Here is a 43,960-nt window from a genome sequence, read left to right as displayed (position 1 = left end):
GGGCCGATAATGAGAACGGTGCTGCTTTTTGTAATTCGTGCGGAGCGGCTCTTAAGGATCCGGTTCACCCGGCCAATGCCGCCCTCCCGACCGAAATTCCCGAGGCACCAAAGAAAAAGCATGGTATCTTGTTCTACGGAGGAGTAATTATCGCGATAATTTTCATTCTTATCGTAGTTTCAGCAATAGTAGCGGCATTTGTTTTTACCACCCCTGTAGGAGTAAGTACGGCGGCATCAGCGACACCAGTTCCAAGCATGGTACTAACTCCGGTACCAACACAGACACCAACCACAGTACCTCCTACTGGATGGGTCTATAACCCCAATACAGGCGGTTATGTACAGTCGAGTACTCAATCTGCACCAACACCGTCTGGAACGGCATCGGGTTCGCTGACATTCTCCGGATCTGGTGATGATGTCCAGTCATTCACGGCAACCGGCTACGGGATCCGGATTTTCAGTATGTCTTATAACAGCGACGATAATTTTATTGTTTGGCTGAAAGATTCCGACGGCAATAAACTCGACCTCTTGGCAAATGAGATCGGATCATATTCAGGGAAACACTCATCGAGTCTGGACACGGGAACCTACTATCTCGACGTGACGGCCAGCGGCCCATGGAAGATAGAACTCACCACTCCGTGAGAGGCCTAAAAAAAGGATTTGGTTGAGGTAATAGAAACAGGAGAGAGAATGTTCTGTCAGAAATGTGGAAAGGAAAACAAAGAGGGGGCGGCGTTCTGTAATGCGTGTGGAGCACCTCTCATCCCTGTGATAACCTCATCGAAAGACAAAGTCATTCAAGCCAAAGTGAAGACAAAACGCGACCAAATTGAGGGAATAAGCCAAACAGGGCCGATACTGGCATGTTTGGTCGGCTTGCTATTCCTATTTTTAGGATTTTTGTTTAATTTTCTCATTCTTATATTCGGGCTGATCCTACTCGGAATTGCAATCTGGTGGAGTTCTGGCCGGGAGAACGAGAGGAAAAAACTGGAGAATGAGATCAAAGAACTTCAGGCAGAAATGGAATGAGTTTTGAAAAGAGGGCCGGTTTTGAGGTCGTGCTCTACCTGAAAAACAAAACGGAATCAATGCGCGTTTGATCTTGGGACTATCCCTTCCGAGATCTTGAAAATGACCGGGCCGGACGCGCGGTACGTCGGAAGAATTAATATCCCATAGGGAAATAACAGAGTAGAACGTTTTTCACGTCAGTTATCGTCCTGCTAACTGGGCGGTAAGGTTTTTTAGACCCCGTTTGAAATGATATACCATGAAAGATGTGCTTTTGATAGCAGATCTCCATGGTCAATTCGGTAAAATTGATTCATTTCTGGAATTGAATCCGGAAGCTGTATTTATTGCCGGCGATATCACCAATATGGGTCCGGTGGACACTGTTGACGATGTGCTTTCGCGCATTGACGTACCCTGTTTTGCGGTACCGGGCAACTGTGACCCCAGAGAGATCCTCGATACGCTTGAACACTCTGACGCGGTCTGCCTTCATGGCGCTCAGATGAACCTGGGGAAAATGACGCTCGTGGGCGTCGGTGGCTCCAACCCAACGCCGTTCAATACGCCGTTTGAGCTGACCGACAAGCAGATCGACGATCTGCTCCACGCTGCGACAGCAAAGATGGAAAAGACGGTTCATAATGTCCTCATTTCCCATGCGCCGCCGTATGAGACGCTCGACCTCGCGAACGGCGAACATGTGGGCAGCCAGAGCATCCGCCGCCACATGAAGGACTTTGATCTGGTCTGCTGTGCTCATATCCACGAGCAGCGCGGCGTCATGGATGTTGACGGCGTAAAAATCGTGAACCCCGGGCCCGCGATGGATGGCTACTGTGCCATGCTCCACTTCGGTACCGAGGCAAAAGACATAAAAGTCGAACTCCTCACCGTGTAGCGAGGATCAGTTCGAGATAGGAGGCGAGGATCGGCTCGCCGGAAATTCCCATCTCTTTTGCATAGTTCTGAATCCGGGCAGTGGCATCTGAACCGTTGTTTTCTGTCATGATCTCGATCTCGACAAAGGTCCCGAGGCCCTCAACGAGATCCAGCGCGAATGAAGCATTTTCGAGACGGTAGTTCTCCCGCCACTTGTTCACTTCGGCGGTCTTTGTAAATCCGAGCCGGGCAAGGATCTGTTCAAACACCTCTCCGGATTCGACCGTCGTGTTGAGCTCTTCGCGTGCCTTGAGCCCGTATTCGGGGAGTTTCTTTCCCTTGTACGTGACGAGGGCAGGGCCGTCAGTGTACCGTACTCTCAGGGCTTCGTCCGTGATCCCGAAGTCGCGGTGCGGGGCGTTGTAATAGATATCGTGTTCATGCTGTTTTCCCTGGAACCCGGCGTGCCGGGCGTTCAGGTTCTGCCGGATGGGATCGAGGGAATCCACCCTTACTTTGAGTTCTATTTCGAGCATTGTCGTGCCACACTTTTATCTGTCCCTGTTGCGATTTAATATAGTCAGGTGATGTATGGCAATAAACGAAGGAGATTTTGTTAAACTCAGTTATACTGGCAGCGCAAACGGCATAGTTTTTGATACTACCGAGGAAGAGGCGGCAAAGGCCGCGGATATCCACAGCACGACTGCCATCTACGGTCCGGTTACCATCTGTGTCGGGCAGAAGCACGTTATAGCTGGCCTTGACGAGGAACTCGTCGGGAAGGTTGTCGGCACCGAAGCCGACGTGACTGTTCCGCCGGAAAAGGCCTTTGGTGAACGTGACCTTAAAAAAGTCCAGTCGTTCCCGAAGAACAAGTTCAAGGACAAGCCGACCCGGGGGATGCGGATTAACGTCGAGGAACAGGGAGAAGGTGTGGTCGTCGATGTCATCGGCTCGAAGGTCATCGTCGATTTCAACCAACCCCTCGCCGGCCAGACGCTTACGTACCATTACAAGATTGAGGAGATCGTAAAGGACCCGCTGGAACAGTTTAAGGGTCTTATCCGGCTCTACGCCGGAAAGGATATGGAAGTTACCCTCGACGACAAAAAAGCAACGGTCACCCTCCCGCCCGGGATTAACTACGACCGACGCTGGCTCCTGTGGCATGGCCGGATCCTCCATGAAGGCTTCGAACTCGTGAATGGTATCTCCGAGATCACGCTTGTCGAGACCTACAAGAAGCCGGAGAAGAAGGAAGCATAATCCGGTTTATCAGAACAATTATTTTTTTAGCGTTTTTTTGGTTGAACCAGATCAATGGTTCAGGGTTGTTTTACGTGGTGATGAGCTGGCGCAGCCGGGATATTCTCCTGTCCTGTTAAACAATTTTTAATATCCTGCAGAATAACTGTAGTATATGAAAAATCCCGCCGGAATTTTCCTTGTCCTGAGTATTTTTCTTGTCCTGTGCGTGACCATTATGGGCTGTTCCAATAGTTCAGGCTCGACTGCAACTACTACAACAAGTGCAGTTACCACTGCGACAACAATAGCGCCGCTGTACACTGCGGGGGATATTGTATGGAGCTCATCTGCCAGCACCACGGCAGCCTGGCTGATTATCAGTTACGATCCTTCGACAGACTCGTACACCCGGGCATATATCCACAAAAACACTGACGGGTCCTGGGGATACCGTACAAACTCTGCCACGGACACGTCACCACGTTCGACGATGGAAAAAGTGTACACGGTAAAAATTACTCATGTGACCGTTTCATCGATACCCACAGCGGCGCCGACCCTCGTGGTATCAACAACCGTTGTTACCACGGTGACTACCACTACTGCCGCAACGGCGACAACGATCGCTGCCGGAGCACCCTCGTTCAAGGATATTGTTCCCAGTGAGGGATATGCCGGGACCTCGGTTGCCATTACCGATCTGCTGGGGAGTAATTTCCAGTCAGGAGCGACGGTGCAGCTGGCGCATGCGGGAAGCACCATCAATGCGACAAGTGTGGTATGGGTGGATTCATCTCACCTGACCTGTACCTTTGTTATCCCTTCGACTACCGCGACCGGATTTTGGGATGTCGTGGTTACCAACCCGGACGGGCAGTTTGTCTCCTATGCCAATGAGTTCACTGTTCATGGATCCACATCCACGGTGACAGCGACGCCAACAACGTCCGCTTCGACCGGGTCGATCACAATTACGAGTGTCTCTGCCATGCCTCTCGCAACGGGGACGGGTGCGAATATATGGTCAGGGAGACTTACCATTGATACCAGCACCACCCTCCAGCAGGGATTAACGGTCACGCTTTCAAATACGGTCACCGGGGCTAATGTCACAGTTAACAACGCTCCGTTGAATTCCAATACTGAGGCATATCCTTTATTCAGTGGGGTGCCGGCCGGGACATATAATGTGATTCTTACGAATTCTGATGGCAGTTACGGCACCTACAGCGGGTTCACGGTCAGTTAAGCACATTGGATCAGATAGGGCGAACCCATTTTTTCCGGTTTCTACGTGATCACATGGATATTGTGTGTTTTTCAGAATTGACAAAACATTGTTGATGTTTCCGGACCGGTGCAGGTTCCGGGCACATCTCTTTTCTTAAATGTGCCGGATAAATACGGTTCGCCGAACGAAGATCTTTTTTCCGGATAAAAAATATTCTCTCTCTTTTTTGCAAACGAAAAATTTTACCGGGCCGGGCGATCCGGTTTTTTTGTAAAAAAAGCGATCCCCTTGAAAAAATTCACGACGGTAAGAATAAAAACGTTGTTGGATATACATCCGAACTACGGATAATTATCCGTAATTCGGATAAGTAACTGACGCAAGAAAATTGCGATAAAATTATTTTTACCGGACAATGTACGATTCGGTCACTTTTTTTGTAAGTGTGGCGGGTTTACACTACTACCTGAATGCATCTGCAGGTAAAGAACCGGGCGCCGGATGCAGAACAGAATAAAAAATCAGCACGCCAGTTTATACCTGAGCAGGGCAGCAATCCCGCCCAGTGCCTCGAGGCGCTCCCCGGGCTCAAACTCGGTCGAGAGGACGACGATCGTTGCCTGCATCCTTTCAGCCGTCTCAACGAGCTGCATAACATCTTTATCCCGGAGCTGGGTGTCGGCGAGCAGCACTTCATCAACAGCGCCGTACTCGATCGCTGATGCCACTTGCTGTTTCCCGTAGGCAACCGCCCCGTCCCGGGAAATCCGAAGGAGCACCTCGTCCATCAGTTTTACCTCCCGGGAGAGCTGGATGTCGCCGATCAGTTTTTCGAGGGTTCCCGCGCCGATAACGTCCTGCACCGCGCCATGCCCGATCCTCCGGGTCTCGACCACAATTGCCCGCCCGGCAGGAGCGCTGTTGTTGTTCCTGGCATATCTGACAAAATCGTCTTTGACAAAGCCGGGGCCTGCAATGACGAGCGGTCCGGAGATCTCCGCGATAATTTTGAGCACAGCATCAAAAAAACCGGTCCGGCGGGTATCGGTCTCCCCTCCTTTTCCACTCCCTGCCGTGATGGTGACTGCGCTTTCTGGGCCGTACTGCCGGAGCCGGAAGAGCTCGGCCTCTCCCTCTTCGATGGTCAGGATGTGGATCACACCAAAGACCGATGATTTTACTGCCCGGGAAATCCGTTCGAGATCGACCGGCCGCCACTGGCGGATAATAGATATTTCATACCCGGTCTCGACGTTGATCGTGTGGTACGACCCGATGTCCACTCCGGACTCAATCGTACCTGTGATCCGGAGCCTCACCCCGTGCTCGGAGAACTCCACTCTTTCCGCCCGGATTCCCAGCCGTACCGGACGTTTCTCCACCTTTTCGGGACGGATCTTATCGGTTGCTGATTCGACGCTCCGGAATGTTGTCGCAAACACCAGGTCCCCGGGTTCGATAAGGTGCTGGAGGTGCCAGAGATCGTCAATGCTCTCCGGCAGGAGCCGTATTTCACCTGAATTATCCTTAAGTTCGCCGTACTCCGCTTTCATGGCGTCCCCGAAATATCCGAACCCCCGGGCGGGACAAAGGCTGCAACCGTATCGGTGTTCAGGATCCCTTTGAGCAATCTTTCCTCATCGGGACTGATATTCTGCCGGAGCTGACGCAGCACCTTCTTTGCCACATCGTTTGGCTCGTACTGGCCGGGTTTTAATTCGGCAAATGTCTTTGTCCGCGACCTGATCACGGCCGGCGGTCCGCCGATTACGGCTGCCTGCGGCTCCAGCACAAGGCCGATACCCACTGCAAGGGGGACATCACGGTAATAGGTACGTTCCCCCCGGACAATGAAGGAACCCCGGGTAACAAATTCCCCGGACTCCGGGGTCTTACTCACTTGGTTTGGCTGCGCACTGTACACATCGGCGGAAAAGTGTCCGCTCCGCCACGCGCCGGAGTACGATGCGGCAAACTGCGCCACCTCGTCCATCTTCTTTGTTGTGCCCTTTACGATCACGACACTTGCGCCGTGTACATCTGCATGCACAAAGAGATCGCCCCCGGTCATGTACTTCTTGACCAGCTCCTCGTTCTGCGATGCGTCCCGGCCGCCCAGCACCACCACGCCATCGCTTGTAACAAACCACCGGAACCGGTGGTACCAGAGTTTCTTCATGGGGACAATATCGTGCCGGACACTTTTGTTCTTCGGCTTGATGGTCTTCATTGCAAGAAGGGCGCCTTCTTTCTTCTTTTTGAATTTTTTTATCACGTCATAGTATCGGCCGGCATTCTGCTCGACACTCTCGTGGACGAAGATCTTCACCTTCTTTCCCATGTCGACCTCGACTGCCGCTTCGTCGGGATAGAATGTCACGATACGTTTTGCATCGGCCGAAGAAGTGTCCCGGAGGTGGTGCTCTATCTCCTGCCAGGAAAGGCGTTTGCTCGCTGCATCCAGCGATGAGATCACCTGTGCAACGAACTGGTAGTTCTCGTAGATCGCGGCAACAACCTCTTCGGTCTTTTTTATTTTCTCATCGAATTTTTTTATTGCCGTTTCCTGGTATTTGTGAATCCGTTCCGCTTCGGAGAGTTTTGGCTTTGATGTGACCCGGACTTTCTCTGCCTTGGTCATCGGGTAGAATGTCTCAAGTGCCTCGGAAAAACCGGAAAACCGGTTTTTGTCGCACGGTGTGCTGTCTGAACCTGCGGCGAGCACGACAGGTTCGCAGCTTGTGGCAGAAACAACCGGCTGACCGGCGTGCTGTACCATGTCAAAAAGTGCCTGGACTGCGGCAAACACCGTTCCGGGATCGGCTTTTTGTGCCGGTGTGGATTTCTCGATGCCGGCAGTCCGGCACACGTATTCAGCATAGGTGCCGCCCAGCATCCCGGCTATTGCAAGGGCACGCACGAGATCACGGTGGTCACCGGCAAGGGTTGCGGTGAGGTTTTCGGGAGATCCTGTCGGATCAGTGCCGCTCATCGTGTAGATGGCATCGGGTACGATATCCCGTTCCTTGAACCGGTGGTGGCGGAGTGGTTTTATGATCCGGTATGCTTCGTCAGTCAGGATCACGTTTCCTTCATCGAAGAGTTCGATGATGAGCCGGTAGGTAAGATCTCCTTTCCCGATATCGAAAATGAGTATCCTCTCTAACCCGTGCTGCCGGATCGCAAGCACCTTGCCACCCGAGACATATTTACGCAGGAGCATGGCAAACTGTGGCGGATTTTTCGGCGGGACCGGGAAATTTTTCACCAGGTGCGCCCGCCGGCCGGCCTCGATGAGCAACAGGTACTTCGCATGATTCTCCCCGTTTAAACGGATCCCGAGAGTGCGGGTTTCAAACTGGTAGACTTTGTCGATCCAGAGCGGCAGCTTAGCGCAGAGCTCATGTGTCACCGCCCTCACATCGATCCCGCTCATTCCCTGTGCAGTCGCCATGGATTATACCAACTTACATATGGCTTGCGCACTAAAAAATAAGACTACTGGGTGTAGCCTGATGACCGAAGAAGTGATCGTGGAAGAGCAACCGGCCCTTTCCCGGAAACAGAAAACCAAACTGGAAAAGCAGGCTGAACACATAGACCGGATACAGAGAACCGGTGTCGCCTGTATGATAGGAATCTTTGTTGGGATCCTGTCGTACTATCTCCAGGTGACGGTAAAAAGTGATATAGGGCTTCTTGCGTTCATGCTGATGCTTGCTGGGGTAGTTGTCCAGCGGCATATCTTCATCCTCCTGCATCAATCCTCAAAACTGGGTACAAAAGACTGGTTCTACCAGGGTTTCATGACGTTTGCATTCTGGTTCCTGACATGGACTATACTGCTTTCAACCACGGTACCGGTCGCCGGTTTCTCTTCAAACGTTAGTTCTGGTACTGCCCCGCTCACAGTTACTTTCAGCGATATCAGCACAAACACCCCGACTTCATGGAACTGGAGTTTCGGCGACGGCACGTTTTCAACAGTAAATAACCCGGAAAAGACATACTCATCTACGGGAAACTTCACGGTGAACCTCACGACCGCAAATGCCGCCGGAACCAATACGATAACGAAGAACGATTATATCACCGTCTTTCCGGCTCTCCAGTCCTGATCCCCACTTTTTGAGATCGCCATGAGAATCGCTATTGTCCATAAGGATCGCTGTCACGCGAAGAAGTGCGGAACCGAGTGCATTATCTACTGCCCCCGGGTACGGACCGGTGACGAAACCATTGTCATCGGTGAGGATAACAAGGCGGTCATATCAGAGGAACTCTGCGTCGGGTGTGGCATCTGCGTCAAGAAATGCCCGTTCGACGCGCTGGATATCGTGAGTCTGCCCGAAGAACTTGAGCACCCCACCCACCGGTACGGGAAGAACGGGTTTGCACTGTACGGGCTTCCCATCCCGGTGCAGGGAAAAGTCACCGGTATCCTTGGTGCCAACGGTATCGGGAAAAGCACCGCAGTGAAGATCCTCTCCGGGCAACTCCGCCCAAACCTCGGGAATTTCGATAATGAGGTTGCCTGGGAAGAAATCCTGAAACGTTATGCCGGAACCGAACTCTTTGACTACCTCCAGACAGTTTCAAAAAAGAGCAGGAAGATTGCGGTCAAACCGCAGTACATCGATTTTATCCCGAAAGTTTTTTCCGGGACGATCCGTGATTTGCTCAAAACGACCGATGAGCGGGGCAAACTTGCCGAACTCATTCCCGTGCTCAAACTTGATGCAATCATTGATCACCAGGTCAGCACGCTGAGCGGGGGAGAACTCCAAAGGGTGGCGATCGCGGCCTGCCTTGCCCGGAATGCCGACCTCTACTTCCTCGATGAAATAACGCCGTTCCTGGACATTTACCAGCGTATTTCCGCGGCCAAACTTATCCGTGAGCTCGCGATGGACCGCCCGGTCGTGATCGTTGAGCACGATCTTGCTATTCTCGATATGCTGGCAGACACGGTGCACGTAGGGTACGGCAAGCCAGCAGTATTCGGGGTCATCACCCGGCCAAAAGGCGTCCGTGTCGGTATCAACCAGTACCTCGAAGGATATCTTGCTGAAGAGAACGTACGGTTCCGGGACTCACAGGTGATCTTCGAGAAGCGGGCGCACGAGAAGGGCTCGAAAAGAGAAGACCTGGTGGATATTCCTGCCCTCACCAAGAAATACGATACGTTCCATCTGACGATCTCGGGTGGAACGATAAAGGCTGGCGAAGTGCTGGGGGTTATCGGGGCAAACGGCATGGGGAAAAGCACCTTTGCGAAACTGCTTGCCGGGGTTGAAAAACCCGATACCGGTACGATGGACACCAAACTCCGGATATCGTATAAGCCGCAATATATCAAACCGGACACGTCGGATTCGGTTGAATTGTATCTCCGTAAGTGCACCAGTAAATTTGATACTTCCTATTACCAGCACGAGATCATCGAACCCCTCTCGCTTGAGGCTATCCTCCAGTCACCGGTTGATTCCCTGAGCGGGGGAGAACTCCAAAGGGTGGCGATCGCGGCCTGCCTCTCACGGGATGCGGATCTCTATATCCTCGATGAACCAAGTGCACATCTTGATGTCGAGCAGCGCGTGAAGGTGACCCGGCTCATCAAGCACCACGCAGAAGGAAAAGCGGTGGCGATCCTCGTCATCGATCATGACATCTATCTCATCGATATGATCAGTGAACGGATACTTGTCTTTGAAGGTGAGCCTGGAATCGAAGGTACCGCAGCCGGTCCCTTTGCCATGCGGGACGGGATGAACCGGTTTTTAAAAGCGCTTGACGTCACGTTCCGTCGTGACCAGACCGGTCGGCCCCGGATCAACAAACCTGAGTCTTTCCTTGACCGGGAACAGAAAAGCCGTGGCGAATATTACTACTATGCTGCTGATGACGAATAGTCATCATGTTTTTTTATTGAACCCGTTTAACAGGTGCACTTTTCTATTAAACGCATTTTTTTAGCTGGATGGATAAAAAAACCGGGAGAACCCGAAAAGGGCGGTGAAGATCCCATCAAAGGGTGATGTGGCCTTCTGTTGCGGCACGTTTTCTGACGGTGTCGTTTGTGAGACGTTCAGCGGCTCAGGCACCGGTGTTGGGGGGGGTGTCGGGGTCATGGTCTCAACGGCGATAAGGGGCTCAGTTGATGCATCCCCGGTATAGTAACCGACCTCATCCGGCGTAGAGAACCACAACCGGTTATCCGCGTCGGTAAATACAGTCCTGATGCGGGGTGTGGTGCCAAACCCGTCAAAGGGCATCAGGTGGCAGGTGATCCGGGCGTTTTCCCATACATACATGCCATTATCGGTTGCCACATAGAGGGCGCCGTTCGATCCCCCGGCCACATCACTGATAAAAGAGGTCCCGGCGTCCAGATCTGACAGATGGATGAGCGGTGTAAATCCCGTTGCAGCGTCATAGTGCGCTACCTCCGTGGCATTGAAGAAATAGACCCCCCCGAGTGCATCGCGCCGTACATGGCCAAGCAGCCCGAACGGATCGCCCGTATCCTGTATTTTATCGAAACCGGCGGTGCCGTTTGCGGTCGTCACTTCCCAGAGACCCTCATGGTCTGTGGCAACGAAGAGGGTATCAGTTGCACTGTCGAGTGCCATACTGTCTGCCTCAAAGAATCCCGGCCCGTTTTGTGAGTACGGAGAAAACCACGTCCATGTTCCGTTGTGATACCGGTTCAGCCCCGAATTCCCGGTTGCGACCCACATATCGTCATCCCAGCGCTGGAGGCCTCGGATTTGGAGGCTTTTTAAAAGTTCCTGATCCTGTATCACGGTATAATCGTGCCCGTTATAGATCTGAATACCGTCTCCAAAACCAATCCAGAGGTTACCGGATGCGTCGTACTCAAGGGCCGTGACATAGTCCTCCATCAGGCCGGCAGAGATATTCGTCCGGTTGACATGCTGCGTGGTCCAGTACCCGGTGTAGGTTGAAAGACCAAATGCTGTTGCTACGAGGACTTCGCCATGCGGCCCGTTGATAATATCGGTTACCTGCGTGGAATGGATCGACCCGGCCGCCGGGATAAAAAGGTGGATTGCTCCATGGTTCTGCTGCACATCAGGAGATGCGGAAGTTCCCGTCAGATCCGCTGCCCCCGCTGCTACCGGAATAAGGAGGAGCAGAAAACACAAAAAAAGTTTAGATCTCGTGTGCGACGCCATCCGCGCTCCTGACGGTGACCTTCCCGCCATCGTCAGGATAGAACGCAACGGTCCTGCCGCTTTTTCCCCCGACCTCCTCTGAAGAGATACGGAGATGGTTGTCTGCGAGAATCGCCCGGACTTTCTCTGCATTCCGTTCCCCGATATTAAGATTATTGCCAAAATATTCAAACATGCATGCGCCCCCGGCCATTTTCACTACGAGCGATGCCTTTTGGCACCCCATATCTGACAGTTTGTTGAGAAGGAGGGGAACGGCGGTATCAGCGTATTTTCCCGGCCGATCGGTGCGCCCGGAACTTTCGGGCAGCATGATATGCACCATCGCCCCGATATGCCGGTCTTTGTCGTAGATGGTCAGACCGATGCAGGAACCAAGGCCGATCGCCATCATGGGTACGGAACCCACATGGTACTCACCAATACCAATCATGACGGGTACTTTATTCTGTGAGGATGGTTCAGGCATTCCGGTTCCGGTGGCATCAACTTGGTTTCATCAGGTTTTCCAGGCGTTCGACAAACGTTTTGAGCATGCTTGTCTCCGGCATCATGATGATGTCACTGTCGATCTTGTGTTCCTCACACATCAGTTCTGTGGAGAACAACATGACCTCATCAATCTCTTCCTGCATCTGTGCGATGAGGGACTGCATGGCGGCGTGTGCCATGTCGATGGTAAGCGATGGGGGTGAGGGGAGCATGATAAATCCGAGGAGTTCTGCAGTGGCATCAAGAAATGCCGACGCCATGATATTCCCGATCTCTAAAAGAGCGCTTTCGTCCATCTCGTTGAGCGCCCGGTCCGGATCGGTCAGCCCCAGCATGGTATTTGTCAGGCGGACCGCAGATTTACGGGAGATATAAAAGATGATATATCCCCCGTGGGGGATTTCACCCTGAAGTTCAAAGACCACAAGCGCCGCAGATTCATCCCCTATATGGTCTGCCAGCTGGGCAACATCCACTACCTTGATCTTAGGCACGCTCATCTCGACCGGGCTTGACAGCATCTGGGACAGGGTCGTTGCAGCGTGAGCCGCCCCTATGTTTCCCAGTTCCTGCATTGCGTCTACCTGAACTGATGACAATTTCATGGTTTGATCACTCCTGCATCGTGTTTACATCAAGAACCGGCACCACATCCCCGTCCCCGAGGATGGTTACCCCGCTGATGCCTTTTGTGGTCCCGATAAAACTGCTCAACGGCTTTACAACAACTTCCTGTTTCCCCTCTACAGCATCAACGGGAATACAGCATTTTCGTTTCTGGTACTGAACGACAATGAGGATCTCGCACCGGTCCGAGCTCCCGACCATCTCGTTAAGCCAGAGGATCTGGAGCACTTCATCCCGAAGCAGGGTAACTTCTCCTTTCCCGATCCGGTGGCTCTTATCCTTTCTGAAGTTCGCCACTTCGACAATGCTGCTGATCGGTATCGCCAGCCGTTTCTTGTTGAGCCGGACTATCATTACATCGACGATTGCCATTGTCGGGGGAAGCAGGAGTTCAAACGTGCTCCCTTTACCGGGTTTCGTCTCTACTTTAATCGTACCTTTGAGCGATTCGATCGCCCTCTTTACAACGTCGAGACCTACGCCTCTCCCTGATATATCCGTTATAGTATCGGCCGTGGAAAAACCCGGCATAAAGAGCAGTTCGATGGCCTGATCCGTAGTGAGTGTCGCGGCGACATCTTCTGTTATCAGTCCTTTTTCCACGGCTTTTCTCTTGACTTTTTCCACATTAATGCCGGCTCCATCGTCTGTCAGTTCGATGATAACATTATCCCGGTCGCGATGTGCTGAAAGTCTGACGAGGCCTTTTCTTGCCTTACCCGCATTTTCGCGGAGATCCGGATCTTCTATACCATGGTTTACGGCATTTCTGATCAGGTGGAGGAGTGGATCATTGAGGCCGTCCATCACGCTGCGGTCAAGCTCGGTCTCCCCCCCCTCCATGATAAACTCGACCTCCTTGTGGTCGTACTGGGCAACATCGCGCACGACCCGGGGGAGGCGGTTGAAAATATGGGAGAGCGGGATCATACGGATCGTCATCATCAGATTCTGGAGTTCGGACACCGACCTGTCCACCATGCTGATCGCTTCATCCATCTCTTTTATCTTGTGCTCCTCTGCGATCTGCTTGAGCCTGCCCCGGTTAATCACCAGATCCTCAACGAGGTTCATGATATGATCGAGCTGGGTAATATCGACCCGGAGATTTTTTATCTCCCGGTTCTTATCCGTGGCAGCCGGCTGCTTCCTGTCGGGTTCTCCGGGTTTTTTTGCCACACCGGGTTCGGCCGGCAGGGAAGCCGGTGTTTCCTTTGCCCGGATCTCTACAGAATCAATCTCGGTTCCCATAGCGGCGGTTTTGAGTGCCTCTTCCCCGGCATCGCTGGCGATGGTGAGATGAACAGTGCCGTCAAACTGCCCTTCATCGAGGGCCTCCTTTGACGGCTGCATGGACCGGATCGTACCCAGTGTCTCCAGGTTCTGTATCGCTATGAGGGCCCGGACATCTTTCATCATGCATTCCGGGGCAACCACAATCGTCATTGTAAATTCCGGTCCGGCATCTGTTGCAGGAAGATCTGAAGGCTGGCACTCTGCCCCGGCACGTGTGTCCTCATCCTTTGAGGGAATCTTCTTTTTCTCATGTCCGGTAGTGGTGCCGTGCTGCTGCAGCCAGGTACGCAGTGCCTGCACCTGCTCGTCGGGATTTTTGGATGAGGAATCGCCGCCGGCTTCGATATCATCCAGCATCTCCTCGATAAGATCGGTGCAGGCAAGGAGAATATTCTCAAGCTCTTCAGACATTTCTGTACTGCCGTTCCGTATCAACTGGAATACGTCTTCCATGGTGTGGCAGAGGCGTTCCATGTCTGCAAAACCCATGGAAGCGGAGGCACCTTTGAGTGTATGGATCGACCGGAAGATCTCGTCAATCGCGCTCTGGTCGGCACCATTTTCCAGTACCAGAAGGTTCTTGACGAGATTTTCGTGGTTTTCCCGGGATTCAGCGACGAACAATGACCGGTACTGCTCAAATTCAGACATGTGCATCCTCCACCATTTTTGCTACAAGCCGTTCCACCGCATCCGGAATCCTTGCAAGCGGGAGTACCGAATCTACGGCATTATTCTGGATGGCAGAGCGTGCCATGCCATAGACAAGGCAGTCTTTCTGATCGCAGATAATACTTGTTCCGCCTGCCAGTTTTATAGCCGATGCTCCTGCGCCGGCATCGTTTCCCATCCCGCTTAAAATGACAGATACGATGTTTTTCCCAAAGACCTGTGCAGCGGATTCAAAGGTCTTGTCCACGGCAGGCCGGACACCGTGAACCGGTGGCGCATTGGAATGAATGATCCTTCCTGTTCGTTTCCCGTCTTTTGTCATCGCCGCTCCAATCATCGTGTGGACGCCGGCCTTTGAAAGAAGCACCGTACCGTTTTTGAGCATATCCCCGTTCTCAGTCTCCTTTACCGGCATATGGGCGAGACGGTTGAAACGGGCTGCAAGCGGTGCGGTAAAGCCTACCGGCATATGCTGGGTGACGACAACTGCGGCGGGAAGGTCCGCAGGCAGTTTTGAGAGAAGGGCATCCAGCATCTGCGGTCCACCGGCGGATGACCCGATCAGGACAACCCGTTCTGCACTCCCGTCTTTTTGAGGGGTCGTATGCATATGTTCCTGCGGCAGGGGAAGATCCGTTGTGAGATGGTGTATGGTTGCAACCAGCTCATCCGCGATGAGCCGGAGCTGCGGGAGATCCTTTGGCTTGAGCAGGAAATCATCGGCACCCAGCCGGATCGCCTCGGTGGTCATCACTGCCCCCTCCGAGGTGAGGGAACTCAACATAAGTGTTTTCGGGCGCCATGGGGCTTTTTTTAATTCTCGCAGTACCTCGAGGCCGTTCATCCTGGGCATCTCGATGTCCAGTGTGATCAGGTCTGGTTTGAGGGTGCCGATCTTTTCCAGGGCATCAATACCGTTTGATGCAGTTCCCACTATCTCAAGGGAATGATCCTTTTGCAGCATGTCCCGGATGACCGTTCGCATGAATACGGAGTCATCAACGATAAGAACCCTTGACATGGCGGCAGCTAGGATGCAAGCACATTCTTGACTTCTTCGAGAACTTTGGGTGCCTGGAACGGCTTGACGATATATCCCTTGGCACCGGTTTTTATGGCCAGTTTGACCATCTGTTCCTGCCCGACGGCCGTGCACATGATCACACGGGCGCCGGGATCGAGCTGTTTGATTGCTTTGAGGGCTTCGATCCCGTTTACCTTGGGCATGACCACATCCATCGTGACAAGGTCCGGTTTCAGTTCCTTGTACTTCACCACTGCTTCTTCACCATTTGCCGCCTCGCCCGCTATTGTATGGCCCCCGGAGAAGAGAATATTTTTAAGAAGCGTTCTCATGAAGAGAGTATCATCCACAATCAGAATGGTTCCCATGAAGTATCAGACAGAATATTGGTATATGCTGCTATAAATCAATAGTGGAGATAAACCGGCGGTGATTTTAGTTTGTTTGGGTTTTTGTTGCGTCGGAAATGTACCGCACTCCTTTTGTTGTCAGCTGGACTTCACGCCGTATTGTGATCACTTCTGCGATTTCCAGTTGAATGATCCGGTCATAGATCTCGTCGAGCTGCTTGTGTGGGATATTGAGCATATTCTCGATGGCATGGGAATCCATCCCGGAATAGACAAGCATGGCCACCTGCTGGGCAACGGCATCCAGCTCGTTTCCTTTCATATCCATCCCTTTTGTGGTGTCTTTAAGGAAATTTACAAGGACCTGGAGCGTGGAGAGTGGGCAGAGTACGAGACTCGATACAACTTCCCCGGAATCAACGTGATCGATCCGGACAACATCCGTCTGCTTGCCCTGTACATCCCTTTTTGTAAGATCGATTGCCGCCACGTCCAGAAGGGGTATAGAGATCTGTTTTGTCGCGCTGACAAACCAGATCCCAGTCTTTACCACCACGATGCTGCCTTTTTCCCATTGTGCATCCTTGGCAAGAACACCTCCCCGGATTGCCGGGGACATGAAATATGCCATAAGCCGGTAGGCATTGCAGTTGGCAAGGATAAGCCGTTTTAATATGACAAGGACTTTTTCTACACTTGCAATCCGTAGAATTACGTCCGGGGTTCCTTTTGCCGAAATGATCAGGACATTCTTTTTTTCCTCCAGATCAAAGACTGATTTGAAGAGAACCTCCTTTTCAACCGGGGCGGGAAACGAGATCCGGTCTTCACCAACCCCTGCCTTTACGACAATCCATTTACCGTCATGTTCTATTTTTAAGGGAACTTCTTTCATGGAAAACTCACATGGGTATTATCTGGTGTGTGGCGATTTTTCAGATATTAAAGTTTATTTCTGCACAGGATTATTTTACGCTTTTTGCTGACAGGTTTTTCTTTGTTGCACCTTTGCTTGCATTAAGCTGCTCTGACATTTCCAGCAGTTCTTTCTCGATATCTGTCGCCGGCGCCTTAAAGTCTTTTAATTCACGAAGCAGGCTAACATCCTTCTCCTTTTTCACTTGTTTGATGTCTGAGGCAAGCGAACTGAGCATGTCGTCATCAGAACCGGCGGCATTTCCTGCTGCAAATGACGACATATCTGTTTTATCGGTATCAGCACTGCTTTCTGATCCCCCGGCAACTGTTATGGGCGTGGCCGGAATGAGACTTCCTGATCCCAAGGCTGGACCGGCTGACTGGGGGGTGGGCGTCTGGGGCAGAGAATCCTGCATCCCGTTGTCGTCCCCGAGGTCGATGTCCTCCAGATTTATATTGTCGAGATCATTCAGTGTTTCATCGACCGCTTCTCCATCATCAAGGCCATTCAGCTCGTTCAATCCATTGTCATCTGCATTCGCCCTGAGAATCGCATCAGCATCCGCAGCAGTCTCATCCGGAAGTGCGGGCATGTCCAAATCCGGCAAAGAAAGGCCGGAATCTACATCCGAGGATGTCTGTATCGTCTCTGATGCTGCCGCCGGTTCCGGCTCGTCCAGCCCGTCCAACAGGCCGGTTCCAAGATCCTCATCCGAGAGTGACAGGAACGGATCGGACTCATTTCCGTTTTCCGCCGGTAATACGCCCCCGGCACCACCACGGTTTGATCCGGAGACTGATGGTATTGTTGCGGCGCTGTCGAGTGCTGATCCTTTGCTGACTTTTTCTGTTATTGTTTTTTCCAGCAGTTTGTTAATCTCTTCGGGCTTCTTGGTGTTTTTCTTACGCTCTGTAAGAATTTTTCCAAAGGATTTGATGGAGGATGCCAATAGTGAGAGATGATATTGGATCCCACCTGTTTTCTCCTTTAATTTTACCGGGACGTTTTTTCCCTGTTCCTTTGCCGCTGTCCCTTTACGGGAAGTTTTTTTCTTTTCGAAAAATTTTATGGAATCGAGCCGTTTGAGGAGTGGCCGCTCACGCAGGTTCTTTATGCTCAGTTTCGAGACCGCATTTTTGATATCCGTAACCGTTATTGACCCGAGAAATATCAGGAGGACAAAACCTACGACGGTGACAAGGGGAATAAGGTAAAGGAGCGGAATATCTACAAAGATCAGGATAGAACCGATTCCTACTATCGTCGCAAATAGAACAAGCCTGCGGATATTCTCCTTCATCTCATACACCCGAGCCGGATGCTCCGCCTCCCATATTCGTCAGCGCCTGCGCACTGAAGAAGAGCCCCACTACCATCGGAGCCACCAGAAGAACAAGTCCGGTCAATGTGCAGAATATTGCAGCGTAGAAATAATACATGTATCGATCTCCCCCACCCACGATACGCGCTGAAATAATATTGGATACTGTAAAAATAACGAGCGAGATGTTGACATAGGTCTGCATCGCGGCTGCCGGGAAGTTGGAAAAGAGATTCATCCCGCCGCCAAATACACTTCCCATGGATACACCGGCGCTCTGCCCCCCGGATGTTGCCGACATGTTCTGAAACTGGGTCATCATACTCGATACCGATCCGGTAAGAACAAGAAGGATCTGGTACAGCGCGACAAAGATACCGGTCATGGCGATATGCATCGGTATAAGGAGAACGATAAACCCTTTTGCAAGATTATCCTTCTTCTCCCGGAGCAGGGTCTGTTCGAGCATCGAAGAGCCCACCACGGTACCGATGGGTTCTGGTGGTCCACCGAGTGCAACAGTGTCCCGGTAAATGTTGAGGTACTTGTAGATGAGGTTACTTCCGGACTCCCCGATAAACTTGTCCCAGCACTGTTTTTCATCAAGTCCCAGGTTGAGCTTTGAATAAACGGAATCTACGAGGGGTCCGAGAGCCACGAGTGATTTACGGTCGAGGGTTCCCAGCGCGTACACGGCGGTTGTTCCCTGTCCGCCCATTATCGCGCCAAAACTGCGGATAAAAACCGAAAAATCATTGTCCCGCAGGGTAATGTTGTGGTCGTCGATAAAACCGATAATACCGAGTGGTGCCATCAGGATCCCGGCGAGAATAAAGATCAGGCTTGTAGATATTCCGAGAAGCACAAGAATGACGATGATAGCAAGCGTGAGCGGGACGATAATTCTTTCCATGGCGTGAATCGTCTCCTGCTCCTTTGACATACGTCCGGCAAGCCCGTGGCTTTTGGGGTCGTCAGGGACTGAAGTATACATCAGGACGATTCCAAATACAGAAATTGCAAGAATGATGGCATATGACATGTCAAATGTTGCTTGGAGATCTCCGGAGGAATAGATCACCACAGATATCATCATGACGATTGCAATGACGGTTCCCGAGAGGAGCATGGCGACGTATGCATCTCCCCATTTCTGCAGCATCTCCATTCCCTGCTCAAGCTGGCTCCGGTAGGTACTACGGACTGTCGAGAGTTCATTGCTCAGGAAGTCGTCGTCGGGAACACCCGAATCGATAGAGTTTGAATACCGGTTCAGCATACTCCTGAGGATGTCGTTCTGCGTCCGCTCGGCAACGATGGAAAGACTTTCGGCGTAACTGTAGTTCCATTTTTTTACATATGTATCCACTTTTGCGATGTATTTTGATGAAATATACTCGTGGCGGTTTGATGCGAAAGAAAAAATCTCCGGTCGGGTTGCATTGGCAATCGCAAGCGATGCCATATATGTGGTCATAAAAAGAAGATCAGCACTCATCTTCTTGTTTTCCTGAATGCCGGCAAGTTTCTCTTTAATTCCTGCGATTTGTGAGGTGAAGGGCAGGGATCGGGCCGGTTGCGCTTTCGGCATATCACCAGGTGGTGGAGCAATCTCTTCAGGCATGTTATGATCCAATGGTAAGGAGACCCTGTTTCTTGATCTTGGTCATCATGTGGAAGAGATCCCAGAATTTAACGTACCCGGCCTTGTGGAGACGTTCGAGGATCTTTGCGCGTTTCTCGACTTCAAGATAAATTTCCGCTTTCCTGCTGTCGGGGATCCCAAGCATTGTTGCTATCTTATTCTCAAGGAGAAATGAACTGCCTTTTCCGGTCCACACAAAGGTGTCGGTAACCGGCTCCCAGGTAAACATCTGGACAAACGTAAATCCCCCGGTCTCTGCATTGTATCCTACCAGTTCGTTGCAACTGATCATCCGGCGGACGAGCTGCCCATCCGGCCTCTTGACTGCGCTCTGGATAATAACCAGGTTGAGGTTGTCCACGTACGTTTTTGGGATATTAATGGGGTCACCACAGAGACGCTGAATCAGTTTCTCCACGGATGCTGCGTGGAAGGTACTCATCACAGGGTGACCGGTCTGCATCGCACCAAATGCGACGGCTCCCTCAACACCACGGATCTCACCGACAAGGATTTGGTTGGGACGCTGACGCAGGGCGGCCTTGAGGAGATCGAACATCGTGACTCCCCCTCCCGCCCCGTCCCCTTCCCCTTTGCCTTTGGCGAGGGCCACTTCACGTATCCAGTTCCTGTGCGGGACAGTAAGCTCTGGAGTATCTTCGATGGTGATGATCTTATTTTCCGGTGGGATGAATGTGGTGATGGCATTCAGGAGTGTGGTCTTGCCGCTTGCCGTTTCGCCACTTACGAACAGGGACATGCCGTATTCGACGCAGATCCAGAGATATGCGGCTGCGAGGTAATCTATGCCATTGCTCTCAACTATGTTGAGGATGGAGAGCGGCACTTCGTTTACTTTACGGATGGAGAAGTTGCTGCCGTGTTTGCTGATCTCAGTCCCGTAGACAATGTTGATACGGGATCCGTCAGGGAGGGTAGAATCGACGATTGGGCTGCGGTACGTGATCGGCCGTTTTATCCGTTCGGCAATCTTTACCACGAATTCGTCCAGTTCGCTTGATACTTTGAACTCAATGACGGATTTGAGACCTTTGAACATCTTGTGCTCAATGAAGATCGGCCCCACACCATCACATGAGATATCTTCGATATAGGGGTCGGAAAGGAATGGCTTGAGGACACCCATATCGATTTTATCGCGGATAAGAAGATATTCGATGGCATTGTACTCTACGTTGGAGAGAATGATCTTGCCATCCGGGGTGATGGGGAGATTTTTGGTTTTCTTGCCGGATTTCATCTTGTTCTGCGCGGTAAAATCCGTGTTGAGGAAGGTCATCAGTTTGGATGATCCCCCGCCCTTATTTTCTGTTCGGGTCATGCTTGCGATATCCACACCTAGCGGCTTGATCATCGCAACCGAGGCGAGCATCTTTTTTAAGACATCTGTACGTTCCTTGTCGGTTGTGGGATCCGTGTCGAGGCCGTCAATGAGATCGATAAGTTTGGTTTCGATCACAGGGAGGATCTCGCTGACGCTATGCAGGAATGAAGGTTCGATGGGGATGTAGTAGTTCCTGACATCATCCGGGTCCGGCAGGATGTGGATAAACGTGGTATCGTTGACCGGGTAGATAATGTTGGGGTTTTTCATATTGCGGACATCTTTTTTTAATTCCGATAAAAAGAGCGGGATGCCATAGGTATTCACCGGGAAAGTGTGAAGATATTCAAGGAGATGCGGACTGTTCTGTACGTACTCCTTTGCATTTGCCGGGAGCATCTTGAACAACGCGTCCGATTCGAGATCCGCGTACAGGTCGAGATCGGCATCGACTACTTCCGGTTTGAAGGGGAGGTTTACGGCAACCGTCAGTGAACCCATATCAGATCCTCGCAAAACTCATCGGGATTACTTTCATACCATACCCCGGATGGACTTCAAAACTGACAAGGTTTCCGGTTGTCTTTCGTGCGCCGCGGACTTTGACGACTTCCATGACCATGACGTACTTATCGCCAACAAGTGCTTTTTTCATATTGAGATGCGCATCGCAGATGGAACGGATCCGCACAAGCGTGTCTTCTTCGAATGCATATGTGTGGAGCGTGACGAGAACCGTTTTGCCGTGATCCACAAGGGACTTGCAGTTGGTAAAGAAGGTAAGGATGGTATCGGTTTCGGCATATTCTGTAAATAGTGTCAGTGAATCGACGATAACCACCTGCGATTTGCTGTTCTGGATATAAGCGATCAGCCGGGCAAGGATGCCAGCCATCTCCTCTTTTTTCCATTCAAAACCCACCACATGGAGGGGAAAGACCTTGAGATATCCCCATGCAAAATAATCGGAGATGTCAAGGCTCATTGATTCCATCTGCTTGATAAAACTCTTGCTGGTGTTTTCTGTTGTAAACAGGTCGACAGAAAACCCCTGTTTCATAGCACCCCAGACAATCTGCTGGGTCAGAACACTTTTGCCGGTATCATTTTCCCCTTCGATGAGTGTCAGGGATCCTACCGGAAGGCCATCTGCAATTTTCTTGTCCAGTTCATTGTTGCCGGTCGAAATAATCTGCCGGTCTTCGCCCCCCATGAGGTCAGAAAGGTCAGAGGCCATGTTCCCTCCTGATTATGGAGAAGCGATATATGCTGATGCATATACCCCGTTTCCGGTAGTCACCTGAATCCATACCGGGGCTTCGCCGGGATAATACGTTGCGTTGCACGATATTTTCTCGCCCGGATCAAGTCTTCCGGGGTGAAGATTCTGATTGAAACCGTCAATGGTCCATGTTCCCGGCACGCCTGTGGATGTTTTCGTGTACATATATTCGGCGTAATCTGCAGTACCATTATTGACGAGTATATCCATATGCGTAAAATCAGAAATGACTTCAGAGCCGGTGTTTGTAATCTCAAAGGTGAACATATCCCCGTTTTCAGAGATATTGGATATCGCAATATCCGTTCTTAAACGTGATTCATCCATCAACGTCAGATCTTTTTGAGCTTCTGCTACCGTCTGGGCAGTCGATAGAGTACTACCAATCAGGATATACGCAACTAGGACAAGGATGATGACGCCCACCGTTGCACCTATGAGTTCTGCGACTGCCATGTTTCATCATCTCAATGGAAATTGTGTCGATCTCCAGATACCATCTGGCAACACAAACTGGAAGTATACATCATTGTCACTGTTCAGCGAAGGTGGCTCCGCAATAATTTCAAGCGTTTCACCGGGATCCCAATAATTATTTGAGTTCATGTCGCTCAAATCGGCTTGCCAGTACCCAGAACTCGGAGTTGTCCCATAGGTCAGACGCCCGAAACTACCAACATTCCCGCATAGTACGTCAGAGTGACTCGTGATATCTGAATATGGTATCTGCGCCGAACCTACATTCTTCATCCAGATATAGACCACCGGTGGAGTCGTTGTTGTGTCAACATTTGAAGAGATGATCTTAAAGTCAGTTCTAATATTCTGATCGGCTGTATGTGATGCAGATGAAAATGTTCCTGCCATCTGATAAATTACGGGGAATATGGCAGCGATGAGAACCGACGCAGCTATTACTGCAGTAATCAAAAACAGGGCAGTCGTGATCGTTTCGGAGGACATGGGTTATATCCTGTCCGGCAGGTTCATCCATTCTTCGTCTTTTCTGGCATTTCGTAAAGGTTCCCGTTCTTTGACCGAAGATTCCGGGGCCTCTTGTCTTTCTTTAGCCGGCAGTATCTGCTGGCGTTGTTCCATCATAACCTCTATCATGTCCCGGTCAAGTGAAGAATCCGTCGGTGACAGGATACGGTTGAGTGCATACAATTCTGATACAAACTCATCCGGGCCTACCTCGTGCTCATCGCCAAGGTTCGCCGGCATCAGGCGGGAGATCTCTTTGATCTCATCGCAGGATTCCCGCGTGATATACCCCATGATCCGGTACGATTCAAGGATAATATCGAGCCGGTCATGCCCGAATTTTCGGATGGCCCCATTCGTCCACTTGAACAGTTTGTACACTTTCTGGAGCCGGAGTTTTTCATTGGCAAGCGTATTCTGGCCAGCCTTATGACCGTTTGCAGGGATCTGGGCCTTAAGAAGGGCGATCATCTGCTCATCAGGAATCCGGTTCTCTTCATGGGTGGCAACAGCAGGTGTCTCTGGTTTTATTTCAGGCCCGGCTTTTTTGCTCTCCTTTTCCGATTTACCTTTTGCAGCGTCAGCGGCATCAAGCGTGGACTCCCGTGCGTCCAAGGCCGCCTCCTTCGCGTCGAGTGCAGATTTTTTTGCATCATTGGCGGAATCAGCAATACCACCAGTATCAACGGATCCTCCTGATCCAGCGACTGCCAGGGTGAACGGATTCTCAAGTTCATTCATCCGTTCCCTTATATCCATTAACAGGCGCTTGATGGAGGTTTTTATAAGGTCAACTTCCCGTTCGAGGTTCTGGAGCTTGACCTCGGGATCATCCTCGGAAGCCGCGGTGATGATATGGTCGACCTGAGACTGGTTTACCGCCATAGCATTGAATTACTATCCTGTTTTTCGTTAATATACTTTGCCCCGGGAACCTGTGGTTTTAGTGGGATTTTTCCTGTTTTGGAGCATCTGGGCTAGATTTTATGGTATATCCTGATATGTTTGTGGAGATATTGTTCATGTGTGAGAGTGACACTTCGGACTACGGGGGTGTGTCTTTATCTAACTCTCCAATTTATGTTTCGTGGTTGAGAACCCCAACGGGATCCTATCGAAATAGTCCGAAAAAAGATTAATAGAGAAGGTTTACTGCATTTACCGCTGCAGGAACCGTTCTGGATATACTGAATGCTGCACCAACAGCCGGTCTGATTTCAACGGTAAACTGATCGTTTCTGGGAATACCGTTTATACTACTTAGGTCGCAACTGATCTCAAACTGTTCGTTTTGTGAAAGCAGTCTTGATGGAGTTCCCGGTGCATTCTGAATACCTACAATTGCCCATTTGACACCGGTGCCCCCCGTGGCGTCAACATCTACTGGCACCGTACCTGGGGTCTGGTTCATTGTAACTAATTGAGTCGAATTGCTGTAAACCATAACCACCTTATCGAAATCAATCGGTGTTCCACCGGGAGCTAATGCCATGCTGAAATTAACAAACTTAACAACGTCTGTGGAAGCTCCAGTGGCTGCCGAATTTGTTCCATAAACATTCCCAACGATCTCTAATGTCGAGCTTGCCTGATCAACACTAGTGTGGACGGTCTGCTGTGCCTTCTGCGTCGTGAAGAACCCGGCGCCGAGTACTACGTACGAGAACACCGCCGCAACGACAACGAATGCGATAAGCACAATCGCTGCTTCAAGGCCGGTGAACCCTGCATCATTATGTTTCAACGAACTCATAACTTCACCTTCGTGAATTAGTAGACACTAGTCGCTACCAGCGTCTCTACTTTGTTAAAACGCGTTTATAGTATAAATATTTTTGTTAAAAATCAAAATCCGCACGGGCATCTTTTTTTAAATTTGATGCGTGTTATATTGGAATCGGGCAAAGTTTACCTCGTATGTAACTCTCACGTGGATGTCGAATATCCCGGTTCTAATCTCTAAAAGTCACTCATTTTTATTTATGAACGCTGCAATAGAGAACTGCAGAAGTCATGGACAAAAAAGATATCTCCTATATTATCGCCGCATTCGCCATTATTCTTGTCGTCGCGTTTGTCATCAAACCAATAGCCACCGGCCAGCCGGTCAATACCGGTATTTCCTTTGCAACGCCCTTACCCACCATAACGCCCACACCTCTGGTCGTGTATGCAACTATTACGAGCGTTATCCCTACAACCACTCCCACACCGGTCCCGACATGGAACCAGAAGGTACAGACCGTCGGCTTTGTCAATCCCGAAACCTATCACCTCTCCACAAATCAGTCTCTGCCTCAGGGCACACGCATCAATGCGACCCAACCGGATAATAGCCGTACGGTATATGCGACGATATCAGGAAAATACAGCGGAACTACCCAGATTATTAATATTCCGTTTCCCTACTGGGAATTGTCCTACACGATCGACCCGGTGATTGGCCCAATGTCAGGACCTGCAATACAATCTATTGCGATTACTCCGACATTGGGAAACGATGTGTCCTACAGTGGTATACAGGGATCATATGGCAGTGTCAGCCCGCAATTTTCCATCCAGGTGATGGATGCGACCGATCCCAACCGTATCGTGAGGAGCATTTCTCCCCCAGGGGGGATCGATCCCGACCTTTGGAATGGAGTTGCCCAGCAGACGCCCGCAGTCACAAGTACAACCCCCACTAAGTATACGGAGGTTGCTGCTACCCTGACACCCTCTACGACAGATCCCCGTCCATGGACGGAAAAATTCTTTGAAGGCCAGCGGGGCTATTATTTTATTATCAATTCCCAGTACATCAATTCCTATACGATTAAGATCCTTATTCCCACCCGATATATTGGGAAATACTGATCTTCATTTTGGAAAATCCGTAGAATAATCAACTGAGGATTAATTTAAAAAAGCACTTCGGCTGATCTGTCATGCACATGGTTAATACTGTTTTAGATACATGGCTCTATTGTAACATTCAAGTTTAGTTTCATCTGTTACCGGGTTTCTTGAGATTACCCTTCTCATACGGTTAATGTAAAACAATAATTTCAGTCGGTTTTGCAAATTTTCGTGGGGGTCCCCATTCAGGAAAAACGGGTGGGCGCGGTAATTTTGTTATGGACAATGCAAGAAGCCCTGATAGTCACCGGATCGTGTATGGAACAGGCCCGGCCCTCAGGTCGGGATCTGGAATGGGATGGCCATGGGAATTGGTGGCGTTTGATGAGTCCCCCGTCGTATTACCCTGTTTAAAAAAAGGATTTCAACAGGGCCAGATTGGTATCAAAAGTGAACTTATATTATCTTCTTGCAAAGCGATAAAACAAAAATTTCTCTTGTATGTTTCCAGTATTCTCTGAAATGTTTAGCAAAAAGTATTTTTATAATATGTCGTGACGAAACATTCAGTCGAGTTTTCTCTTTCCCATGGATTCGATATACATAATCTCTTTCCCGACTTCGAGCTGGCCCTTTTTATCTTCGGGGATGGCAATCTCGAAGTTTGAATAGTCTTTCATATCCATGAGCTGTGCCATATCACCGGCAATGGAGATTACCTGCCCGCTCTTGCGTTCGACTACGGGGACATACGCCTTTGCCGATACCGGCGAGACAATCGAGCGCTTGACACCATCGAAAATACCGACAGCATCTATCCGTGCCTTTGCTGCCCCGTGTTTTCCGGGTTTTGAGGTGGCAAGTCCGACGACTTTGCACGGTTCATCTTCCACAACAATATAACGTCCTTCTTTTATCTTTCCGATTTCTGTTTGTTCCTTCATTGTACTTCACAACCTAAAACGTAACCATAACTTAAGCGCAGAAGTAATTTATCTTTATTGCCGTACATAAATACAACGCTGACCGCATTTAGAGGTTTTTATCGCTATGGACTTCCTTTCTGCCAGTAATAAGATGGCTGCGCTTGTCCGTGAAAGTATTCGCCCGCTGATTGGATCTCCGGAGGGAGGGCAGGTCCTCCATATGGGTGCCGACAGTACCCCTACTGAAAGGATCGATCAGGTTGCGGAAGACTGTGTGATCGGGTATGTTCGCGAGCATAACCTGTGTTCCCTTCTGATAAGCGAGGAGGCGGGTAAAGTACCCGTTGAGGGCGGGAAAGGAACGATCTTTCTCGACCCGATCGATGGCACGTATAACGCGGTTGCCGGCATACCATTCTACGCCCTCTCTCTGGCATGGGCAGAAAACGGGGTCGTGCAGCAGGCATTCGTGCAGGATCTGGCGACAAAGGAGACATTTACGGCAATACGGGGGAAATATGCGCGCTGCAACGGGAAACCGGTCCATGTTTCGTCCACTTCACGGCTTGATGCCGCTGCCATGAGCGTGTACGGCCGGAAATTTGATCCCACCCGTATGATGCAGCTCGGCCACAGGATCCGGCGGTGGAGGCTCCTTGGTGCCTCCGCGCTTGAACTCTGCTATATCGGGGCCGGGAGGATAGACGGGTTTGTCGATCTGCGGGGCACTCTGCGGGTTACTGATGCAGCGGCTGGTATGCTTGTCTGTACTGAAGCCGGGGGAAAAGTTTCTGATTTAAATGGTGATCCCATTGAATTTCCCGATGAAGTGACTGTTGGCCGGTGCATTATTGCCACAAACGGCGTGCTGCACCACAAGGTGATCGAGTATCTTCGGTGACGTTACATGAAGTGCCTGCTAGTTTCCCGCATTGACCTGCCCGGCGCCCTTTCCTGTGCGCGGCAGATGAAGAACGCGCTGGAAAAAGAAGGAGTTACGGTTCTCCTTGAGAAGGATACTGCTATCAGTCTTGGCGAACCTGGCCACCCGTGCGGGCAGACCGATGCGGATGTGGCTGTGGTGATCGGTGGCGACGGCACGATCCTGCGTACTGTCCAGCAGCTGCGACACCAGATCCCGATCATAGGGATCAACCACGGGGAGGTAGGGTTCCTTGCAGATCTCGAACCCGATGATGCATGGGATTTTGTAAAAACCCTGTCACGGGGATTTGCTGTGGAGGAACGGATGCGAATCTCGCTCCTGCAGGACAACAAACCGCTCGGCGATGCCTTAAACGAGGCGCTCATCGTTACCACCCGCCCGGCAAAGATGCTCCGGTTCTCCATCATTATTGAGGGAAGGATCTCGGAACAGTTCCGGTCTGACGGCCTGCTGGTCAGTACACCGACCGGATCGACTGCGTACGCGATGAGTGCCGGCGGCCCGATTGTGGATCCCCGGATACAAGGATTCCTTGTTGTCCCGCTTGCGCCGTACATGCTTTCTTCCCGCCCCCATCTTATCAGCAGCAACCGCAAACTCGAGATCCGGCTGGAGAGTTCAAAGCCGGCAAAGCTCGTTATTGACGGCCAGAAAACCGTAGAACTGGGGAGCTCCGCATCCATCGTTGTACAGAGAGCAGAGCAACCGGCGCTCTTTATCGATGCGCACCGCAATTTCTTCGAAAAAGTGGATGACAAACTCCGGAAACTTTAGCCTCGCCCTGCCGTAAAAGAGAAAAGAACAAGTTTTTCTTTGTGAGCGGTTCCATTCTTGTTGAATAAGGTGGTATGAGTGCAGGTCTCCATGAAACTTGAGATGAAGGATTCTCCCGGACAACTTGTCGCGGCCCTCAAACCGATCTCTGATGTCGGAGGAAATATTATTGCGGTCATCCACCACCGTGACCCGGACTCGGGCAGCCACACGTTAAACGTTCAGATCGTGCTCGCGCTTCCTGAGGGGCGGCTCGACAGGCTTGTAGAACTCTTAAAGGAGCAGGACGTTCATATCCAGCGGATCGGAAAGGAACGCCTGCTGTACAAGCGGACGGTCATCCTGATCGGTCACCTGATGCACACCGACCTGTCAGATACGGTTGACCAGATCGATTCCACGGGTTTTGCCGAGGTCTGCGAAATCTCGATGAGTATGCCGGCAATAAACGAACGCTCGACTTCCCGGGTCACGATCAAGGCGACCAACCGGCTGGACATGGATGCGGCGCTTGCCGTTCTGCGTCGGGTTGCACAACAAAAATCTCTGCTTTTGATCGAGCCGCTAGGGGAGATCGCATGAAGGCGGCACTGATCGGCCTTGGATCGGTAGGTCGCGGCGTTGCAGAGATGATCGCAAAAAAGGATCCCGGTATTACGATCACCGGCGTCGCGGATTCAAAGAGCGGGCGCATCTGCAACGAGGGCGTCGATATTACGGGAGTGCTCGAAAACAAGCGCAGGACCGGGGCGTGCGGCGACATGGCGATCTCCGCGATGGACGTGATAAAAAAAGCGGATTACGATGTCCTCATCGAAGTGACGCCGACGAACGCACTCACCGGTGAACCGGCGCTCGGGTATATCAGGGCAGCCCTCGCACGAAAGAAGCATATTGTCACGTCCAACAAGGGGCCGATCGCTGTCGCATACAAGGAATTGTCAGCCCTTGCAAAAAAGAAGGGTGTGGCACTCCGGTACGAGGCCACAGTCGGCGGTGCAATCCCGATCATGCACACGCTCGAAGATGGCCTTTCTGGAAACGAGATCATTGCGATCTACGGAGTCCTCAACGGGACCTGCAACTATATCCTGACCCGCATGGCCGCAGAAGGACTTACGTATGAGCAGGCGCTCATGGAGGCGCGGGAGATGGGCTATGCCGAGGCTGATCCCACGTATGATGTCAAGGGCATCGATGCGGCGATCAAACTGGTAATCCTCGCAAATACGATCTGGGGCGACGGGACAAAACTGGCCGACGTCGACCTGACTGGTATCGATCTTCTTACGCCAGATGCCCTGCGGCTCGCCGAGGAAGGGAATTGTACCATCCGGCTGATCGCCGAGGCTATCCCCGCACAGAAGATCCTGAGGGTTTCACCCCGTCTCATTGAAAAGAATCACCCGCTGGTAGTTGAAGGCACGTTGAATGCCCTTACCCTTGAAACCGATATGGCAAAGGAGATCACGCTTATCGGGAGGGGTGCAGGATCGATCGAGACAGCAAGCGCTATTATCGGTGATATCCTGTATATCAGCGACCACTATGGCAAGCGTGCTTGAACACCGGCGGGAATACCTGCGCCTGATGCGACAGTTCACGCAGGACGCCGGTTTTTTTACCGTGACTGATGTCCAGAAAGCAGCCGGTATCCCTAGGAGCACAGCGCAGGACTGGGTTACACGGCTTGTGCGGGAAGGCTGTGTCCTCATTAAAAAGGAAAAATCAGGACGAACAGCCGCACGCTACGCCGCTATTTCCGCGATCCCGCAGAGTACCTGCCGGAGGATTTTTTCCACGACAGATGGGGAACATGTCGAGATCTTCCATGACTGCATGAGCGGTGCCTGTGCTGCATTCTGTGGCTACCACCATGCCCGGGCCGGGGGTGTTCTTACCGATGTGAAACGCGACGGGACACTCCTGCGCGAATGTGCCCGTATTGGTGACGCCAGTGTCTCAATAGGTCTTCCTCCCCTTTCTGCGGTCGGGATCTGTGGTGTCGGGTACACTGATGGTCATATCGTCCAGCGGATCCGTTGCATTGGGGGCCCTGCGTACTCGCTCACTGATATGATGTCGCAGGCGGAGGGTGTCACCCGGGTTGAACTGGACCAGACCGGGAATATTGTTGAGGGAAGAGTCTGGACGCAGGCGTATTCACATTTCACCATCGGTGTTGACGATACCGATTCCAAAGCCGGTGGGGCAACATTTGCGCTAGCACTTGCGCTGCTCACAAGGCTTGCCGCCAGCAGGGTCGTTCTGCCGATCAGCCACCATGTCGTGATGCTGAACGAAACCCTCTCCAATAAAACTGCCGGGAATTCGGCAAGTTACATTGAGGTGGCAGTACCCCCGAACAGGATAGACTGGGTGATGGCAAAGAGCCGGGAGTTTGTCGAAAATGAGGCTCTTTCAGCGGAATGGGGTCTGGCGTTTCGAAAGGGGCTGACAATCCCTGATGGCCTGAGAGAGTATGGCAGGCATGTACGGGAAAAGGTGGTTGACCGTTCCGTCGCAGAAGAAACCGCCGGGCGCTTTGGTGTCATCCTGTGCGGGGGGAACGGTGTCATTGGTGCACTCGGCGCCGTTGCTCTGGCCCGGCTTTCCCACGAAATCCAGATGGATCCGGCCCGTAAGATCGCGTGAAGGAACTGTCCGCGGTCCTGAACCGGTATTATTTATTGTGCAATAAATGCCTCTGCAATCTGCCGGCAGAGCCGGTTGCTGTCTGCTATGTATCCGGGGGTTTCTTTGAGTATCTTTTCTCTTGCCGTGGGATCTATATCCTTTGTCCACTCCCGGATGATCGTGTCAGTGAGTTCCAGGTGGAACTGGAGCCCGAGGGCGGTTTTGTAGGAGAACGCCTGGTTTTTCACGGCAGCACCGGTGCAGAGGAGCTGTGCTCCTGCCGGGAGGTCGAATGTTTCACCGTGGAGCTGGAAGACGTGGAACTGCACCGGGAAAGTTGAAAAGATCCCATCCACTTTGGGTTCCCGCATAAGCCGGTGCCAGCCGGTCTCCTGGATGTACGGGTAGACCCGGGCACCGAATGCAGAGGCGATGAGCTGAGCGCCAAGGCAGATACCAAGGACTGGTCGACCCTGTCGTACGACGTCGCGGATCAGGGCCTTTTCTTCTTTGAGGTACGGCAGTTCCTTCTCATCATTGACACTCATCGGCCCGCCCATAAACATAAAATGAGTCGCAGTGGTGACCGGTAACTCCCCGGTTTTGTCGGGCCAGATATATTCGTACGGAATGCGGCGTTCGGTAAAGATTGTTTCAAAATACCCGGCAGGTTCTGATGATACGTGCTGGAATATAGCGATCTTCATACGTACACGTGACATGTATGAAGGGGTACTTTTTAACGTCTTTCCAGAAATCATACACCCTCCAGATTGTTGAGAAACCTGCCTTAATCCGGGCCCGAATCAGGCCCCGTTTTCGGGCCTGCTGCTCTGGTGGACACAATTCCGGTGCCATCCTGTTCACCACGAGAGAAAAGTCCAATAATATCGCTTTAATCGACGAAATACGTCCAATGCGTTTAGAAATAGTTTCCCTTTAGCGGTGTTCCGTTTGGGGCTTTTTTTGGATGTGTAACATATCGGTTGGGTAGTCGATCCTGCCACCGGATGCGGTTATGGACGTATTTTTTTCAGGAGCAAGTACATCAAAAACCGGGGCTGCCCGGATCTTGGGGTTTAATCCCCCGTGATCCTGCCTTTTTTCGTGGGTATCTCCCTTTCCTTGGCGGGCGGGGGTCCGAACAGGAGAGTTTTCGGAATTTCTTGGCCTGTAAAGGGAATACGTTTGAGTAATTCAGGCCCGTGCAAATGGGCACCGTAATGGTGTGCCAGGTATCAGACAGGGAAAAGCAATAATTATCAGGTCAGGGCATAATTTGAGAGTTATGCGGAAAAGCATTATCCTTTCTCTTCTGATTGTTGGAATTGTAGCGGTTCTGGTTGCGGGATGCACGAATATCCCCGGGTCAACGAATAATGCATCATTACCTACGCCGCAGATTGACTATGTGGCGGTGAACGTTTCCCAAACCCCAACGTCAGCGGAAACATCCACACGTGATGTAGTTACAGCGGCGCCCACTCTTTCAACAGCCTGCGGCGACCTGATATCAGCTTCGGGTGATGATCAGGCATTCCTGAACTTTCTGAACGATAACACTATAGTGACCCGCATCAACGGGCTTGCCTCTGGCGATTGCAGTAAAATTCCGGCGGAGCAGATTACCCAGTTGATCACAACCGGTGCAATCCCGCAAACAAGCAGCCTTGCTCAGGCCCGGATGTACCTGATTTCTGCAACAAAATATTGTCAGAATCCAGATTCAGCCGCCCCAAACAATACAGAAACGGATTTAGGAAAATTTGAGAATGGGATAAACCAATACCAGAACCTTGTGTATTCGTGCCAGGACCAGATCAGTGCAAATGCCTCATCTGTAGCCGGTGGGGAGAAACTCGTTATGAATAACATTGAGGGGCCCCAGACGTTTTCGGGGAGTGGTAATTCGGTTAAAGAATTCACGGTTACTGAGGGAGGGTACAGCTTTGCAGCTACCTATGCGGGCTATGACAATTTCATCGTTCATATCACCAATAATTATGGAAAACCGATTGATGAACTTTTCAATGAAACCGGGCCATATTCAGGGGGTACAAGTGTGAATCTCCCGGCCGGTAAATTTTACATGAGCATTGAGGCATCCGCACCCTACCTGATTAAGATGACCCAGTCATAATCTTTTTAGGTTCACCAACTGGCTGTACTATTACAGTATCGAAAACGAGCCCCGCCATCGCATTTCTGTGGGCGAATACGATTTTTACCCGAGCCTGACCGGACTTGTTTTATCAGTCTCCCTCTCAACAACAACTGCTGTCCCATACGCGAGCAGTTCGGTCATGTAGCCAATCTCTGACGAATCGAACTGCACGCCGATAACTGCATTTGCACCCAGCTCTTTTGCATGATCCTTCAGCCGGCTGAGCGCTTGTTCACGTGACTGGTTCAACAGTTCGGTATATTCGTGGATCTCTCCACCTGCAAGAGATCGAAGGCCTGCAGTTATGTTCCTGCCGAGCCCGCGACTCCTCACAATAAGTCCCCATGTAAACCCGATGGTTTTTGTGATCCTGTAGCCCGGAAGATAAGGTGTGCTTACCGTAATAATTTCATCTGCCATTGGTGTCACATTAAAATCGAGGTCTCATTCCCATTTATGAGTGTTGGTGCTGATGAGTTGGCGATCGATGGGAAATTATTTCCGGGATAATAAATTGGAGATTAGCCGTTAACTTATCAGAACCTAAAAACACGTGGTCCTTGGCTTTCACGATAAAAAAACAAAATGCGAGGGAAGGGATTCGAACCCTTGAACTCCTGCGAGACCGGACCCTAAATCTAGTGCCAAACAACGGGACTATATATTGTGACGTCTCAGGGGGATCATGGATGTTGTGGCAAAGTTCAAGCGGCTGGATCCGGTCAACCTGCAATACTTCACCGACTACATCCGGTACCTCGAGCTGAAAAATAATAATCAGAAGACTGTAGAATCAAAACTCTGGAAAGTTTACGCCTTCCTAATTTGGTTCGATTTCCGGGATGCAAAGACAGCACAATCGCAGGATCTGGAGAATTTTTATCTTGACCGCAAAAAGACCCACTCTCCGGTTACTGCGTTCGGTGACCTGCGGGAGATGTGCCGGTTCTTCGAATGGCTCCTACCCGGAAATAATCTCGTGCAATTTAAACCGAAGCCACCCCTACACGAAGTCCCACCGGAGAAAGTGCTGCAATCCGTGAATGTACGATCCCTCCTTGAAGTCTGTGAGTCGCAGCGGGACCGGGCCCTGGTCGCAATTGTGTGGGATTCAGGAGCCCGGATCTCTGAGATCCTGAATTGTAACATCGGCCATGTGACGTTTGATCGGTACGGCGCTGTGATCGCGGTCACCGGGAAGACCGGTCGGCGGAGCATTCGGCTCGTATCAGCTGTCCCGGATCTGCAGGCTTGGATCAACATTCACCCGCTCAAGAACGACCCGGAAGCTCCACTGTTTGTTACATCCAGGAGGCGGGGGACTACTACATTATCCCGCCTCTCGATCCGAAGGGTACAGAACCTCTTTGCCCGATTTGGTGATCTTGCAAGCTGCCCGAGGGACACGAACCCACACGCGTTCCGACACGGCCGTCTTACGGTCCGTGGTAAGCAGCTGACCGAGGCCGAGCTCAGGGAGTATGCCGGATGGTCAAAAAAATCAGCGATGGCGGCCGTGTATGTTCATTTGTCAGGCCGGGATATCGACAACAAGATCCTTACCGTGGAGGGTATTAAGCCGGAAGAAGAGCCGATAGCGGACCCGATGTCAGCGCAGATATGCCCCCGGTGTAAGAAGGCAAATAGCCCGGATGCCATGTATTGTGATCGGTGCAGCATGGCGCTTAACGATGATGCTCTACACGATCTGGATGCCGTCAAAAACGTAATGAGCAACCCGGATGACCTGATCGCGTATGCGGAATGGCGGAAACGACAATCCATTATTCCGTGATCGATATTGGCCTTTTCACGAGATTCACTTATGGAGTTGTAAGGAGAATTTGATCTCCCCTTGCTTGAGCTCGATTCTCAACCATCACTTTAGCATCTTCAACACCGTGTTCCTTGAGAAGATCATACGCATTATTGAGTAATATTTCAGTTTTAGTCCATTCCTGCATGTAATAATGGCTTTGGCCATGTAAAAACTCTATTTCGTCTGCTTCAGTCACCATTTTGGTATAAATTCTTGAGTCAATCCGATAGAAAACATCTGGCTTCTCTTTGAGTGGGCTGGATCTAGGATACTTCTTCTTTCGTTCGATTCGTCTCAAAATATTCGATTCCGAAAGCTGTTTTAAAAGGCGATTTAGCGTGTTTTCATTTTTAAATAAATGATTAAAGGGACAGTTTTGATCATTTGGCCATACGCAATCGGGACAAATTGAAGTTTTTCCGCCGCCTCGTCCTTCGACCAAATCGTGAACGATTTCGGATCTGCGGACTACTTCCGTATTTAGGACGCTGTTGCAAAAGCCACCGGAGTAATAACTTTTTCGCTCAAAATATGAAATAATTTTTTTTGCATTTTCCAAAGTTTTCGGGCTTTTTTTCCCCTGCATAAATTTTCTGAGGTGAGAATCAACAAATCTTCTGTGTTGTTCACTCCTGCTCTCAAAGATTGCTCTAGGAAAATCATCTGGTGGAATGTCAAAAAGGTCCGCCATCCGTACCGGCCAAATCAAACACTGGGGTAAGTGAGAGATGTCCGCCATTGCAAGTTCCTAACAAATAATCGTTTGTTGAATCCGGTTAATTAATCTATCCAATTCATTATGTTTTGAGAGCATGAAGCGACAGGTTTGTGTTGGTCTTGATGAATCGTTGATTGAAAAAATCGACGAAAAGCGTGGTGATGTAACTCGGAGTCGTTTTGTGAACAAACTTCTTACCTCCGCTATAGTGGGGGGTGAAAAATCTGCAAGTTGCTCACAATAAAGTTGCAGTTCCTGTAAACCCGATGAGTCGTTACCCGAAGAGGAGCCACCTATGATCGGACATTGTGCGCGATCGCTCCCCGCACATAAGCCTGCCGTCACCCGGGCCGCACTTGATGCCTTTGAGCACCAGAGCGGCCTGCTGGATGTTGCCCGTTTCCTCATCGAAACCGGAAGAGTGGCTGTCATTGATGAGCCGGGCCGGTCTGCTGCCCAGGCCCTGATCGCACGATCGAACCGAACGAGTGAAGGGAACATCCATGTCGCTTTCGTATCGCAGTAATTTCATCCCTCGTAAGCGGGCTGGAGCGATCGCCCTTTTAGAGTCCGCCAGATATGATCTCTCGCTTCTGACCCCGGCCCAGATCCGGGCTATACGGGATCGGTTTTTCCTCGATAACGATCGCAGCGTACAGCAGCTAATTCAAGACGGGGAGATACAACCATGACCCGGTTTCCCGGCTCGCGTGTCAAACGGGCTGACTTGCTCATCGCTGCCATCCAGGAGGGCCGGGTACTGACAAACGGTCAGCTGCGATCCTGGATAGACTCTGCTGCATCACTGCCTCCCCGATTACGCGAGCACGTTTTTGAGAGGGTCGAACCCTTGATCGGGCCGAATGGGGTAAGTTATCTGCGATCACTCCTGCCAGAGGCGATATCCAGATGACTGTCGGATACGTTCCAGAGGGGCGGCAGCCCTTCCTTCCCTTTGGCACCCGATCGGGCTGGGAACTCCTTGTTACTCTCGAACAACGCCACGGAATCCGCGTTCAAGCCTCGGATCTTCGCCCTGAAAAAGACATCATCATGGAATGCCTCGCTTTCATGGAGAGCCGGGGGTATGCCTCATGAGCGCCCCGGCAAGCCTGGACCTCTCGGCAGAAGATATGGCCCGGGTCGACTCCCTTCGTGAAGGCGCCCGGAAGAAAGAAGTCGAGCGTATAGTACAGGAGAAATCGACAGACGAGAAAAACGCCGGCGTGGATTATTTTTCCATCGCCCAGGAACTCCTGCATAAAGGGGATCTCCTCTCGTTCAACAACACAATCTACCGGTACAAAGACGGGGTCTTCATCGAGGATAAGGGGCAGCTGGAAAGCCAGATCCAGATCATCCTCCAGTACCGGGGGATCGGTGCCAAGGAACGAGTGACGACCGCATCACAGCAGGTGAAGCACTATATCCTCTATGATGCGCCGTACACCGAGTATCCCTTCAACCAGTCGCCCAACGCAATCCCCCTGGAGAACGGGGTCCTGCTCCTGGACTTCGAGACCGGGTCTGTGTCGCTGGTTCCGCATTCTCCGGATTTTCGGTTCAACTACAAGCTCAAGGTCAGATACGATTCCGCAGCCGATACCGCTGCGGTATCAAAATACCTCGACTCTCTTGGTGTGGACCGTGATCTCCTACTGCAGATTCCCGCGCATTCCCTCCTCTCCATGCTCGGCCGCGTATACAAGCGGGCATACTTCCTCAAGGGTGATCGTGACAGTGGCAAATCCACGTTCATCCGCCTGGTCACGCATCATCTTTTTGGGCCGTCCGTCTGTTCCAATGTAAGCCTCCACGATATCCTGTTTGACCGCTTCCGGCTGGCAGATCTTGACGGCAAACTCATGAATGCCTACGCGGACCTGGCCGACTCAAAGATCGGAAACCTCGGCATGTTCAAGGCCCTTACTGGGGGTGACGCGGTTACCGTGGAGCGCAAGCACCGGGACCCGTACTCCATGGTCAACAAGGCCGTGTTCCTCTTCTCCGGCAACCGGTACCCGAAGATCAAAGGAGGGGACGATGCTTGGTGGTCCCGCTGGATCGCGATTAACTTCAACGGGTCATTCTCCCGGGATCCCGAGTTTGAAGGGGCAATCTTCACAGAGGCTTTTGTATCCGCTTTCCTGCTCTTGGTCCTTGCACGCATGACCGCCATCATCAGGGCCCGTGAACTTATCACGACCGATAACGTGGAGCGCGACTGGCTGAGTGATGCATCCAGCGGGTACGCATTCATCCGGGATTGCCTGGAACGGTGCAAAGGTGCAGTCCTGGTCAAGAAGGACCTGTACGCCTCATATACCGAATACTGCAGCGATGCAGAGTTCGAAGTCGAGAGCCAGAAGGATCTTACCGAGCTACTGAAACAGGCTGGGGCGATTGATGCGTACCCGACCATCCGGGGCCGGAGGGAGCACTGCTACCAGGGATTTAAACTCAAGGGCCTCGAGCCGATCTTCCCGGACTCATCGCAAAAAGATGGTAATATCCTGAACATCTTGAACACTGACCCCGAACGACGACGTGAAAAAGCGGGGTCTGTGCAGGATGTTCAGGGTAATTCTATGTTATCGCGTACAAAGGAAGGATCAGGATCTGGTACTGAACATATAGAAAAAGTAAAGTCCTCAAATCCTGCACAACCTGCACAGGACTATTCTGGCCTGACCCGGGCCCAGCTGACCGACATTCTTCTCCAATGTGGAGGGGACGCATCCAAAATTCCCGACCCTGCCGCATTCCAGGAATCTTGGAAACGGACCGCCAGTCCCGAGGGTGCATGATGGGGTACATCGATCCTATCTGCGAGTCCCGAGTCCTAGAGAGAATCAATGTCGAGCTCCTGCTCGCACGCATTTTTTCGAAGGCTCACAAAACCCATGCCCCCCTCATTGACATTTTTTCAACGTCGGCATGTGACGTTACGTCATATACAGATCTTCTTCGACGACAGTATACCGGATTCGTCGCCCGTGTACGATCGGAGTCCGCGCAATTGTGCGCAGCTGTGGGATTACAAATTTCCCATGTTTACGACGGGCCATGTGCGCAATTGAGCGCGATCGAGCGCGATCTCATGCAGATGTGCGCAGCTGTTCATGGCACCGGATCGGTACCGGATCATCTTACCACTCGCGGAATACCGCGGCATTGCGGCGGTTCCGCGTCAGCTGAGTATACCGGATTAAAGGAGCATATTATGAACCAGAATTTCAACACGGAAATGAAGTATCCCGACCTCTTCGGGACAGTAAAAAAGATTAATGCAGAATCTGGTAGATCGATTCGATCGATTCGGTCTCCGGTGAGGCAATCGCGGAATACCGCGGCATTTCTCAAATTACGATCGATTGCGGTACCGGCAGCTGGGGTGTCCTGATGCGCGGCCGGCCCTGCACCATCTGCCAGCACCCGAAGCGGTCAGAAATAGATCTGGCCCTCACTGGAGGGAAATCCACTATCCGGGCGATCGCGGACCACTTCCAAGTATCGCGTCACTGCCTGGAACGGCATACGAAAGGTGCCCACGTTCACCGGGGTCTTGATATCGAGCAGACACTCGCGGTTTTGCAATCCTTGTCGGCCGATCTCACTGCGACCATTGCAGAGGCCCGTCAGTGTCAGGATCAGAGGATCAAAAGAGGCGCGATCAGGCAGGCCCAGGAGACAGCTGCGGAGGTCCTGCGATGCACTACCCTGTGAACCGGGCGATGATGTGTCAGGCAACTTGTCTTGCTGCAAGAGGTCTGTGCGGAGCTCGAAGCTGTATTTGCCAAGAACACGGGGGCCGGTAACCTGGACCCTCGTTAAGATTACAAAATTTCACAAAAATCAGAGGTAAAAACCATGTCAGAAGCAACAACCGAAACAACCGAATCGAAAACAGAACAGACAGATGAAAACGGGATTGCAATCCTCACCGGAGTCATGGATTCGTGGAACTTTGTCAACACATCTGTGGGTCATGAATTTTTTGCCAAGTTCCGGCGGCTGGTCAACATTGAAGGCAACCGATACGCCGAGGTGGATTACCGGACCAGTGGAGGGAATCAACCCCCGGTTGGAATCCGCTACGTGCGGCTGACTGAATTTGCAGCGTTGACAAAATGTCAGCCAGGTGACGATCTCAACTGCAGATGGTTACACGGAGTACCGTTCGTCTTTGCCCATCGAACCAGCGATCGCGGCCGGCCTCTCACCATCGATGAATGGGATAAACTCTCATTCAGACAGGGGGATAAGTCCCTCGTGATGTTCCCGGAAATGTACCACCGGCTCGTGGAGGTCTGATGTTCATGGACAATTTAGAACAGGACGTCGGAAAGGAGTGGCAGGACCACTTGGCCATTAAATCACAGGAAAACTACCGGGACGAACTGGTGGCCAGCGGTATAGTGAAAGAACAAGCGGACCAGCTCGCCGGGATTGTCCCGCCGGCAAAAACCGAGGAGATCGCTGAAGACCCGGTTCTCAAGAAGGCACGCGAGGACTACCGAGATACCCTGATTGAGTGTGGTACACCCTCTGATCAGGCCATTCGTCTTGCCGGGATCAAGGAAACAGAGGCATGATGGAATCTGTTACGTCGCCTCCAGGGACTGCGCCAGAATCGCCGTCTACTTCCGGTCAGGTCCTCGTTCGAAAGTTATTCGAGGATCATCCCCCCGGACCACTCAATGATGTAAACAGGACCGGCTATTTCGCACTCGAAGAGGGAGATCTTCGGTTAGCGCAGGCTGCGGCAGACTTTGTAATCACCAGAGCCCCGGAAAAATCCGGGGATCTTCTCCGTGGGCAGGTCCTTCGAGCCTTCATTTACGAAAAACAGGGGAACACTCAAAAATTTTCCCAGCTCTTGGAAGACGTCGTAAAGGAGCGGTTCTGACCATGTCACTGATCACAATCCAAAAATCCGAGCTCACGCAGCTCGAGAACGCACTCAAGGAAAAGGACCGGCAGATCAAAAAGTTACAGGTAGATAACGGTATCCTCGTCGGAATCAATCATCACAATTCTGTCCTGCTCCTCAAAACGGTCCTGGAGAGCGGGAAGACAACCAGGAAGATGTACGCACTCACGCCGGTTCTCGGAAGAGATGCCAATCACCTGAAACAACGGGATGATACAATCGCCCTCCTTGATGCGGATATCGCGAACCAGCAGAAAAAACTGGATATCGCTCTCTCCAAGGCCCGTGCCTTTTGCCAGGAGAACGCAGATGTGGTTCGGGCCCTCGCCCGCCAATACCACGTAGATATCCTCGCTCTGATAGCAAAGGTGACCTGAAATGGCTGACGACAGCGTCGTAATGCAATATTTCGCCAAACTGGGACTCGACGTTTCCGACTTCCTGGGGGGAATGCAATCATCGGGAGATGGTTTCCTCTCATGGTACCGGGACATCACAGTCTCTCTCGAAATGACCATCCAGCTCTTCCAGCAGTTTGAGCAGGCCGGGATGGATGCATTCAACAACACCGTCGGAGCTGCGATCAAGTTCGCCGACCAGATGCAGCATGTCGTTGATGTCACCGGTATGAGTGCCGAATCTGCGCAGAAATGGAATGCCGCAAACATCGCCGTTGGTGGCTCTCTGGACTCGATGCTGACGAGCCTGCAGTATGTCCAGGGTAAGACTGCAGATACCACCACTGCCGGGGAGAACTATCGGAAAACTCTCGACAACCTGCACATTGCGTACCAGGACCAGAACGGCGATTATCTCGACGCCGACACGCTGCAGAAGAACATCCTTACCTCCCTCAGTAATGTGACCGATGCCACACAGCGGGATTCCGATGCACGGCTGATCTACGGCCGCGGGTGGGCAAGCAATGCCGAGCTGATCACCAATGCCGCCAAGGCGCTCCAGGTCTACAACTCGACCCCGGCACCATTCGGTGACGACCAGATCGCGGCAGCTCACAATATGGGTATCGAGATCGACCAATTCAACGCAAAACTCTCAACCGCTCAGACTACTATTGGCCTTGAACTGATGCCGGCCACGCAGTCATGGATGGATCTCTTCAACGGTGCGCTCAATACAGATTCGCCGGTTTTCACTTTCTTCCAGTACCTCAACACGTTCCTCCAGGATGCAGCCGATGGTCTCACCATCATGGCGCAGGATGTCGGGATCGTTACGGATGCCCTGTCTGGTAACTTCTCAAAGGTCAAAACCGATTTTACCAACCAGGCAGAGTGGGAACAGTCCGAAGCCACGAAAAGGGCACTTCTTGCACAAGGATATATCCAGGGTGCAGATCAGACCTGGGACGCGGCAACCGGCACATGGAAATCGGCAACATCCACGCCAGTGGGTCCATCGGGTACCCCGGCGGCAAGCCTGGCAGCGGATAAATCAACGGCCGCGAAAAATGCCGTTGCCAGTGCCGCAAAAGCCGGTTCCGGTTGGGACAAATGCCCGGTCCCGTACCTCGACATCGGCAGCGACGGGACTTTAATGTCCCAGTTTATGTGGGCCTGTTACCAGAATGGGCTGTCATTCGACGAAGCAATGATCCAATGGTCGGGCAATGCGCAATTCAACCCGACAACGCAGGCCGTCAACCAGACCTTCATGGGCGGTCAGGCAAACCAGGGGGCCAATGAACGGGCAGCAGCTGCTAAATCCGGTACCGCGGGTGCAACTACAACGGCACCCACAACCGCTAAGCCCGGCACCCCCGCAGAAACTACTACGGTGGGAGACGAGACCAAGAAACAAGCCACCCTCTATGACGATCTGGATACATCGATTGAAAAAGGGTGGGGCAATCTTGAAAAAATCGGCCTCGTGCACTATGCCGCGATGGCCACCATGGCACAGGACGCTGCGCAAGCCCAGCTGGATTACATGGCAGCCTGTGTCAATTTCGGTGGCGAGAACCCGATCGTCCAGAACAAGATCATCGTGGATAAAAGCGGCCCCGACTGGACGCCCCCGGCATTCACACCAATCACCGCCCCGACACTTGCCGCGGCAGATTTCAGCAATGTGAAACTCTCTAGCGGAGGGGGTATATCACCGGGTTCGAATGACAAATCGGGCAGCAGCTCAGGTACCGGATCGTCTTCGAAGGTCGATATAAGCGGTAAGATTACGATCTCACCCTCTCCGGATTCCGGGGTGGTTGCCTCGGGTGTATTATATCAACAGGTTGTGCAGGGGGGCTGATCGAACCCCCCTCAAAACAGCCTTTTCTTTATCGTGAGGTACAATCACTCCAGACCCTATGAGAAACGCCGCTGCAACGAATCCGTGCTCGAAGAATTGGGCTTATTTTCCAGTACCCTTTGCTCAATATCTCACCTAATGAATTGTCAATGGTGGTTCAACAATAAAGCATCCATATTCAAATAACTCTTTTAAAGAACTCGAGGGGACAATCCTGCAATACCACAACACATCCTCCCTTGTAACAATGGATGGTCCTTTGGATTTTTCAGGAGGTCTGATAATAATCTCCCCCCTTTGTTTTTTCCATTCGATCCATTCGGGCTCCGGAATAATTTCCAGAAACCTTTCAATGGTACCTTCAGAAACGGTCAAAACTTCACCAGTGG

46 protein-coding genes (1 of these 46 only partly in view) are annotated in these 43,960 nt (G+C 51.5%); 23 read left to right on the top strand and 23 right to left on the bottom strand.

The window, feature by feature from the left end; translation table 11 throughout:
• The 3 genes from WCE46_RS02760 to WCE46_RS02750 all read left to right on the top strand — a co-directional run.
• Nucleotides 1-653 (top strand): hypothetical protein (locus WCE46_RS02760; RefSeq protein ID WP_424732174.1); only part of this gene is annotated, 653 nt, incomplete at its 5' end.
• Nucleotides 654-671: 18 nt separating this feature from the next.
• The gene (locus WCE46_RS02755) at nucleotides 672-1,043 is read left to right on the top strand and encodes a zinc-ribbon domain-containing protein (RefSeq protein ID WP_424732173.1); all 372 of its coding nucleotides are present in this window, start codon (nucleotides 672-674) and stop codon (nucleotides 1,041-1,043) included.
• Nucleotides 1,044-1,284: 241 nt separating this feature from the next.
• Nucleotides 1,285-1,926, top strand: a complete 642-nt coding sequence (locus WCE46_RS02750; protein ID WP_424732172.1) for a metallophosphoesterase family protein — start codon at nucleotides 1,285-1,287, stop codon at nucleotides 1,924-1,926.
• On the opposite strand, the gene cyaB is transcribed toward WCE46_RS02750, so the two are convergent.
• A complete protein-coding gene (gene cyaB, locus WCE46_RS02745) occupies nucleotides 1,916-2,443 on the bottom strand; it encodes a class IV adenylate cyclase (protein WP_424732171.1) in 528 nt (175 codons plus the stop codon). The genes WCE46_RS02750 and cyaB overlap by 11 nt on opposite strands.
• 55 nt (nucleotides 2,444-2,498) lie before the next feature.
• Here cyaB and WCE46_RS02740 point away from each other — a divergent pair, with 55 nt between their 5' ends.
• Both WCE46_RS02740 and WCE46_RS02735 read left to right on the top strand, forming a co-directional pair.
• The gene (locus WCE46_RS02740; RefSeq protein ID WP_424732170.1) at nucleotides 2,499-3,176 is read left to right on the top strand and encodes an FKBP-type peptidyl-prolyl cis-trans isomerase; all 678 of its coding nucleotides are present in this window, start codon (nucleotides 2,499-2,501) and stop codon (nucleotides 3,174-3,176) included.
• A gap of 154 nt (nucleotides 3,177-3,330) precedes the next feature.
• Nucleotides 3,331-4,407: a hypothetical protein gene (locus tag WCE46_RS02735; RefSeq protein ID WP_424732169.1), complete on the top strand. Its 1,077-nt coding sequence runs from the start codon at nucleotides 3,331-3,333 to the stop codon at nucleotides 4,405-4,407.
• Nucleotides 4,408-4,910: 503 nt separating this feature from the next.
• Here the strand turns inward: WCE46_RS02735 and WCE46_RS02730 are convergent.
• Together WCE46_RS02730 and rqcH are read right to left on the bottom strand one after the other, a co-directional pair.
• Complete coding sequence (locus tag WCE46_RS02730; protein ID WP_424732168.1) at nucleotides 4,911-5,942, bottom strand: mRNA surveillance protein pelota; 1,032 nt, start codon at nucleotides 5,940-5,942, stop codon at nucleotides 4,911-4,913.
• Nucleotides 5,939-7,843, bottom strand: a complete 1,905-nt coding sequence (gene rqcH / locus WCE46_RS02725) for a ribosome rescue protein RqcH (protein WP_424732167.1) — start codon at nucleotides 7,841-7,843, stop codon at nucleotides 5,939-5,941. The genes WCE46_RS02730 and rqcH overlap by 4 nt, the downstream gene beginning before the upstream one ends.
• A 61-nt stretch (nucleotides 7,844-7,904) precedes the next feature.
• Here rqcH and WCE46_RS02720 point away from each other — a divergent pair, with 61 nt between their 5' ends.
• Both WCE46_RS02720 and WCE46_RS02715 read left to right on the top strand, forming a co-directional pair.
• On the top strand, nucleotides 7,905-8,507 hold the full coding sequence (locus tag WCE46_RS02720; protein WP_424732166.1) for a PKD domain-containing protein: 603 nt from the start codon (nucleotides 7,905-7,907) through the stop codon (nucleotides 8,505-8,507).
• A gap of 21 nt (nucleotides 8,508-8,528) precedes the next feature.
• The gene (locus tag WCE46_RS02715) at nucleotides 8,529-10,301 is read left to right on the top strand and encodes a ribosome biogenesis/translation initiation ATPase RLI (RefSeq protein ID WP_424732165.1); all 1,773 of its coding nucleotides are present in this window, start codon (nucleotides 8,529-8,531) and stop codon (nucleotides 10,299-10,301) included.
• Nucleotides 10,302-10,361: 60 nt separating this feature from the next.
• Here WCE46_RS02715 and WCE46_RS02710 read toward each other — a convergent pair whose 3' ends face one another.
• The 15 genes from WCE46_RS02710 to WCE46_RS02640 form a co-directional block, all read right to left on the bottom strand.
• A complete protein-coding gene (locus tag WCE46_RS02710) occupies nucleotides 10,362-11,588 on the bottom strand; it encodes a hypothetical protein (RefSeq protein WP_424732164.1) in 1,227 nt (408 codons plus the stop codon).
• The gene (locus WCE46_RS02705; protein WP_424732163.1) at nucleotides 11,566-12,057 is read right to left on the bottom strand and encodes a chemotaxis protein CheD; all 492 of its coding nucleotides are present in this window, start codon (nucleotides 12,055-12,057) and stop codon (nucleotides 11,566-11,568) included. The genes WCE46_RS02710 and WCE46_RS02705 overlap by 23 nt, the downstream gene beginning before the upstream one ends.
• Nucleotides 12,058-12,073: 16 nt before the next feature.
• On the bottom strand, nucleotides 12,074-12,685 hold the full coding sequence (locus WCE46_RS02700; RefSeq protein WP_424732162.1) for a chemotaxis protein CheC: 612 nt from the start codon (nucleotides 12,683-12,685) through the stop codon (nucleotides 12,074-12,076).
• 7 nt (nucleotides 12,686-12,692) lie between these two features.
• The gene (locus WCE46_RS02695) at nucleotides 12,693-14,654 is read right to left on the bottom strand and encodes a chemotaxis protein CheW (RefSeq protein ID WP_424732161.1); all 1,962 of its coding nucleotides are present in this window, start codon (nucleotides 14,652-14,654) and stop codon (nucleotides 12,693-12,695) included.
• Nucleotides 14,647-15,696 (bottom strand): chemotaxis-specific protein-glutamate methyltransferase CheB, encoded by a 1,050-nt coding sequence (cheB, locus tag WCE46_RS02690; RefSeq protein WP_424732160.1) that lies wholly within the window; start codon nucleotides 15,694-15,696, stop codon nucleotides 14,647-14,649. Before cheB ends, WCE46_RS02695 begins: the two co-directional genes overlap by 8 nt.
• An 8-nt stretch (nucleotides 15,697-15,704) precedes the next feature.
• Nucleotides 15,705-16,067 (bottom strand): response regulator, encoded by a 363-nt coding sequence (locus WCE46_RS02685; protein WP_424732159.1) that lies wholly within the window; start codon nucleotides 16,065-16,067, stop codon nucleotides 15,705-15,707.
• A gap of 67 nt (nucleotides 16,068-16,134) precedes the next feature.
• Nucleotides 16,135-16,944, bottom strand: coding sequence for a CheF family chemotaxis protein (locus WCE46_RS02680; RefSeq protein ID WP_424732158.1), 810 nt, complete (start codon nucleotides 16,942-16,944; stop codon nucleotides 16,135-16,137).
• Nucleotides 16,945-17,014: 70 nt separating this feature from the next.
• Nucleotides 17,015-18,268, bottom strand: a complete 1,254-nt coding sequence (locus WCE46_RS02675; protein WP_424732157.1) for a hypothetical protein — start codon at nucleotides 18,266-18,268, stop codon at nucleotides 17,015-17,017.
• A gap of 1 nt (nucleotide 18,269) precedes the next feature.
• The gene (gene flaJ, locus WCE46_RS02670) at nucleotides 18,270-19,880 is read right to left on the bottom strand and encodes an archaellar assembly protein FlaJ (protein WP_424732156.1); all 1,611 of its coding nucleotides are present in this window, start codon (nucleotides 19,878-19,880) and stop codon (nucleotides 18,270-18,272) included.
• A 34-nt stretch (nucleotides 19,881-19,914) separates the two neighbouring features.
• A complete protein-coding gene (locus WCE46_RS02665; protein WP_424732155.1) occupies nucleotides 19,915-21,780 on the bottom strand; it encodes a type II/IV secretion system ATPase subunit in 1,866 nt (621 codons plus the stop codon).
• A gap of 1 nt (nucleotide 21,781) precedes the next feature.
• Nucleotides 21,782-22,516: an ATPase domain-containing protein gene (locus WCE46_RS02660; protein WP_424732154.1), complete on the bottom strand. Its 735-nt coding sequence runs from the start codon at nucleotides 22,514-22,516 to the stop codon at nucleotides 21,782-21,784.
• A gap of 12 nt (nucleotides 22,517-22,528) precedes the next feature.
• A complete protein-coding gene (locus tag WCE46_RS02655) occupies nucleotides 22,529-23,017 on the bottom strand; it encodes a hypothetical protein (protein WP_424732153.1) in 489 nt (162 codons plus the stop codon).
• 6 nt (nucleotides 23,018-23,023) lie between these two features.
• Nucleotides 23,024-23,524 carry a flagellin gene (locus tag WCE46_RS02650; protein WP_424732152.1) on the bottom strand — a complete coding sequence of 167 codons (501 nt, stop codon included), beginning with the start codon at nucleotides 23,522-23,524 and terminating at the stop codon, nucleotides 23,024-23,026.
• A gap of 3 nt (nucleotides 23,525-23,527) precedes the next feature.
• Nucleotides 23,528-24,430 carry a hypothetical protein gene (locus WCE46_RS02645; RefSeq protein WP_424732151.1) on the bottom strand — a complete coding sequence of 301 codons (903 nt, stop codon included), beginning with the start codon at nucleotides 24,428-24,430 and terminating at the stop codon, nucleotides 23,528-23,530.
• 250 nt (nucleotides 24,431-24,680) lie between these two features.
• Nucleotides 24,681-25,298, bottom strand: coding sequence for an archaellin/type IV pilin N-terminal domain-containing protein (locus tag WCE46_RS02640; RefSeq protein WP_424732150.1), 618 nt, complete (start codon nucleotides 25,296-25,298; stop codon nucleotides 24,681-24,683).
• 260 nt (nucleotides 25,299-25,558) lie between these two features.
• Here WCE46_RS02640 and WCE46_RS02635 point away from each other — a divergent pair, with 260 nt between their 5' ends.
• Nucleotides 25,559-26,401 (top strand): hypothetical protein, encoded by an 843-nt coding sequence (locus WCE46_RS02635; RefSeq protein WP_424732149.1) that lies wholly within the window; start codon nucleotides 25,559-25,561, stop codon nucleotides 26,399-26,401.
• 548 nt (nucleotides 26,402-26,949) lie between these two features.
• On the opposite strand, the gene WCE46_RS02630 is transcribed toward WCE46_RS02635, so the two are convergent.
• Entirely contained in the window at nucleotides 26,950-27,327 is a 378-nt protein-coding gene (locus tag WCE46_RS02630) for a translation initiation factor IF-5A (protein WP_424732148.1), read from the bottom strand.
• 106 nt (nucleotides 27,328-27,433) lie between these two features.
• Here WCE46_RS02630 and WCE46_RS02625 point away from each other — a divergent pair, with 106 nt between their 5' ends.
• From WCE46_RS02625 to WCE46_RS02605, 5 genes are all read left to right on the top strand, one after another.
• Nucleotides 27,434-28,210 carry a bifunctional fructose-bisphosphatase/inositol-phosphate phosphatase gene (locus WCE46_RS02625; RefSeq protein WP_424732147.1) on the top strand — a complete coding sequence of 259 codons (777 nt, stop codon included), beginning with the start codon at nucleotides 27,434-27,436 and terminating at the stop codon, nucleotides 28,208-28,210.
• A gap of 6 nt (nucleotides 28,211-28,216) precedes the next feature.
• Entirely contained in the window at nucleotides 28,217-29,029 is an 813-nt protein-coding gene (locus WCE46_RS02620; protein WP_424732146.1) for an NAD(+)/NADH kinase, read from the top strand.
• Nucleotides 29,030-29,119: 90 nt separating this feature from the next.
• On the top strand, nucleotides 29,120-29,611 hold the full coding sequence (locus tag WCE46_RS02615; RefSeq protein WP_424732145.1) for an amino acid-binding protein: 492 nt from the start codon (nucleotides 29,120-29,122) through the stop codon (nucleotides 29,609-29,611).
• A complete protein-coding gene (locus tag WCE46_RS02610; protein WP_424732144.1) occupies nucleotides 29,608-30,594 on the top strand; it encodes a homoserine dehydrogenase in 987 nt (328 codons plus the stop codon). Before WCE46_RS02615 ends, WCE46_RS02610 begins: the two co-directional genes overlap by 4 nt.
• Nucleotides 30,578-31,684, top strand: coding sequence for a sugar-specific transcriptional regulator TrmB (locus tag WCE46_RS02605; protein WP_424732143.1), 1,107 nt, complete (start codon nucleotides 30,578-30,580; stop codon nucleotides 31,682-31,684). The genes WCE46_RS02610 and WCE46_RS02605 overlap by 17 nt, the downstream gene beginning before the upstream one ends.
• A gap of 32 nt (nucleotides 31,685-31,716) precedes the next feature.
• Here the strand turns inward: WCE46_RS02605 and WCE46_RS02600 are convergent, their stop codons facing one another.
• Nucleotides 31,717-32,373, bottom strand: coding sequence for a type 1 glutamine amidotransferase (locus WCE46_RS02600; RefSeq protein ID WP_424732142.1), 657 nt, complete (start codon nucleotides 32,371-32,373; stop codon nucleotides 31,717-31,719).
• A 521-nt stretch (nucleotides 32,374-32,894) separates the two neighbouring features.
• On the opposite strand from WCE46_RS02600, the gene WCE46_RS02595 reads away from it, so the two are divergent.
• Nucleotides 32,895-33,806: a hypothetical protein gene (locus WCE46_RS02595; RefSeq protein ID WP_424732141.1), complete on the top strand. Its 912-nt coding sequence runs from the start codon at nucleotides 32,895-32,897 to the stop codon at nucleotides 33,804-33,806.
• A gap of 84 nt (nucleotides 33,807-33,890) precedes the next feature.
• Here WCE46_RS02595 and WCE46_RS02590 read toward each other — a convergent pair whose 3' ends face one another.
• Entirely contained in the window at nucleotides 33,891-34,250 is a 360-nt protein-coding gene (locus WCE46_RS02590) for a heavy metal-binding domain-containing protein (RefSeq protein WP_424732140.1), read from the bottom strand.
• Nucleotides 34,251-34,515: 265 nt separating this feature from the next.
• Between WCE46_RS02590 and WCE46_RS02585 the strand changes: the two genes are divergently transcribed.
• Nucleotides 34,516-35,625 carry a site-specific integrase gene (locus tag WCE46_RS02585; RefSeq protein ID WP_424732139.1) on the top strand — a complete coding sequence of 370 codons (1,110 nt, stop codon included), beginning with the start codon at nucleotides 34,516-34,518 and terminating at the stop codon, nucleotides 35,623-35,625.
• 28 nt (nucleotides 35,626-35,653) lie between these two features.
• Here the strand turns inward: WCE46_RS02585 and WCE46_RS02580 are convergent, their stop codons facing one another.
• Entirely contained in the window at nucleotides 35,654-36,388 is a 735-nt protein-coding gene (locus tag WCE46_RS02580) for a hypothetical protein (RefSeq protein WP_424732138.1), read from the bottom strand.
• A 274-nt stretch (nucleotides 36,389-36,662) separates the two neighbouring features.
• Here WCE46_RS02580 and WCE46_RS02575 point away from each other — a divergent pair, with 274 nt between their 5' ends.
• The 8 genes from WCE46_RS02575 (at nucleotide 36,663) to WCE46_RS02540 (ending at nucleotide 43,571) form a co-directional block, all read left to right on the top strand.
• Nucleotides 36,663-36,893, top strand: coding sequence for a hypothetical protein (locus tag WCE46_RS02575; protein WP_424732137.1), 231 nt, complete (start codon nucleotides 36,663-36,665; stop codon nucleotides 36,891-36,893).
• A gap of 383 nt (nucleotides 36,894-37,276) precedes the next feature.
• The gene (locus WCE46_RS02570; RefSeq protein ID WP_424732136.1) at nucleotides 37,277-37,465 is read left to right on the top strand and encodes a hypothetical protein; all 189 of its coding nucleotides are present in this window, start codon (nucleotides 37,277-37,279) and stop codon (nucleotides 37,463-37,465) included.
• On the top strand, nucleotides 37,462-39,174 hold the full coding sequence (locus tag WCE46_RS02565) for a DNA primase family protein (RefSeq protein ID WP_424732135.1): 1,713 nt from the start codon (nucleotides 37,462-37,464) through the stop codon (nucleotides 39,172-39,174). Before WCE46_RS02570 ends, WCE46_RS02565 begins: the two co-directional genes overlap by 4 nt.
• 595 nt (nucleotides 39,175-39,769) lie before the next feature.
• Nucleotides 39,770-40,093, top strand: coding sequence for a hypothetical protein (locus tag WCE46_RS02560; RefSeq protein WP_424732134.1), 324 nt, complete (start codon nucleotides 39,770-39,772; stop codon nucleotides 40,091-40,093).
• Between the two features lie 144 nt (nucleotides 40,094-40,237).
• Nucleotides 40,238-40,681, top strand: coding sequence for a hypothetical protein (locus tag WCE46_RS02555; protein WP_424732133.1), 444 nt, complete (start codon nucleotides 40,238-40,240; stop codon nucleotides 40,679-40,681).
• A gap of 5 nt (nucleotides 40,682-40,686) precedes the next feature.
• Nucleotides 40,687-40,962, top strand: a complete 276-nt coding sequence (locus WCE46_RS02550) for a hypothetical protein (protein ID WP_424732132.1) — start codon at nucleotides 40,687-40,689, stop codon at nucleotides 40,960-40,962.
• Between the two features lie 316 nt (nucleotides 40,963-41,278).
• Nucleotides 41,279-41,677 (top strand): hypothetical protein, encoded by a 399-nt coding sequence (locus tag WCE46_RS02545; protein WP_424732131.1) that lies wholly within the window; start codon nucleotides 41,279-41,281, stop codon nucleotides 41,675-41,677.
• A 1-nt stretch (nucleotide 41,678) separates the two neighbouring features.
• Nucleotides 41,679-43,571 carry a hypothetical protein gene (locus tag WCE46_RS02540; RefSeq protein WP_424732130.1) on the top strand — a complete coding sequence of 631 codons (1,893 nt, stop codon included), beginning with the start codon at nucleotides 41,679-41,681 and terminating at the stop codon, nucleotides 43,569-43,571.
• 135 nt (nucleotides 43,572-43,706) lie between these two features.
• On the opposite strand, the gene WCE46_RS02535 is transcribed toward WCE46_RS02540, so the two are convergent.
• Nucleotides 43,707-43,960 carry the 3' portion of a hypothetical protein gene (locus WCE46_RS02535; RefSeq protein WP_424732129.1) on the bottom strand. 100 nt of this gene lie beyond the right edge of the window, so only the last 254 of its 354 coding nucleotides appear in the window; the start codon falls outside the window, past its right edge — the gene reads right to left on this strand; the stop codon is at nucleotides 43,707-43,709.

This window comes from Methanoregula sp., from assembly GCF_049690535.1.
Classification (GTDB): domain Archaea; phylum Halobacteriota; class Methanomicrobia; order Methanomicrobiales; family Methanospirillaceae; genus Methanoregula.
Note: the sequence above shows the minus strand (reverse complement) of the source record. Positions and strands in the feature narration are given on the sequence as shown.

Excerpts from the sequence above, each read along its gene's own strand:
- WCE46_RS02750 (WP_424732172.1), top strand. The coding sequence starts at position 1,285 with ATGAAAGATGTGCTTTTGATAGCAGATCTCCATGGTCAATTCGGTAAA.
- cyaB (WP_424732171.1), bottom strand. The coding sequence starts at position 2,443 with ATGCTCGAAATAGAACTCAAAGTAAGGGTGGATTCCCTCGATCCCATC.
- WCE46_RS02740 (WP_424732170.1), top strand. The coding sequence starts at position 2,499 with ATGGCAATAAACGAAGGAGATTTTGTTAAACTCAGTTATACTGGCAGC.
- WCE46_RS02735 (WP_424732169.1), top strand. The coding sequence starts at position 3,331 with ATGAAAAATCCCGCCGGAATTTTCCTTGTCCTGAGTATTTTTCTTGTC.
- WCE46_RS02730 (WP_424732168.1), bottom strand. The coding sequence starts at position 5,942 with ATGAAAGCGGAGTACGGCGAACTTAAGGATAATTCAGGTGAAATACGG.
- rqcH (WP_424732167.1), bottom strand. The coding sequence starts at position 7,843 with ATGGCGACTGCACAGGGAATGAGCGGGATCGATGTGAGGGCGGTGACA.
- WCE46_RS02720 (WP_424732166.1), top strand. The coding sequence starts at position 7,905 with ATGACCGAAGAAGTGATCGTGGAAGAGCAACCGGCCCTTTCCCGGAAA.
- WCE46_RS02715 (WP_424732165.1), top strand. The coding sequence starts at position 8,529 with ATGAGAATCGCTATTGTCCATAAGGATCGCTGTCACGCGAAGAAGTGC.
- WCE46_RS02710 (WP_424732164.1), bottom strand. The coding sequence starts at position 11,588 with ATGGCGTCGCACACGAGATCTAAACTTTTTTTGTGTTTTCTGCTCCTC.
- WCE46_RS02705 (WP_424732163.1), bottom strand. The coding sequence starts at position 12,057 with ATGCCTGAACCATCCTCACAGAATAAAGTACCCGTCATGATTGGTATT.
- WCE46_RS02700 (WP_424732162.1), bottom strand. The coding sequence starts at position 12,685 with ATGAAATTGTCATCAGTTCAGGTAGACGCAATGCAGGAACTGGGAAAC.
- WCE46_RS02695 (WP_424732161.1), bottom strand. The coding sequence starts at position 14,654 with ATGTCTGAATTTGAGCAGTACCGGTCATTGTTCGTCGCTGAATCCCGG.
- cheB (WP_424732160.1), bottom strand. The coding sequence starts at position 15,696 with ATGTCAAGGGTTCTTATCGTTGATGACTCCGTATTCATGCGAACGGTC.
- WCE46_RS02685 (WP_424732159.1), bottom strand. The coding sequence starts at position 16,067 with ATGGGAACCATTCTGATTGTGGATGATACTCTCTTCATGAGAACGCTT.
- WCE46_RS02680 (WP_424732158.1), bottom strand. The coding sequence starts at position 16,944 with ATGAAAGAAGTTCCCTTAAAAATAGAACATGACGGTAAATGGATTGTC.
- WCE46_RS02675 (WP_424732157.1), bottom strand. The coding sequence starts at position 18,268 with ATGAAGGAGAATATCCGCAGGCTTGTTCTATTTGCGACGATAGTAGGA.
- flaJ (WP_424732156.1), bottom strand. The coding sequence starts at position 19,880 with ATGCCGAAAGCGCAACCGGCCCGATCCCTGCCCTTCACCTCACAAATC.
- WCE46_RS02665 (WP_424732155.1), bottom strand. The coding sequence starts at position 21,780 with ATGGGTTCACTGACGGTTGCCGTAAACCTCCCCTTCAAACCGGAAGTA.
- WCE46_RS02660 (WP_424732154.1), bottom strand. The coding sequence starts at position 22,516 with ATGGCCTCTGACCTTTCTGACCTCATGGGGGGCGAAGACCGGCAGATT.
- WCE46_RS02655 (WP_424732153.1), bottom strand. The coding sequence starts at position 23,017 with ATGGCAGTCGCAGAACTCATAGGTGCAACGGTGGGCGTCATCATCCTT.
- WCE46_RS02650 (WP_424732152.1), bottom strand. The coding sequence starts at position 23,524 with ATGTCCTCCGAAACGATCACGACTGCCCTGTTTTTGATTACTGCAGTA.
- WCE46_RS02645 (WP_424732151.1), bottom strand. The coding sequence starts at position 24,430 with ATGGCGGTAAACCAGTCTCAGGTCGACCATATCATCACCGCGGCTTCC.
- WCE46_RS02640 (WP_424732150.1), bottom strand. The coding sequence starts at position 25,298 with ATGAGTTCGTTGAAACATAATGATGCAGGGTTCACCGGCCTTGAAGCA.
- WCE46_RS02635 (WP_424732149.1), top strand. The coding sequence starts at position 25,559 with ATGGACAAAAAAGATATCTCCTATATTATCGCCGCATTCGCCATTATT.
- WCE46_RS02630 (WP_424732148.1), bottom strand. The coding sequence starts at position 27,327 with ATGAAGGAACAAACAGAAATCGGAAAGATAAAAGAAGGACGTTATATT.
- WCE46_RS02625 (WP_424732147.1), top strand. The coding sequence starts at position 27,434 with ATGGACTTCCTTTCTGCCAGTAATAAGATGGCTGCGCTTGTCCGTGAA.
- WCE46_RS02620 (WP_424732146.1), top strand. The coding sequence starts at position 28,217 with ATGAAGTGCCTGCTAGTTTCCCGCATTGACCTGCCCGGCGCCCTTTCC.
- WCE46_RS02615 (WP_424732145.1), top strand. The coding sequence starts at position 29,120 with ATGAAACTTGAGATGAAGGATTCTCCCGGACAACTTGTCGCGGCCCTC.
- WCE46_RS02610 (WP_424732144.1), top strand. The coding sequence starts at position 29,608 with ATGAAGGCGGCACTGATCGGCCTTGGATCGGTAGGTCGCGGCGTTGCA.
- WCE46_RS02605 (WP_424732143.1), top strand. The coding sequence starts at position 30,578 with ATGGCAAGCGTGCTTGAACACCGGCGGGAATACCTGCGCCTGATGCGA.
- WCE46_RS02600 (WP_424732142.1), bottom strand. The coding sequence starts at position 32,373 with ATGAAGATCGCTATATTCCAGCACGTATCATCAGAACCTGCCGGGTAT.
- WCE46_RS02590 (WP_424732140.1), bottom strand. The coding sequence starts at position 34,250 with ATGGCAGATGAAATTATTACGGTAAGCACACCTTATCTTCCGGGCTAC.
- WCE46_RS02585 (WP_424732139.1), top strand. The coding sequence starts at position 34,516 with ATGGATGTTGTGGCAAAGTTCAAGCGGCTGGATCCGGTCAACCTGCAA.
- WCE46_RS02580 (WP_424732138.1), bottom strand. The coding sequence starts at position 36,388 with ATGGCGGACATCTCTCACTTACCCCAGTGTTTGATTTGGCCGGTACGG.
- WCE46_RS02575 (WP_424732137.1), top strand. The coding sequence starts at position 36,663 with ATGATCGGACATTGTGCGCGATCGCTCCCCGCACATAAGCCTGCCGTC.
- WCE46_RS02570 (WP_424732136.1), top strand. The coding sequence starts at position 37,277 with ATGACTGTCGGATACGTTCCAGAGGGGCGGCAGCCCTTCCTTCCCTTT.
- WCE46_RS02565 (WP_424732135.1), top strand. The coding sequence starts at position 37,462 with ATGAGCGCCCCGGCAAGCCTGGACCTCTCGGCAGAAGATATGGCCCGG.
- WCE46_RS02560 (WP_424732134.1), top strand. The coding sequence starts at position 39,770 with ATGCGCGGCCGGCCCTGCACCATCTGCCAGCACCCGAAGCGGTCAGAA.
- WCE46_RS02555 (WP_424732133.1), top strand. The coding sequence starts at position 40,238 with ATGTCAGAAGCAACAACCGAAACAACCGAATCGAAAACAGAACAGACA.
- WCE46_RS02550 (WP_424732132.1), top strand. The coding sequence starts at position 40,687 with ATGGACAATTTAGAACAGGACGTCGGAAAGGAGTGGCAGGACCACTTG.
- WCE46_RS02545 (WP_424732131.1), top strand. The coding sequence starts at position 41,279 with ATGTCACTGATCACAATCCAAAAATCCGAGCTCACGCAGCTCGAGAAC.
- WCE46_RS02540 (WP_424732130.1), top strand. The coding sequence starts at position 41,679 with ATGGCTGACGACAGCGTCGTAATGCAATATTTCGCCAAACTGGGACTC.